Source organism: Mariprofundus ferrooxydans PV-1 (genome assembly GCF_000153765.1).
Lineage (GTDB): Bacteria > Pseudomonadota > Zetaproteobacteria > Mariprofundales > Mariprofundaceae > Mariprofundus > Mariprofundus ferrooxydans.
Genome location: NZ_DS022295.1, coordinates 93,828 through 150,807, shown reverse-complemented (window position 1 = coordinate 150,807; position 56,980 = coordinate 93,828). Strand labels below are relative to the sequence as shown.

The 56,980-nt window shown below is 53.6% G+C and carries 60 protein-coding genes, 3 tRNA genes and 1 pseudogene; 39 read left to right on the top strand and 25 right to left on the bottom strand.

Annotated elements, in window-relative coordinates:
- Nucleotides 1–34 precede the first annotated feature (34 nt).
- The 5 genes from SPV1_RS07495 to SPV1_RS07475 form a co-directional block, all read right to left on the bottom strand.
- Nucleotides 35–1,246: an ammonium transporter gene (locus SPV1_RS07495; RefSeq protein ID WP_009850544.1), complete on the bottom strand. Its 1,212-nt coding sequence runs from the start codon at nt 1,244–1,246 to the stop codon at nt 35–37.
- A gap of 220 nt (nt 1,247–1,466) precedes the next feature.
- On the bottom strand, nt 1,467–2,546 hold the full coding sequence (locus SPV1_RS07490) for a hypothetical protein (protein ID WP_152909247.1): 1,080 nt from the start codon (nt 2,544–2,546) through the stop codon (nt 1,467–1,469).
- Nucleotides 2,547–2,853: 307 nt separating this feature from the next.
- A complete protein-coding gene (locus SPV1_RS07485; protein WP_009850542.1) occupies nt 2,854–4,140 on the bottom strand; it encodes an ammonium transporter in 1,287 nt (428 codons plus the stop codon).
- A 17-nt stretch (nt 4,141–4,157) separates the two neighbouring features.
- On the bottom strand, nt 4,158–4,499 hold the full coding sequence (locus tag SPV1_RS07480; RefSeq protein WP_009850541.1) for a P-II family nitrogen regulator: 342 nt from the start codon (nt 4,497–4,499) through the stop codon (nt 4,158–4,160).
- A gap of 102 nt (nt 4,500–4,601) precedes the next feature.
- The gene (locus SPV1_RS07475) at nt 4,602–5,387 is read right to left on the bottom strand and encodes a TorF family putative porin (RefSeq protein WP_040881741.1); all 786 of its coding nucleotides are present in this window, start codon (nt 5,385–5,387) and stop codon (nt 4,602–4,604) included.
- A gap of 302 nt (nt 5,388–5,689) precedes the next feature.
- Here SPV1_RS07475 and SPV1_RS07470 point away from each other — a divergent pair, with 302 nt between their 5' ends.
- Both SPV1_RS07470 and argB read left to right on the top strand, forming a co-directional pair.
- A complete protein-coding gene (locus SPV1_RS07470) occupies nt 5,690–6,205 on the top strand; it encodes a hypothetical protein (RefSeq protein WP_009850539.1) in 516 nt (171 codons plus the stop codon).
- Complete coding sequence (argB, locus tag SPV1_RS07465) at nt 6,202–7,089, top strand: acetylglutamate kinase (RefSeq protein WP_009850538.1); 888 nt, start codon at nt 6,202–6,204, stop codon at nt 7,087–7,089. Before SPV1_RS07470 ends, argB begins: the two co-directional genes overlap by 4 nt.
- 169 nt (nt 7,090–7,258) lie before the next feature.
- Here argB and SPV1_RS07460 read toward each other — a convergent pair whose 3' ends face one another.
- From SPV1_RS07460 to SPV1_RS07445, 4 genes are all read right to left on the bottom strand, one after another.
- Nucleotides 7,259–8,005, bottom strand: coding sequence for a hypothetical protein (locus SPV1_RS07460; RefSeq protein WP_009850537.1), 747 nt, complete (start codon nt 8,003–8,005; stop codon nt 7,259–7,261).
- A 73-nt stretch (nt 8,006–8,078) separates the two neighbouring features.
- A complete protein-coding gene (locus tag SPV1_RS07455) occupies nt 8,079–9,299 on the bottom strand; it encodes a UbiH/UbiF/VisC/COQ6 family ubiquinone biosynthesis hydroxylase (RefSeq protein WP_009850536.1) in 1,221 nt (406 codons plus the stop codon).
- Nucleotides 9,296–10,510 carry an FAD-dependent monooxygenase gene (locus tag SPV1_RS07450; protein WP_009850535.1) on the bottom strand — a complete coding sequence of 405 codons (1,215 nt, stop codon included), beginning with the start codon at nt 10,508–10,510 and terminating at the stop codon, nt 9,296–9,298. The genes SPV1_RS07455 and SPV1_RS07450 overlap by 4 nt, the downstream gene beginning before the upstream one ends.
- A 175-nt stretch (nt 10,511–10,685) precedes the next feature.
- Nucleotides 10,686–11,048: a DUF6164 family protein gene (locus SPV1_RS07445; RefSeq protein WP_018295313.1), complete on the bottom strand. Its 363-nt coding sequence runs from the start codon at nt 11,046–11,048 to the stop codon at nt 10,686–10,688.
- Between the two features lie 222 nt (nt 11,049–11,270).
- Between SPV1_RS07445 and SPV1_RS14730 the strand changes: the two genes are divergently transcribed.
- The 20 genes from SPV1_RS14730 to SPV1_RS07350 all read left to right on the top strand — a co-directional run bounded on the left by SPV1_RS14730 (nt 11,271) and on the right by SPV1_RS07350 (nt 26,539).
- Nucleotides 11,271–11,720, top strand: a complete 450-nt coding sequence (locus SPV1_RS14730; RefSeq protein ID WP_009850533.1) for a prepilin-type N-terminal cleavage/methylation domain-containing protein — start codon at nt 11,271–11,273, stop codon at nt 11,718–11,720.
- Nucleotides 11,721–11,788: 68 nt separating this feature from the next.
- Complete coding sequence (locus SPV1_RS07435) at nt 11,789–12,481, top strand: ABC transporter ATP-binding protein (RefSeq protein WP_009850532.1); 693 nt, start codon at nt 11,789–11,791, stop codon at nt 12,479–12,481.
- Entirely contained in the window at nt 12,474–13,280 is an 807-nt protein-coding gene (locus SPV1_RS07430; RefSeq protein WP_009850531.1) for a hypothetical protein, read from the top strand. Before SPV1_RS07435 ends, SPV1_RS07430 begins: the two co-directional genes overlap by 8 nt.
- Before the next feature lie 35 nt (nt 13,281–13,315).
- Complete coding sequence (locus tag SPV1_RS07425) at nt 13,316–13,963, top strand: hypothetical protein (protein ID WP_050754731.1); 648 nt, start codon at nt 13,316–13,318, stop codon at nt 13,961–13,963.
- Nucleotides 13,960–14,280 carry a hypothetical protein gene (locus tag SPV1_RS07420; RefSeq protein WP_009850529.1) on the top strand — a complete coding sequence of 107 codons (321 nt, stop codon included), beginning with the start codon at nt 13,960–13,962 and terminating at the stop codon, nt 14,278–14,280. Before SPV1_RS07425 ends, SPV1_RS07420 begins: the two co-directional genes overlap by 4 nt.
- A 162-nt stretch (nt 14,281–14,442) precedes the next feature.
- On the top strand, nt 14,443–16,050 hold the full coding sequence (locus SPV1_RS07415; protein WP_231288338.1) for an O-antigen ligase family protein: 1,608 nt from the start codon (nt 14,443–14,445) through the stop codon (nt 16,048–16,050).
- A 141-nt stretch (nt 16,051–16,191) separates the two neighbouring features.
- Nucleotides 16,192–16,671, top strand: a complete 480-nt coding sequence (locus tag SPV1_RS07410) for a prepilin-type cleavage/methylation domain-containing protein (protein ID WP_231288337.1) — start codon at nt 16,192–16,194, stop codon at nt 16,669–16,671.
- A 101-nt stretch (nt 16,672–16,772) separates the two neighbouring features.
- Nucleotides 16,773–17,192 (top strand): FxsA family protein, encoded by a 420-nt coding sequence (locus SPV1_RS07405; protein WP_009850526.1) that lies wholly within the window; start codon nt 16,773–16,775, stop codon nt 17,190–17,192.
- A gap of 72 nt (nt 17,193–17,264) precedes the next feature.
- On the top strand, nt 17,265–17,924 hold the full coding sequence (locus SPV1_RS07400; RefSeq protein ID WP_009850525.1) for a Bax inhibitor-1/YccA family protein: 660 nt from the start codon (nt 17,265–17,267) through the stop codon (nt 17,922–17,924).
- A 120-nt stretch (nt 17,925–18,044) separates the two neighbouring features.
- Nucleotides 18,045–18,215, top strand: coding sequence for a Trm112 family protein (locus tag SPV1_RS14175; RefSeq protein ID WP_009850524.1), 171 nt, complete (start codon nt 18,045–18,047; stop codon nt 18,213–18,215).
- A 15-nt stretch (nt 18,216–18,230) separates the two neighbouring features.
- Nucleotides 18,231–19,097 carry a lysophospholipid acyltransferase family protein gene (locus SPV1_RS07395; RefSeq protein ID WP_009850523.1) on the top strand — a complete coding sequence of 289 codons (867 nt, stop codon included), beginning with the start codon at nt 18,231–18,233 and terminating at the stop codon, nt 19,095–19,097.
- Entirely contained in the window at nt 19,094–19,795 is a 702-nt protein-coding gene (locus tag SPV1_RS07390; RefSeq protein WP_009850522.1) for a class I SAM-dependent methyltransferase, read from the top strand. The genes SPV1_RS07395 and SPV1_RS07390 overlap by 4 nt, the downstream gene beginning before the upstream one ends.
- Nucleotides 19,792–20,772 carry a lipopolysaccharide heptosyltransferase II gene (gene waaF, locus SPV1_RS07385; protein ID WP_009850521.1) on the top strand — a complete coding sequence of 327 codons (981 nt, stop codon included), beginning with the start codon at nt 19,792–19,794 and terminating at the stop codon, nt 20,770–20,772. Before SPV1_RS07390 ends, waaF begins: the two co-directional genes overlap by 4 nt.
- Nucleotides 20,769–21,776: a lipopolysaccharide heptosyltransferase I gene (waaC, locus tag SPV1_RS07380; protein WP_009850520.1), complete on the top strand. Its 1,008-nt coding sequence runs from the start codon at nt 20,769–20,771 to the stop codon at nt 21,774–21,776. Before waaF ends, waaC begins: the two co-directional genes overlap by 4 nt.
- A complete protein-coding gene (locus tag SPV1_RS07375) occupies nt 21,766–22,335 on the top strand; it encodes a methyltransferase family protein (RefSeq protein ID WP_009850519.1) in 570 nt (189 codons plus the stop codon). Before waaC ends, SPV1_RS07375 begins: the two co-directional genes overlap by 11 nt.
- Complete coding sequence (locus SPV1_RS07370) at nt 22,329–23,144, top strand: DUF3108 domain-containing protein (protein WP_009850518.1); 816 nt, start codon at nt 22,329–22,331, stop codon at nt 23,142–23,144. Before SPV1_RS07375 ends, SPV1_RS07370 begins: the two co-directional genes overlap by 7 nt.
- Nucleotides 23,141–23,845 (top strand): FkbM family methyltransferase, encoded by a 705-nt coding sequence (locus SPV1_RS07365; RefSeq protein ID WP_009850517.1) that lies wholly within the window; start codon nt 23,141–23,143, stop codon nt 23,843–23,845. The genes SPV1_RS07370 and SPV1_RS07365 overlap by 4 nt, the downstream gene beginning before the upstream one ends.
- A gap of 10 nt (nt 23,846–23,855) precedes the next feature.
- Nucleotides 23,856–24,701 carry a galactosyltransferase-related protein gene (locus SPV1_RS07360; RefSeq protein WP_009850516.1) on the top strand — a complete coding sequence of 282 codons (846 nt, stop codon included), beginning with the start codon at nt 23,856–23,858 and terminating at the stop codon, nt 24,699–24,701.
- A complete protein-coding gene (locus SPV1_RS07355) occupies nt 24,694–25,470 on the top strand; it encodes a glycosyltransferase family 2 protein (protein ID WP_009850515.1) in 777 nt (258 codons plus the stop codon). Before SPV1_RS07360 ends, SPV1_RS07355 begins: the two co-directional genes overlap by 8 nt.
- Entirely contained in the window at nt 25,463–26,539 is a 1,077-nt protein-coding gene (locus tag SPV1_RS07350) for a glycosyltransferase family 4 protein (protein ID WP_009850514.1), read from the top strand. The genes SPV1_RS07355 and SPV1_RS07350 overlap by 8 nt, the downstream gene beginning before the upstream one ends.
- Here the strand turns inward: SPV1_RS07350 and SPV1_RS07345 are convergent.
- The gene (locus SPV1_RS07345) at nt 26,530–27,690 is read right to left on the bottom strand and encodes an LptF/LptG family permease (RefSeq protein WP_009850513.1); all 1,161 of its coding nucleotides are present in this window, start codon (nt 27,688–27,690) and stop codon (nt 26,530–26,532) included. The two genes, SPV1_RS07350 and SPV1_RS07345, sit on opposite strands and share 10 nt — an antisense overlap.
- A 228-nt stretch (nt 27,691–27,918) precedes the next feature.
- Here SPV1_RS07345 and SPV1_RS07340 point away from each other — a divergent pair, with 228 nt between their 5' ends.
- From SPV1_RS07340 to kdsB, 8 genes are all read left to right on the top strand, one after another.
- A complete protein-coding gene (locus SPV1_RS07340; RefSeq protein ID WP_009850512.1) occupies nt 27,919–28,683 on the top strand; it encodes a class I SAM-dependent methyltransferase in 765 nt (254 codons plus the stop codon).
- Nucleotides 28,683–29,303, top strand: coding sequence for a class I SAM-dependent methyltransferase (locus SPV1_RS07335; RefSeq protein WP_009850511.1), 621 nt, complete (start codon nt 28,683–28,685; stop codon nt 29,301–29,303). Before SPV1_RS07340 ends, SPV1_RS07335 begins: the two co-directional genes overlap by 1 nt.
- A 55-nt stretch (nt 29,304–29,358) precedes the next feature.
- Complete coding sequence (locus SPV1_RS07330) at nt 29,359–30,288, top strand: glycosyltransferase family 2 protein (RefSeq protein ID WP_009850510.1); 930 nt, start codon at nt 29,359–29,361, stop codon at nt 30,286–30,288.
- Complete coding sequence (locus tag SPV1_RS07325) at nt 30,281–30,946, top strand: GNAT family N-acetyltransferase (protein WP_009850509.1); 666 nt, start codon at nt 30,281–30,283, stop codon at nt 30,944–30,946. The genes SPV1_RS07330 and SPV1_RS07325 overlap by 8 nt, the downstream gene beginning before the upstream one ends.
- A gap of 8 nt (nt 30,947–30,954) precedes the next feature.
- Entirely contained in the window at nt 30,955–32,373 is a 1,419-nt protein-coding gene (locus SPV1_RS07320; RefSeq protein WP_009850508.1) for an ArnT family glycosyltransferase, read from the top strand.
- On the top strand, nt 32,370–33,497 hold the full coding sequence (rffA, locus tag SPV1_RS07315; RefSeq protein ID WP_081441980.1) for a dTDP-4-amino-4,6-dideoxygalactose transaminase: 1,128 nt from the start codon (nt 32,370–32,372) through the stop codon (nt 33,495–33,497). The genes SPV1_RS07320 and rffA overlap by 4 nt, the downstream gene beginning before the upstream one ends.
- A gap of 126 nt (nt 33,498–33,623) precedes the next feature.
- Entirely contained in the window at nt 33,624–34,541 is a 918-nt protein-coding gene (gene rfaE1, locus SPV1_RS07310; protein WP_009850506.1) for a D-glycero-beta-D-manno-heptose-7-phosphate kinase, read from the top strand.
- 7 nt (nt 34,542–34,548) lie between these two features.
- Entirely contained in the window at nt 34,549–35,268 is a 720-nt protein-coding gene (gene kdsB / locus SPV1_RS07305) for a 3-deoxy-manno-octulosonate cytidylyltransferase (RefSeq protein ID WP_009850505.1), read from the top strand.
- Nucleotides 35,269–35,559: 291 nt separating this feature from the next.
- Here the strand turns inward: kdsB and SPV1_RS14800 are convergent.
- The 5 genes and pseudogenes from SPV1_RS14800 to SPV1_RS14630 all read right to left on the bottom strand — a co-directional run.
- A pseudogene (locus SPV1_RS14800) lies at nt 35,560–35,745 on the bottom strand (transposase); the annotation flags it as partial.
- Nucleotides 35,746–35,862: 117 nt separating this feature from the next.
- Nucleotides 35,863–36,078 (bottom strand): hypothetical protein, encoded by a 216-nt coding sequence (locus SPV1_RS14315; RefSeq protein WP_152909372.1) that lies wholly within the window; start codon nt 36,076–36,078, stop codon nt 35,863–35,865.
- A 219-nt stretch (nt 36,079–36,297) separates the two neighbouring features.
- Nucleotides 36,298–36,987 (bottom strand): NAD(P)-dependent oxidoreductase, encoded by a 690-nt coding sequence (locus SPV1_RS07300; RefSeq protein WP_009850502.1) that lies wholly within the window; start codon nt 36,985–36,987, stop codon nt 36,298–36,300.
- A gap of 234 nt (nt 36,988–37,221) precedes the next feature.
- The gene (locus SPV1_RS07295; RefSeq protein ID WP_009850501.1) at nt 37,222–37,941 is read right to left on the bottom strand and encodes a Crp/Fnr family transcriptional regulator; all 720 of its coding nucleotides are present in this window, start codon (nt 37,939–37,941) and stop codon (nt 37,222–37,224) included.
- A 197-nt stretch (nt 37,942–38,138) separates the two neighbouring features.
- Nucleotides 38,139–38,453 (bottom strand): hypothetical protein, encoded by a 315-nt coding sequence (locus tag SPV1_RS14630; RefSeq protein ID WP_231288427.1) that lies wholly within the window; start codon nt 38,451–38,453, stop codon nt 38,139–38,141.
- On the opposite strand from SPV1_RS14630, the gene SPV1_RS07290 reads away from it, so the two are divergent.
- The 4 genes from SPV1_RS07290 to SPV1_RS07275 all read left to right on the top strand — a co-directional run bounded on the left by SPV1_RS07290 (nt 38,358) and on the right by SPV1_RS07275 (nt 40,228).
- Nucleotides 38,358–38,732, top strand: a complete 375-nt coding sequence (locus tag SPV1_RS07290) for a PA2779 family protein (protein ID WP_330939452.1) — start codon at nt 38,358–38,360, stop codon at nt 38,730–38,732. The genes SPV1_RS14630 and SPV1_RS07290 overlap by 96 nt on opposite strands.
- Before the next feature lie 145 nt (nt 38,733–38,877).
- On the top strand, nt 38,878–39,702 hold the full coding sequence (locus tag SPV1_RS07285; protein ID WP_081441979.1) for a PA2778 family cysteine peptidase: 825 nt from the start codon (nt 38,878–38,880) through the stop codon (nt 39,700–39,702).
- Between the two features lie 45 nt (nt 39,703–39,747).
- Entirely contained in the window at nt 39,748–39,963 is a 216-nt protein-coding gene (locus tag SPV1_RS07280) for a DUF3185 family protein (protein ID WP_018295281.1), read from the top strand.
- 13 nt (nt 39,964–39,976) lie between these two features.
- Nucleotides 39,977–40,228, top strand: coding sequence for a GlsB/YeaQ/YmgE family stress response membrane protein (locus tag SPV1_RS07275; protein ID WP_009850497.1), 252 nt, complete (start codon nt 39,977–39,979; stop codon nt 40,226–40,228).
- A 161-nt stretch (nt 40,229–40,389) separates the two neighbouring features.
- Here SPV1_RS07275 and rraA read toward each other — a convergent pair whose 3' ends face one another.
- The 3 genes from rraA to SPV1_RS07255 form a co-directional block, all read right to left on the bottom strand.
- Nucleotides 40,390–40,869: a ribonuclease E activity regulator RraA gene (gene rraA / locus SPV1_RS07270; protein ID WP_009850496.1), complete on the bottom strand. Its 480-nt coding sequence runs from the start codon at nt 40,867–40,869 to the stop codon at nt 40,390–40,392.
- A 12-nt stretch (nt 40,870–40,881) separates the two neighbouring features.
- Nucleotides 40,882–41,829, bottom strand: a complete 948-nt coding sequence (locus tag SPV1_RS07265; RefSeq protein ID WP_009850495.1) for an oxidoreductase family protein — start codon at nt 41,827–41,829, stop codon at nt 40,882–40,884.
- 439 nt (nt 41,830–42,268) lie between these two features.
- Nucleotides 42,269–44,974, bottom strand: coding sequence for a cation-translocating P-type ATPase (locus tag SPV1_RS07255; protein ID WP_009850494.1), 2,706 nt, complete (start codon nt 44,972–44,974; stop codon nt 42,269–42,271).
- Between the two features lie 268 nt (nt 44,975–45,242).
- Here SPV1_RS07255 and SPV1_RS07250 point away from each other — a divergent pair, with 268 nt between their 5' ends.
- The gene (locus SPV1_RS07250) at nt 45,243–45,653 is read left to right on the top strand and encodes a PilZ domain-containing protein (RefSeq protein ID WP_009850493.1); all 411 of its coding nucleotides are present in this window, start codon (nt 45,243–45,245) and stop codon (nt 45,651–45,653) included.
- Between the two features lie 83 nt (nt 45,654–45,736).
- Nucleotides 45,737–46,243 carry a DNA-deoxyinosine glycosylase gene (locus tag SPV1_RS07245; RefSeq protein WP_009850492.1) on the top strand — a complete coding sequence of 169 codons (507 nt, stop codon included), beginning with the start codon at nt 45,737–45,739 and terminating at the stop codon, nt 46,241–46,243.
- A gap of 79 nt (nt 46,244–46,322) precedes the next feature.
- Here SPV1_RS07245 and SPV1_RS07240 read toward each other — a convergent pair whose 3' ends face one another.
- Nucleotides 46,323–46,955, bottom strand: a complete 633-nt coding sequence (locus SPV1_RS07240; protein WP_009850491.1) for an outer membrane beta-barrel protein — start codon at nt 46,953–46,955, stop codon at nt 46,323–46,325.
- 248 nt (nt 46,956–47,203) lie between these two features.
- Nucleotides 47,204–48,574 carry a PhoH family protein gene (locus SPV1_RS07235; RefSeq protein WP_009850490.1) on the bottom strand — a complete coding sequence of 457 codons (1,371 nt, stop codon included), beginning with the start codon at nt 48,572–48,574 and terminating at the stop codon, nt 47,204–47,206.
- Between the two features lie 127 nt (nt 48,575–48,701).
- On the opposite strand from SPV1_RS07235, the gene SPV1_RS07230 reads away from it, so the two are divergent.
- From SPV1_RS07230 to SPV1_RS07220, 3 genes are all read left to right on the top strand, one after another.
- Nucleotides 48,702–48,777: transfer RNA gene (locus SPV1_RS07230), tRNA-Gly, on the top strand.
- 48 nt (nt 48,778–48,825) lie between these two features.
- Nucleotides 48,826–48,900 (top strand) — tRNA-Cys (locus tag SPV1_RS07225).
- Between the two features lie 79 nt (nt 48,901–48,979).
- Nucleotides 48,980–49,055, top strand: a tRNA-Gly gene (locus SPV1_RS07220).
- Between the two features lie 50 nt (nt 49,056–49,105).
- Here SPV1_RS07220 and pgl read toward each other — a convergent pair.
- The 5 genes from pgl to glnA form a co-directional block, all read right to left on the bottom strand.
- Nucleotides 49,106–49,777 (bottom strand): 6-phosphogluconolactonase, encoded by a 672-nt coding sequence (pgl, locus tag SPV1_RS07215; RefSeq protein ID WP_009850489.1) that lies wholly within the window; start codon nt 49,775–49,777, stop codon nt 49,106–49,108.
- On the bottom strand, nt 49,777–50,700 hold the full coding sequence (gene gnd / locus SPV1_RS07210; protein WP_009850488.1) for a phosphogluconate dehydrogenase (NAD(+)-dependent, decarboxylating): 924 nt from the start codon (nt 50,698–50,700) through the stop codon (nt 49,777–49,779). The genes pgl and gnd overlap by 1 nt, the downstream gene beginning before the upstream one ends.
- Before the next feature lie 109 nt (nt 50,701–50,809).
- Nucleotides 50,810–52,777 carry a glucose-6-phosphate dehydrogenase gene (zwf, locus tag SPV1_RS07205; protein WP_040881894.1) on the bottom strand — a complete coding sequence of 656 codons (1,968 nt, stop codon included), beginning with the start codon at nt 52,775–52,777 and terminating at the stop codon, nt 50,810–50,812.
- A 135-nt stretch (nt 52,778–52,912) separates the two neighbouring features.
- Complete coding sequence (gene glnE / locus SPV1_RS07200) at nt 52,913–55,645, bottom strand: bifunctional [glutamate--ammonia ligase]-adenylyl-L-tyrosine phosphorylase/[glutamate--ammonia-ligase] adenylyltransferase (RefSeq protein WP_009850486.1); 2,733 nt, start codon at nt 55,643–55,645, stop codon at nt 52,913–52,915.
- A 120-nt stretch (nt 55,646–55,765) separates the two neighbouring features.
- Nucleotides 55,766–56,980 (bottom strand): type I glutamate--ammonia ligase (gene glnA, locus SPV1_RS07195; RefSeq protein ID WP_009850485.1); only part of this gene is annotated, 1,215 nt, incomplete at its 5' end.

The following is a 56,980-nucleotide window of genomic DNA, read 5'->3' as shown; positions in this document are numbered from 1 at the left end:
CAACGACTAAATCATTGCCGGGCTTGTAAAAAACTTAGTGGCTGGCCATATCCTGCTCCGGATTGGCGCTGATATTATGCACAGACAGATCCGCACCATGATATTCATCTTCCTCGGAGAGACGAATACCCAGCATGGCCCTGACAAGACCATAAATAACAAAACCGGCCACCAGGGCAATACTCACGCCGGTCAGCGTGCCGACCAATTGAGCCATAAAGGTGACGCCGCCAGCCCCGCCGAGCGAACTCTGGCCGAAGATGCCGGCAGCGATACCGCCCCACAGCCCCGCACCTCCGTGCAACGGAATCACGCCCAGCACGTCATCTATTTTCAGCCGGGTTTGAACAAATTGAAAACCGTAAACAAAGCATGCACCGGCCACCAGACCGATCACCAGCGCACTGACAGGATGCACAATATCAGAGCCTGCACAGATAGCGACCAGACCGGCCAGCGCACCATTATGCACAAAACCCGGATCATTTTTGCCTGCAACCAGCGCCGCCAACAAGCCGCCGACCATAGCCAGCAGTGAATTTATCGCCACCAGACCCGATGCCCCCTCGACATTACCTGCACTCATCACATTGAATCCGAACCAGCCGACACAGAGAATCCATGAACCGAGTGCCAGAAAGGGAATATTCGACGGCAGAATTGCCACCACACGTCCGTCTTTCGTATAACGCCCCTTGCGAGCCCCCAGCAGAACAACGGCACCAACAGCCAGAAATCCGCCCATACTGTGCACGACAACCGAACCGGCGAAATCATGGAAAGGAGCGCCGAATGTTGCTTCCAGCCACCCCTGATAACCCATGTTTCCACCCCAGATCAGCCCCTCATAAAATGGGTAAATGAGAGAAACAATGATCAACGTCGCCAGAGCATTGGGCCAAAAACGAACCCTCTCGGTGATGCCGCCGGAAATAATCGCGGGGATAGCTGCTGCAAACGTCAGCAGAAAGAAGAAGTGAACCATTTCGTAACCGTTGGTTTTTCCGCCAAGAATATTCAATTCGGAAACCGGCACGAAAAAATTAATACCATAGGCCACGGAAAAACCGACAAAGAAATAAGCAATCGTGGAAAAACCAAAATCAGTAATAACCCTGACCAGAGCATTTACCTGATTCTTTTTGCGTACTGTTCCCGCCTCCAGAAAGGCAAAACCTGCATGCATTGCCAGCACCATGGCCGCTCCCATGGTGAGAAAAAAAACATCCAGTCCCGCTGTATTCATTGTGGCATCCCCCTCCCCTGATTCCTGTTCACCTCGACGGTTTCTCCGGTAACCGACAGACTATCAACACATCGTTGCAACGCCCGTCAAAGTCGGATGATGGCACTCTTTTACAGGTCACCAACACTATGAACAGTGGCCGCGACACTAGCGGCTATCCACTTACGAATACAGAGAGATTTCACTCATGCCCGAAGCAGCAGGACTCAAAGCAGTAACGCTACGACCTACTATTGAGCAACTGCTCCAGCATGCTCTGCTGCGATGCCAGTATCCGGTTATTAATCTGGGCCTGAAGAATCCCCCCCTGCTTTTCCAGCCCTCCCATCACCGCCAACTTCTCATCAATCAGCCTGCTTGCGTAATCAAAGGGCATCTTCATCCTTGCCGCAAGCGATGGGATACCACTGATCTCTGACACATCCAGCTCCGCCTCAATAGCCTCAAACAGCTTCAGCAGATTGCACACATCGACATACTTTTTCTGATAGTCCATCTCCTCGGTCGTTGTCAGCAGGGCCAGCCTGCCGCACTCCCGAGCCATGCTATCCCAGCCTGTCCTTTCCACAGCATCATTATTCAGCATACGGATCAACTGCTCCATATCAAGGGATAGTCCCTCCAAAGCACTACTATTTTGTATCTGATCATAGGTCTTCATCACCCGCCCGGCCAATGCCATTAAATTCCTGAGCGAATAGAGAGAGTGGCGAATTTCAAAACGCCCATGATTGCCTGCGTGTACACTCGGACACATGACAAAACGCCCGCTTAAACAGGGGTGCACATCGATAGAGCCATACAGCTTGAACGTAGAGTGGCAAACACCTTCGGCAAACACCTCCCTGCCGACCATCTTTCTGACTTGCGGCAGCTGCAACGGCTCGTCAGCAACAGTGACGTTAAATGCAATGGCCGGTGCAAACAGGTCCTCCTGCTCCCAATCAATGGGCTCAGCCAGCCAGTCATCGGCCTCCCCTTTCAATGCATCATCAGGCGCCATCCAGACACCGAAAAAATAGTAATAATCTGATGCAAGCGAATCATCCTGTAGTGAGATCAGTACTGTGGCCGTCTGATCATTCAGGTGCGTGTCGAAAACCATCAGGTCATTTTGCCAGTTAATCGTTGCATCCTGGCTACCCAGCAGTGACAGAACACTGATACAGTTACCGACAAACATCTCCTTACCCATCAACGCTTTATCAAATGCCCACACATGTCCGCACAGCGGCAGTTTATTAGGCTCGAGTATTCTGTCGTTAAGTGATAGCGCATGTAATAAAACTGACTGACTCATTTTCGCCTCCATTCTTCGTGGCTCCCGGGGCACTACACAGCCAGAATTGCCCTTGCCAATATTACCTCAAAGAGATCACGCCTTACACCGGACAATGACCTTTCCAGCCAACGCTGTCATAAAATATAATGACCTGCACCGGATGAGCCATATGAATGTTGGTGCACCCATCATAAAAAACGGAGCGGGAATAACTCCCGCTCCGCTTCCGCTGTAATAGGACATGGCTTTCGATCTGCCGGATGGAATGTATTTTCCATGTCCTGTTACAATAGTGATACCGGAGAGATACCCCTCCTTCAAACGCTTACTCGTAAACCTGCTCTCCGTGCTGGGTGATATCGAGGCCTTCGCGCTCTTCATCATGCTCAACACGCAGACCGATGATGACATCAATAATCTTCAGGATCACAAATGTTACTACAGCACAGTAAGCGATAGTCGCACCAATGGCTTCAAGCTGAACGATCACCTGTGAACCGATCGTCATACCCTCGGCAAGACCTGCACCGCCAAAGCTGGAAGAGACGAAGACGCCGGTCAGCAATGCACCGACAATACCGCCAATACCATGCACGCCAAAGGCGTCCAGAGAGTCATCATAGCCCAGCTTGCGTTTCAGCGAAGCAACAGCCCAGAAGCAGATCAGACCTGCAGCCAGACCGATAGCCAGAGCACCCATAGGGCCAACAAAACCGGAAGCAGGTGTAATGGCAACCAGGCCAGCTACAGCACCGGAACATGCGCCCAGCAGACTTGGCTTCTTGAACACCACCCACTCGGCAAAGGTCCATGCCAGCACAGCCATCGCTGTTGCTACCTGCGTGACCAGCATAGCCATGCCCGCAGCACCATCAGCAGCCAGCTCGGAACCGGCATTGAAACCGAACCAACCAACCCACAGCATCGAAGTACCAATCAGGGTATAGGTCAGGTTATGTGGCAGCATCGGCTCTTTCGGATATCCGATACGTTTGCCCAGCACCAGCGCACAGACAAGCCCTGCAACACCAGCATTAATATGTACCACGGTACCACCCGCAAAGTCCAGTGCTCCGGCATCGCTCAGGAAGCCGCCGCCCCATACCCAGTGGGTAATCGGAGCATATACGGCCAGCACCCAGGCACCGGTGAACAGCAGCACTGCTGAAAACTTCATTCTCTCGGCAAAAGCACCAATAATCAGTACCGGTGTAATAATGGCAAAAGTCATCTGGAACGTAGCGAACACTGTTTCAGGAATGGTCCCTGAAAGGGTATCCACACCGATACCTGAGAAAAAGGCCTTGGATAAATCGCCGATAAAATTATTGCCCTCGCCAAAGGCCAGCGAATAACCGCAAACTACCCAAAGTATGCTCATCAACGCTGCGATCGAAAGAGACTGCATTGCCACCGACAGTACATTCTTCTTGCGCACCATACCGCCGTAAAACAGCGCCAGACCCGGCAGTGTCATCAGTAGCACCAGCACCGTGGATGTCAGCATCCAGGCTGTGTCACCTGAGTTCAACGTGTCTTCGGCCATAGCCATACCCGGTGCAAGCAACGCAACCGGAAGCATCAAACCGATTTTTGAAATTATATGTTTCATTCGGATCTCCCTTTTACTCAATTTAGTGCGTCTGCATCGGATTCACCGGTGCGAATACGAACAACTTTCTCGACATTCGATACGAATATCTTGCCATCTCCGACCTTTCCGGAGCGTGCCGACTCAACGATGGCTGCAATAGCACCATCTACATGATCGTCTTCCACCACGATCATCAATTCTGTCTTGGGGACAAAGTCGACATTATATTCGGCACCACGATACAGTTCGGTATGCCCCTTCTGGCGGCCATGGCCGCGTACTTCTGTCACAGTCAGGCCTGAAATACCTGCCCCGGCCAGGGCCTCTTTTACATCATCAAGCTTGAACGGCTTGATGATGGCTCTGATCATTTTCATAAGCTTCTCCTTATCTCAAGTTTTAATTCATCCAGGTTAATAGTGAGGGGCGAATATCCCTCCCCCACCCCTCACTTTCAGCCGGGGAGCTGCAGCATAATATCAGTAGCTAAGGCTCAGGCCGGCTACGACTTCAGGCTTGACCGCCACGCCATAGATGTAGCGCTCGCCGTCCGTCTGCTTCTTGCCAACCGGCATCGTACCGGTCAGTGAGGCGGTCAGGGTTGCGTCGCCGACTGTGACATCCTTGCTCATGCCAAGCGTGACCAGATTAAAGCCATCCTTGTACATGTTCACGGTTCCGGCCAATGGACGGTTGATCGAATCTTTTTTCCAGCGTGCGTAGGAAACCGAGCCGGAGAAGTCCAGGCCGGCATAGGATGTCGACAGGCCAAGATCCACCCAGGTATCACCCGACAGGAAAGCCTTGTTCTGGGACTGACCGATTGTGTAGTAAACCTTTGCCGACGGAGAAACGATCGCGTCATAGGAGAGTGATGCATAGCCTTCGGCATAGTTCGAGGCCGAGTCATACAGGTAGGTGTACTGCACCGCACCCAGTGAGTAACCAACACCACCGACGGAACCCGAATAATCCAGCCCGAAGTCAAATTCTACCGTATCGCGACCAGCAAACTGCGGAGCAGGCGACGGATAGGCGTTCGAGAACCAGGTCGATACGGTAAAACCGCCATAACCGAGGTTAAGGTCACCCTGCACCGCCGGTTTGCCCGTCGTCTGTGTCACGCCACGGAATACATACTGGCTCATGACGCCGATATCTCCCGAGAAACTAGGGCCGGAAGACTCCTCTGCCTGAGCAGCGGTAGCGGTCATTCCCATCATACCTGCCATCATCATAGTAATATAATATCTCTTTAATTTCATAATTCACATCCTTGTAATAGTTTAGACAGCGAACGTCTTGCCATTGTATAAGCAGCGCACATGCCAACGTGCCAACTTTAATAAACACATTATATATCAAGTACTTATGAAATTAACCCTGAATCAGCCACGCACTAAATGCTTAAAATATAAGCAGCAACTGCTATTGTTTAAGCATCGAGTATCATAGCTTGAGCAACGAGGTGTTTCAGAAGATGCGCGGGGATAAGATTGCATTGCGTGATTTCAAACCATATCCCCGTTAGGCTTTGGCCGACTACGGCACAACAAGGATTGTACACATGCATATAGATTTCACACTCGCCCCCTGGGGCATGGCTTTTGCCGGACTGATGTATGTACTCGGTAACGGCACATGGACTAATCACCTGGCCAGACGTAATGCGTGGCTGGGCTGGTTGATGTGGTCCGTTTCGGCCGCAGCAATCATTATTCTGGGAGCAGTGGTAAGTCACCATCTCGGCAACAAAGCTGATGTGTCGACAATCCTTGGATCGATGAACAAGGAGAACTACTGGATCATCCTTACCCTGTATGCCTTGATGTCTATTCCCGGCGCAGCTGCTGTACTGTTTCGCCAGACCCTGTCATGGACACGACTGGGTCTGCTTGCTACCGCTCTGATTGTATTTATTCCGCTGGGTGCCCAGTTACATGATCCGAATGACGCACGTCTCGGCATCAGTATCGGCATGACACTGGCGATCTGCGGATTGATGTGGGTGTGGTCAATTATGCTCGACCACGATCCGGAACATCACAGAAAAACCGTGCCCGTGGATGAGATGGCCAAATGAAAAACCCGGGCGCTGTAGCCGCCACACTGGTCGAGGCACTACCCTACCTGCAACGATTCTCCGATCAGACCATTGTCATCAAATATGGCGGGCACGCTATGGTAGAAGAGGATCTAAAAGCCAGCTTCGCCACCGACATTACCTTGTTGAAACAGGTCGGAATTAACCCTGTCATCATCCATGGCGGCGGTCCGCAAATTGGCCAGTTACTCAAGAAGATAGGAAAACAGGCCGAATTCATAGACGGCATGCGAGTGACCGACAGCGAAACCATGGACATCGTTGAAATGGTTCTGGCCGGCCTGGTCAACAAGGAGATCGTTGCCAACATCAACAGGGCAGGCGGTAAAGCTGTCGGCCTCTCCGGCAAGGATGGCGGCCTGATCTGTGCGCGCAAACTGAAAATCGAACGCAATGCACCGGAACTGGATGTGCCGGAAATTATCGATCTGGGGCATGTCGGATATGTCCACTCCGTACACACCGACATCCTCACGCTGCTGGATCGGGATCGCTTTATTCCAGTGATTGCACCGGTAGGTTATCACAAGGCTGATGGACAGAGTTATAATATCAATGCTGATCTGGTAGCCGGCGCCATTGCCAAGAAGCTGGGCGCTGCAAAACTGATCCTGCTCACCGATGTATCCGGCGTTCTGGATCAGGATAAACAGCTCTGCTCATCGCTGACCCCGTCACAAACAACCGATATGATTACCGACGGCACCATTGCCGGAGGCATGATTCCCAAGGTTCAGTGTTGTCTGGATGCAGTAGCTGCTGGCGTCTCACAGGCGCACATTATCGATGGCCGCGTGCCTCACGCACTGCTGCTGGAGATACTCACCGATGCAGGCGTAGGCACGGTCTTCTCCGACAACTAGATACAACCCGGCACCTACTTACGACCAGCGCAATCAGTACAAAAAACGCACGCGATGATACAACCCGAATTGCCCGAAGCCTCACGGCTTCGGGCAATTCAATTACTCTCCTCCCCGCACAGGGATTAGAAACCACCCACACCCCGGCTGAAAACCAAACCATTTGTCGTCATCTGGCGTAGCGGCTCACCAATGCTTCCACTGCTGCAGCGTATGACTTTTCTTTTAGAGCTTGAACCTGCTGCTGGTCTGATGCTCCGCGAGAGTTCCTGCTGCTTCTTTCCTCACCCTCAAAAGATTTGGGAGAAAACATCTCCCACCTGCCTGTTTTTACATCAACAACAGCTACCTTCAGACGGATACGCATCTGCTGATCTTCATCCGGAATCACACTGCCCAGGAAAGGCACCCAGGAGACAGTCTTGCTCGACAAATCCTTCTGCGCCGTCTCCAATAGCCCCCAGTAACAGATAATTTTACCATACCCGCCTCTGGCGGCAGCCAGCCTCAACAACCTGGAGTAACTGGACTTCCCTTCAATTTTCCGCTGCGGGACACCGGAAAAAACAGATACCGTAAAATACCTGTTCATTGAATCCACCATGCCACTGTCAGGGATCATCGCACCGGACTGAATCAACATAACGGCTTCTCCCTTCTTCAACGTCAGGGGCGGATTCGCATTGACCATAGCCTGTTGAATGTCACTTTCGCTAATCTCAGCTGTCGGATCAATGCCAATGAGATCAAACTCACTCAGCTCGCCCTTGTAGAACGGGTTATCAGGAGCATGTTTCAAGCCGAAGATACTTCGCTCCTCGTAACCGGAGTTGGAAATCGAGCGTGTTGAACACCCGGCCAAGATAACCATAGCCAGCAGGCAGACACAAAAAACAGTTTTACTTTTATAACGCATCACCCCTCCATCGCCCCGAGGGGACATAAACATCTTTATGTATAACAATCCAAACAACCAGACAGGCAGGACCTCATGAAATCTGCTTGGGTACAGGCAGACTCAGACCGGTAGAGTTACGCATCAGTAGTTTTTTGATCGAACCACTGTTGCCAACCAGACGCATACCGAGTCCGCGCAGCCCCTTCAGGCCGGGCAGGTCACGCGTGAACAGTTGGTGAAAACCCTCCATCGAAGCCATCACGCTGAGCACATCGGGCATGCGCTGTTTCATATAACGGTTGAGCACAGCCAGCTCGCCCCAATCCTCATCAAAGCGTCTGGCATCGCATATCTCCTGTGCCAGCACCATCGCATCGCGCAGCCCCAGATTCACACCCAACCCTGCCAGCGGGTGGATACAGTGAGCCGCATCGCCAACCAGCGCCACCCGCTCGCGCACAACATGATGCGCCAGTCGCCCGACCAGCGGAAATGCTGCACGCTCACCCGCTTCAGCCACCCGCCCAAGTACAGGGCCAAACGTGGCATTCATGGCAGCGAGAAACTCGCCATCGCTCATGGCCATCAGACGCCCGGCCTCATCATTTTCAGCACTCCAGACGATAGAGCACAAACCCTCTGTCATCGGCAACACAGCCAGCGGGCCGGTCGGCAAAAAACGCTGATATGCGGCACCGCCATGACCGCGTTCAGGGCGCACTGTAGCAACAATTCCGTGCTGGCCGTAATCGCGCTCACAACAGGCGATCCCGGCCTGTTCACGCACCCATGAACGACCGCCATCAGCCCCTACCAGCAGCGGCGTATTTAGCACACGCCCGTCGCTTAAAGATACCTGCACCCTTTCATCAAACCATTCAAGAGCAGCAATCTCAGCCGGGCAAAGATATTCAATATCATCGCTCTCAAGCATTGCCCTGTGCATCGCCGCCTGGGTGCAGGAGTTCTCAATCAGATAACCCATTGCCGCTTCATCAATTTCGGCCGCATCAAAGCGAATACCGCCGGGTTCCTGATTGTCCCATACGCGCATGGCACGAATCGGTTCGGCATCCGCCTCCAGATAGCGCCAGACCCCGATGCCGGCAAGAATCTGCTGATTACCCCGGACAATGGCTGACACACGACAATCCCGCCCCAGAGAGTAGCAGACCTGCGCCTCAGCCCGTTCAATAACCACAATGTGCAGGCCGGAACCCTTCAACGCGCAGGCCAGCGCCAGTCCGACCATACCGCCGCCAACAATGATCACATCAGCATCCATACCGCCTTGCCTGTACACCTGACTCATGCCTTATCTCCCATCTGCCCCAGACCCGATGCCTGGCTGAGCAGAAGCTCTTTGAGTCGCGGCATTGATGCCAGCGCATCCAGCCCGCGCCCTCGCAACCACTTCATCCCCGGCACGCTGCTGCCGAAAATATGCACCATCGATTCGGTAAAACCGGCCACCGCCAGCACATCGGCACGCCGCTTTTCAGCATACCCCTGCAGGATAATACCCTGTCCCGGATCCCGTCTGCCCAGGTCACTGTTCAGCATCGTCACCAGCGCATCAACATCACGCAGCCCCACATTCATACCCTGCCCTGCCACCGGATGCACGGTATGCGCGGCATTTCCTGCCAGAGCGATACGCCCGCACGCATAGGATTTTGCGACGGTCAGCTCCAGCGGAAATACCGCACGCGCTGAAACCGCTGTAATGTCACCCGTCAGGCCGATGACGTCAGGCCCCGCCGCCCGGCGCAGAGATGCAATAAAACGCTCGTCATCCATCTCCAGCAGTTGCGTCGCTTCAGCTGGCGTCACCGCCCATACAATCGAAAAGCGACCGTCTGCCAGCGGCAGAAATGCCAGAGGCCCCGCATTACGAAAACATTCATAAGCAGTCTCTCCGTGTTCACGGGCACACGCTACCGATGCCACAATACCGAAGCGGTTATAGTCCCAACCATACGTATCAATACCGGCCATGCGCCTAATCTGACTGTTGGTGCCGTCTGCCCCCACCAGCAGGTTGGCACGAATCTGTTGTTCGTAATCACTCAGGCGCAGTCGGATGTTCACGGCATCCATTTCATTCTTCACGCCCAGAACCGTGGCCGGAGAAAACATACAGATCGATGACGCCTCCATGGCCTTGTAGATCGGCGCCAGCAACGCTCCCATTTCAATCACATAGCCGAACTCAGTGAGCTGTGGAGCCTCGGTCACATCCAGGTCCGCGCGTCCCCGATTGCCTGCTTCTGATACGACAATATGCCTGATCTGCCCTGTATCAGCCGCAGCGACATGCGGCCACAACCCCAGCCTGTCCAGGTGACAGCGGGAACCGTAGTTCAGTGCAATAACCCTTTCGGGATTTGCAGAAGCAAATGACGGCGTGCGCACTTCAATCACTGCGACGCGATAATCCAGACGATCCAGCTCCAGCGCCAGCGTTGCACCTATTGCGCCGCCGCCGACAATCACGATATCGAAGTCCTGCCTCTCCTTCACACGTCCCCCCAGGTCATAGTCGCTTTATCCTCACGTCACGTATCTGTATTGCAAGTCCCATACCATATAGACAAGGCAGACACCGCTGACCTGGTGAGGAGGCTGAGAAAAGAGCAAAGTATTTTCGCATTACCTGCTACTGCTCGCTGCGCGTGTCTGGCCCGTTAAAGGCTTCCTAACCAAAATGAATAAAGGGACTGAGGCTGACGTAAAGCATGAAAGCAATCAGCGCCAGCATCAGCAGAAATCGAAACGGGTGAGCGGCGATCCCCTGCCATAGCCGTTTGTGCTCACCCCTCTGCTTCAGTGCAACATAAGCATCACGGGCAGCTCTGGCTCGCTGTTCCTGATAAACAGCGAGCAGCTCCTTCGCCTGATCAATACTACTGTCATCATGCAGCCAGATAGCAGGCATGGAGACGCCCCAGCTTCCGGATGTCGTCTCATAAAAGTCTATGGCATGCTGAGTCAGCAGCGCCCTGACATCGTCAGCTTCGTCATCCGGTACACCCCTGAGCCTGAACAGCAGAACAGCCATCTTCACCTCCACATCAAAGAGCGCAAAGGCTATGCATTCTCAGCGCCGCCTGAAAGCGGCATTAAAACATCGTATGTGACCATTATTGTCACCTAAGCATGACGCCAAACGTCATAATGCTGCGTAGAAGCCACCCTGAGCACACATTGGTATGGCACAGGGATTGCGTATGCTAATGTGTTATAACCTGCCACACATGGCTAAAATACAAGGAGTTACTTTATGAAATTGAACAATGAAAAGGGCTTTACCCTGATCGAGTTGATGATCGTGGTTGCCATCATCGGCATTCTGGCCGCGATTGCGATCCCGCAGTTCTCGAACTACCGCACCAAGGCATTCAATGCTGCTGCTGCTGCTGATGCCAACACAGGCGTAACTATATTTGAGGCTTTCTATACTGATAACAACCAGTATCCGGGGGCCACAACGCCCGCTACAGGCAGTCTCGCTTTCGGCGCTGGTGCCAGCCTTGTCACCTGGACCCTTTCCAGCGGCGTTACCGCCGGTTCCAGCACCAATGGAGGCACCGCTGGACAAAACTACATGCTCATGACCAAGCATGTTGCCGGTGACAACTGCTACTCTGCAACAGATACAGCACCAAGCATTGCCACAACAACAGGCGGCACCAAAGGCAGCGTGCTTGCAACTGTCGGCACCTGCCCCTGATTCAGGGCTAAAGTATGAGATAGGGGCAGCCTGAATGGCTGCCCCTTTTCCATGATACCTGAGCATATATGCCTTCCATCCACTGCCACGATCTCAGCAAGAGCTACAGAGGCGCCACTTCCCTGCAAAACGCCTCACTGACATTGACACCCGGCTCAGTCACCGGCCTGCTGGGGGCCAATGGCGCCGGCAAAAGCACACTAATCAAATGTATTCTCGGCCTGATACAACCGGACTCCGGAAGCATCGAAGGCACAGACGGAGCCAGCGTGGGCTACCTACCTGAACTGGCCAATCTTCCTGCATCCGCCACCGCGTGGCAAACCACGCAAGTAGCCCTGAAACTGTGTAATAACCACGCTGACTATACACCCTCTGTACTGCTTGATCTTGTCTGTCTGGATGCAAAACACTGGCACAAACCGTTACGCCACTGCTCCAAAGGAATGCGACAACGCGTCGCCCTTGCCTATGCCATTGCCGGCAAACCTCAGTGGCTGATTCTCGATGAACCTATGTCCGGACTCGATGCCATGGGTCGTAAACAGTTCCTGGATATCCTGCTTGACCTGAACCGACAGGGGACCGGTATACTGGTATGCAGTCATATCGTACCCGACCTGGTCCGACTGTGCGACCGGATTTTACTCATCAATCATGGCAGAATTATTGATAAGGTTGATATCATTCTGCACAGCATGGATGAAGCAGAAGCGCTGGAGTCCAGACTGATGCAGACGGCCAACCAGAGCTATGAATAAGCTGCTCACGCTAGCCGCATTTTCCCTGCGCGAGATTTTGGCAGCGCCGGCCTACCGGGTGCTGATGAGCTCTACTATCGTGATCGGAATCGGCGCGATGGCCATATCGAATCTGTTTCTGTTGGAAACCATCAAGGTAGAGCTCGACTTTCTCTGGCTGGGCATATCACTACTGGCTACGGTCTATATGCTGGTCGTTGCAACCGGCCTGCTCGCTCAGGATTTCACTCAGGGTATCGCCTATCTGTTTCTGCCTCATATGTCGCGCCAGATCTACCTGCTGGCAAGAGTCTCCGGCATCGTCGCAGGCCTGCTGCTGTTGCTCGCACTGATGGCTGCAGTTGCAACCGCAATAGTGACATGGGGACTACATCACACCCCGACAGCCCAGACACACGGTATCGTCTGGTGGTCTCCGGTCATGCTGACCGGCATGGCACTGCTCCAATCACTTACAGTGCTTTCGATTGTTATCTTCACCTGCTCATGGGCATCAGGTCTTGTTGAAATGATACTCTTTTCCACTGTATTCACAGGCCTGGCCTATCTGCTCCCTTCAGTGATTCAGGCCATGACCTCTGCCGAAGTAATGACTCAGGTACCGGGATGGACTGCCATGCTGATTCATGCCGTTGACTACTTATTCCCCGATATGACCGGCGCTCAAATGGCGCTGGCAGTCGTCCATGGCCTGCCTGTGCCATCTACCGAACTGGCCTGGTTTGTGGTCTCCCAAGCCGGGTATATCATGATACTGACAGCTGCCGGCTTCCTGATCTTTGCCCGGCGTGATCTGTGACGGACGACAAGACTCATCCAGTCGCCTGGATATGCATGGCTATCGGGTTGTGCCTTTACGGCATGGCACTGTTTCACCATCAGAGAGAATCACTCCAACAATCTGATTTTTTTACCGGCGGGTTGCCTCCGTCTGCACAGAAAGCCCTGGCAGGTCCCTTTGCCGGCGCTGCGGCTGACCTCAACCTGCTCGGCGTGTTTTCGATCTATGAAGGCATACGCAGGCAACCGGCAGACAACAATGCGCTATGGCACAAACTGCACGCACGCCTGCTTGCCGCGCAGGAACTGGATCCCTGGTTTTGGGATGTCTACCGGCTGGCGGTCGGGCTGATGGCGTTTCGTAAACAGGGCACATCCGCTGCCGTAGATTTATTGAGCAAGGGTGCAGCAGCCCGCACATGGGATTGGGAAATGCCGTTTATGGCAGGCTACCTTGCCCATGAATTTCTGCATGATGATAAACGTGCCGCCGTACTGATGTCCGAGGCTGTCAAAAGACCCAACGCCCCTCCACTTGCTATCGGCCTTGCCTCACAATTTTTCAATGCCTCTGAAGGGCCTGAAGCGAGCATCCGTTTCCTACGCTATCTGAGAGCATCCATGCCCGCCGAGTATCGCGCTGTTATTGATGCCCGCATCACACATATGGAACAGGCTAAAGTAAAGAAGGCTCACCCATGAGACATGAGAAGCATCGCTTTACGCTGATCGAGGTGATGATTATGCATGCGAATATGAGAGTACGTGCAGCCATTGCTGGTGTTAGCGTCAATTTCTCTATCAAGGGGCTCTCTCCTGATATTGCTATCGCTGCCGTAGTTGATGCTAACGGGCAAACAGTGACTGTTGGGGCCAATCATCCTGCCACTACTACCATGCTTGCCAAAGATTATAATACTTCATCCAGCGGTTACCGTAAAAGTATTCTTGCCAGCGTTTTCAGCGAGGCCAGCCTGCCGGCTGCCACCAGTGCGGATGACCTGACCACCTGGGTCTAGCTACCCATGAGACAGGATTTAAGACTAAACAACGACTCTAACTCGGCCCGGAAAGTCTACCTCTCATCCGCAGCATTTCTGCTGCTACTACTAACCCCGTTTGTATATCCCGGCTACTTCCCATCGGATGTCAATATACTGACTGCTTGTGCGGCCGGTTTTTTGTTTATCCTGACTACCCTGATAGAGAAGAAACACATCATCATACTGCCAAAACGTTTTTTGGCCGTGGTGCTTACCTTGTTTTGCATACAGCTCTGGCTTTATGCCAGCGGCCAACTATTATCCACCAGTTCCTGGGCTTTGCAAACGGTACTATACGCTTCTGCAGCACTGCTATTTGTTCTCGGAGCATCCGTGCCGACTTCCAGCTTACGAAGATGGATTCACCTCTACCTGCTGGTGGCCTGTCTCTGGTCATCAGTCGGACTATTCGTCTGGCTGGGAGGCACAAACGGTAAGGCTCTGGAGTTCGGTCCCATCACTTCCGTACTGGCACCGGCCATCAAATTGGCAGGCCCTTTCAATCAGGGCAATATCTTTGCCGGACTGGTTGGCTTTGCGCTTATTTTCTCCCATTGGCTGGCCTGGAAAGAGCAAAAAATACGCTACGCCATTGCTGTAGCCTTCTTTACCGCCATGCTGTTTGATACGCTGTCCAGAGGTGAATGGCTGGCATATCTGTTTATTGCTGCATGCCTGCTTTTCGCGCTCAAACCAAACGCTCGTGAGGCAATGCGCTGCTTCATCATCCCCTGGTTATGCGGCCTCTCTGCAGGGTTCATTCTCGCCCATTTCAGCCAACCCTCACTGATCGGCTCCGATGGCATTTCCGGCCTGGTCAACAGTGCCGGCGCCACGATGGAAGCACGCCTGACTATCTGGGCAACGGCTCTCTCCATCTTTCTGCACACACCGCTTGTCGGCAGCGGCTGGGGGCAATATGCACCCCAGTCATGGCTTGCAGCTCCGGCTGCCAGCGACCTTATGGCCCGATTCGGCCTGTCACATCACCTTGTCAGCAACTACGCCAGTGGACATAATCTCATCCTTCATCTGATGGCGGAAGGCGGAATACTTGTCCTTTTGCCATTATGCTGGGGGCTCTGGCATTTGATTAAAACAAGCTGCCGCCTTTTAGCCCGACCGCATAATATTCGTATCACATTTTCCCTTGCCGCCATTTCATTCATTATCCAATCACAGGTCAATATCACTTTCACGAAACCATTGCCCCTTTTATTAACAGTTTTTTTTATAGGCATCGCCATGGCTCCGACTTTGCGGCGCAAAAGTTGGAAGCTTCCGGTTTCTGCCCCAATGATAAGCGCCACAGCCGCAGCTACAGCAGCGTTCATATTCTGGGCAACACCCACTGTGATTCAGTGGTTTCAGGCTGAAAGAGCGCTTTATGCCTTTGATCTTGATGACCAAGCGAGTGCGAAAACACTGGCCGGCTTCGCTACCATTCCCCGCATCGGCGCCATTCCCTCAATTTGGCTGGGTTACAAGGTCGCAACCACAAACAGTCATACCGGTTTATTGAAGTGGCTGACCCCGCCATTAAGAAATGCCGTCCATGACATTCCCATGGTGGCCGGTTATCAGGTCCTTTTTTATACACTGGGCAGCACCGACGCACTGCAGGAGGCCTGTCGGGTTGGACAATTGATCAAAGCTCAGCATTTCGTCAACGAAAGAAACAATCAGATTTATCAGGATATATGTGACGGAAAACCGTTCGAGCAATATCATTTCGGCACAAATTAGTTATATATCCGATGGGTCTTTTGAGGCAGATTCGCCAGTAATGGCATCCACATTGCTATTGAAGGCTATGACTATGATAATCCGGACAATACCCGGCAAATGAGGAAAGCGACTATGGTCCGCAGGCAGCAAGGCTTCTCAATGATCGAGCTTATGACGGTACTGGCCATTATCAGCATTCTGGCCGCGATCGCCATTCCGATGTTTCGCGGCTATCAGATTCGTGCCAGAAATGTCCAGGCGATATCAGATGTATATCACCTCTACCTGTTCGAAAACCAGTTTTACGATGAACACCGTGAATATGTTCCCATTGCTGTCGGGGATAAACAGGCTGACGGCCTGATCAGCAAAAATGTTACCCTCTCCGACGGTAGTACTGTGCTGTTCGAAATCAGAACCCTGACACCAGATGTACAGGTTGCTGTCACCACCGATACCAACAATCAAACTCTTGTCATGGGCGGCGTGGCCGCCGGCAGTAACGATATTATTGCCTTGGATCCTGATGCGGCAAACGGCTATCACGCCATCCCTCTCTCCGGCACATTCTCCGAAGCCAGCCTGCCTGCTGCCACATCAGGCAATGATTTAAGTGCCTACCCGACCTACCAACAATAGTCGCCCTGAATCGAGGGAACTGGCATCTCAGCCCTGCGCTCATATCACCACATATCCCACCGACACTTGAACTCTCGGGACTAACCCCCTATACATGGGTCATGTTGAAAATTTTCTTTTTACTATTTATCACTGTCCCACTGCTGGAGTTGTATGTACTGATTGAAGTCGGCAACGGCATCGGCGGTTTATCAACAATTGCCCTGTGCCTGTTTACCGCCGCACTCGGTGGCTTATTGATTCGCTGGCAGGGAGTAAATACACTGCTTGATGCACAAAAGAGCATGGCACGCGGTGAAATACCTGCCGACCACGGGTTTCACGGCCTGCTGCTGGCTTTGGCCGGCCTGATGTTGTTTCTCCCCGGCTTCATTACCGACACCATCGGTTTTCTGTTGCTGATCCCGCCAATACGTCAGCTCATCATCAACCGAGTGATGCCAATCCGACAGGTCGGCGGCCAGCCGCAATCGGATATCATCGATGTGGAAATCATCCGGAATGAGCACCATATTCGTTAATCCTCACTTAAGGTCAGGCAGGCACTCTTGCATGTCCACATATACTGAAAAAAACGCTTTCAAGGAGCTTTCATGAACACAACAGCCCTACAATCAACCCAACTGGCCGATGCCCGCATCAGCTTTCTGGGAAAAACCTATGGCATGCTGGCCCTGTGCATCGCAGCAGGCAGCATCGGAGCCTGGCTCTCCATGGGTATGGCTTTCCCGTATGAGCACCCGTTCATGATGCTATTCATCATGATGGGCGGTATCTTCGCAGTACAGGCTGTGCGTCATATGCCCGGCATTAATTTTGCAGCCCTGATTGCCTTCGGTGGCATCACCGGCATGGCCATTGCACCGCTGGTTAGCATGGTTGCTGCAAAATCCCCGATGCTGGTTACTCAGGCATTCATGACAACAGCCGTAGCCTTTGTATCGCTAACCGCTTACACCTTCATCTCCAGACGCGATTTCTCATTCCTCAAGGGCTTTGTCTGGACCGGACTGATTGCCATGATCGTGCTTGGCCTGTCCAACTACTTCTTCTTTGCATCACCGATGTTACAGCTCACCCTTTCCGGCGTCGGCGTCCTGCTGTTCTCCGCATTCATTCTCTATGATACATCCAGTATCCTGCGTGATTATCCGAATAATGAATATATTGCTGCAGCCCTCACCCTCTATCTGGATGTATTCCTGCTCTTCCAGCATATCTTGTCCCTGTTCGGTATTCTGGGCGACGAATAAACCTGAGGCCGCACCCCCTTGTGCTGATGCGGCCTGTTCTCAGGCCGCATTTGCGTTATCATGGGGCGCTTAACAGTACGCCCCTGGTTTCCAGACGGGCATCGCACATATGGAGTGATTATGCTGGATCAAGCTTTGATGGAGATTCTTGCCTGCCCGAAATGCAAGGGCGAGGTGCATTATAATGAAGAAAAAAACGGGCTGATATGTGATGCCTGCCAACTTCAGTACCCCATTCGCGATGAGATTCCGGTTATGCTGATTGATGAGGCCAGCAAACTGACCGCGTAAGCTGGTGCATCGGTAATGGCAATCATCGTCAAACTACTGTTCTATCTGGTGCGCCTGATACCCGTCAGGCTGGCCGGTGCAATCGGTGCCGGACTGGGTCGCCTGCTCTATCTGCTTGATACGCGTCATCGCAACATTGCAATGCGCAACCTATCACGCGTTTACCCGGACAAAAGTGATGCATGGAAACGAAAAATAAGCCGGGAATCTTTCGCAGAACTGGGCAGAACGGCATTTGAATTGCCTCATGTATATCTGCGTTCCAAAGCATTCCTGCTTTCCCGCGTTGAAGTGGAAAATCACGATGCGATATTGCAGGCTGAACAACTCGGTAAAGGCGTCATTCTGGCAGCCTGCCATCACAGTAACTGGGAAATGGGCGCCCTCGCCATCTCGATGTTAGGACATAAGGAACACATCATCTACAGGACCGTGCGTCAGCCAGAAGTGGATAGATTTGTACTGCAGGCACGCGAGCGTTTCGGCGCCATGATGAAGGCCCGTGACATAGGTCTGCGCTGGATACCCAGGGCACTGAAAAATAATGATTGCATTTCAATCATGATTGACCAGCACCTTTCCAATGGCACTCCGGTACCCTTCCTCGGACATGAAGGACGCACAACCACCCTGCCTGCCACTTTCGCCAACAAATATCATACCCCTGTTGTGGGCGTGAGAATTGATCGCATCGGAAAAGGTTTTAACTTCCGCCTTGTCTTCTGGCCCATCCCGATTGATGAAAGCATGATGGATCCTGTTCAAACCATGCAAGTCATCGCCGACAGTTTCGCACCTGTCATCCATGCCAGGCCTGAGTTATGGCTATGGATTCACAGACGCTGGTTATATCTGGATGAACTGGAGGCTGATAGCGCATGAGCCGACACAGAGCCGTATCGCGCTTCCGCTGGCAAGCAGCACAAAAGCAGACGCTGGAAAAGTGGAAGGAAAAAAACCTGCAGGAAGCTCGGGAGAGTATGGAGCGCGATCTGCTACCTCTGCTACAACGCTATGCCAGGGAATATCCGAAAACTGCTTCAATACTGGAAATCGGGTCCGGTCCGATCTGTATCAGCCAGTATCTGCCACAAAAAAACAAAACCTATCTGGATCCGCTCCTTGACGATTTCAGACGCATGTTTCCAGGTAAGCTGCCCGAAGGCACCTACCTGGCCAGCGGCGCCGAGAGTATTGACCAGCCATCTGCCAGCTATGACCTGATCATCTGCACACATGCGATCTCCTGTTCGATGAATCCGGAGTTAATCATGCATGAGATTGAGCGCCTGCTCAAACCGAACGGGCGCCTGTTACTCTCCATGACCACCCATAGCGCGCTGGAGGCACGCCTGCACTATTATGCTGAATGTTGTGCTCCGGCGCTTTGCCATAAAACCCGGCCCTACTATTACTCACTGACAGGCATCCGCCGCACGCTCTCCCGTCACTTTACCATTGTGCAGGAGATGACCCGCGGCACTTCGTTTGCCTGGTTTCCTCTGTTCAGGCGGGTTGAACGCATTTTTGTCTGCACACTCCGCCCGAAGCAGACAGAGGAAAACGGCGCCGCCCCATGACGGATACACATCATCTACTGCTGATGCCGCCCAACTGGATTGGTGATGCAGTGATGGCACAACCGGCCATGCGGGCTATCAGCGAACACTATCGTATCCAGCACCCTGATTTGCGCATTTCGGTATACGGTCGCGGATGGCTGAAAGACCTGTTGCCCTGGCTGAATTTGCCGGCAGCCATCTATTCAGCGACTGTGGTCAAGGCTGATAGTGCCTTCCTCTTCCCTAACTCCTTCCGCTCCGCCTGGCAGTGCCGCCTGGCAGGCAACAGTCACATTACCGGCTATCGCGGCCAGTGGCGGCGCCTGCTGCTCGATACAGCACTGCCACACAAGCTTAGTCTCAGGTATCAGCACCATCGGGACTTTTATCTCGATATCCCGGGACAGACGGGTATCCCAATTGAGCAACGAGACGTCCGTCTGCAAGCCCCGGACGGGGCTATAGAGAGCGGACAACAGGCGATGCTGGCACATGGTCTGGATCCGGCACGGGTCGTAACTCTTGCTCCAGGTGCTCAGTTCGGTGCGGCCAAATGTTACCCTGAAACAGGCTTTGCCACAGTCTGCCGTACGCTGGCAGAAGCTGGCTGGCAACCGCTGATCCTCGGCATGCCGGAGGACAAAGAAACAGGGAGTCGCATACTTTCAGGTCTAAACGTGCCGCACTGGAATGCCGCCGGAGAAACCACACTCGGACAGGCTTTGCAACTGATTGCCGCCTCTCGCCTGATGCTGTGCAACGACTCAGGGCTGATGCATGTGGCCGCAGGCCTGGGCATCGCCACAATCGCGCCATTCGGCGCCACCGATCCCGCACGCACATCCCCCAGCGGGGAGCGGGTTCGCATCCTCTACCAGCCGGCTGATTGCAGCCCCTGTCTGAAGCGGGAGTGTCATGTCCCGGGCCATCCCTGCATGAACAATATCACGCCGAAAATGCTCAGCGACGCCTGCTTCTCCCTGCTTGCGCCATGAAGGTACTTGTCGTTCGACTCTCCGCATTTGGCGACATTATCCATTGTCTGCCGGCGCTCGATGATTTGCTGACGCATCCGGATGTAAGCGAAGTACACTGGCTGGTTGATGAACGCTATGCCTTTGTCAGCGAGATCTTTCCTGCACAGGTGCATATTCACCGGGTTGCGCTCAAGGGTGATCAGCCGGTGCGCTCGGCATGGCAGGCGATCTCCCGACTACGGGCTCTCGCTTTTGATGTTGTCATTGATCTGCAGGGGTTGATCAAATCGTCTGTGCTGGCCCGCGCCTGTGGCTCGCCGGTCTACGGCATCGACCGACGCCAGCTCAGAGAGAAGCTCAGCGCCCTGTTCACTCGCCCTGTGCCATTTCATGCGCAGGAGAAACATGTGGTTCAACAATACCGGCATGTTGCAGCAGCAGCCTGCGGTAACAACGGCGCAGAGCCACTCTCCTATAAACAACCGCATATCAAACCGGGCACTACGCGCTGCTACCCCCATGCCACCCTGCTCAGTGAGCTGGGCCTGATACAAAAGGAGTATGTTGTACTGCATAGCGCCGGCGGATGGGCCACCAAACAGCTGCCGGCTGAGACCTGGCTGGCTATTGCCGGGAATTTGCCGAAGCAGGCTCCAACAGCTGTTTTCAGCTGGGGAAATGATGCAGAACGCGAGCAGGCGCAAGCACTTGCAACCGCATGCAGTGGCTTCGCCTTGCCCGCACGCCTGAATATGTCAGCATTGTGCACATTACTCACCGGCGCACGAGCTGTTGTCGGCGCGGATACCGGCCTGCTGCATCTGGCTGCCGCACTGGATACGCCCACAATCACATTCTGGGGGCCATCCGCATCTTGGCGCTCAGCGCCCATAGGAGACAAACACTGGCATATCGAATCCAATCCGGAATGCGGCCCATGTTTTCAACGCACATGCAATCATTTCATCTGCATGGATCGCATTCAATCCGATGCCATTGTAAAGGTATTACATGAAATCTGAACTGACATCCGCCCAGCGCCTGCACAAGGCATTACTGCGCGCCCGTATTCCGGCCAGCATCCTGATGGGAGCAGCCATTCTGCTGCTCGCCCATCCCACCATGCACAGCTGGGCACTTGGCCTGGCCGTCATCACGCTGGGCGAAGCCCTGCGCATCTGGGCTTCCGGCTATATTCATAAATCAGCGGAAGTCACCAGCACCGGCCCCTATGCGATGTGCCGCCACCCGCTCTATCTGGGACACTTCATCATCGCCACCGGCTTCTGCATTGCCGCCGACAGCCTGCTGGCATTCATTATTGTCGGTATCTCTTTTTTCATCATCTATGTACCCACATGGAAAAATGAGGAGAAAAACCTGATCAACCTGTTCGGCGAAACCTATCGTGAATTCATGACCAGCCGCTGCGCCATTCTGCCGCGCTGGAGCAGTGACATATTCAGCGGTGAATTCAGCTGGGATATGGTAAAAAAACATCGCGAGTGGAATCATGTGCTGGGACTTGCTGCGGGTGCCGCCGGCATGATTGTGCTAGGGCTGTTGCACGGCACATGGTAAAACGACCGGCTCGCCGGATTGTTCTGGCTACGCTACTCCTGCTGTCGCTTCCGGCCACGGCCATGGCCGACAACAAGCCCGCCTGCATGCCATATACCGGCGAACATATGAGTTTTAATGTCGGCTGGGAATTCATCAATGCCGGCTCCGCCACCATGGACATTGCCGCGACCGAACATGGCTGGCAGGCCAAAACATTCGCCCGCACCAATGAAATGCTCGACCTGTTCAAAAAAGTGCGCGACCACATCACCGCCGAAGGCATCTGTGTCAACGGTCATATGCAGAGCACGGTGTTTGACGCCAACCTGCATGAACGCAAATACACGGCACAAAAAAGAACGGAGTTTCTCTGGCAGCAGAACAGGGTTTCCTATACGCAGCACCAGATCAGCGAGTTTTTTGATGTGCCGGCAGGCCACCTCAGCGTGATTGATGCATTCCTGGCCGTACGAAAGCTGGATTTAAAAGCGGGCGAAACATACAGAATTCCGATATTTGATTCGCGCGAGCGCTACGAAATCGAGGTCAACGTTCAGAAAAGATGGGAAACATTAACCGCGCCCTGGGGTGAAAAGGTCAACTGCCTGATTGTTACGCCAAAATTAAAAACAGCCGGCATTTTCACTAACAGAGGTGAGATGACAATCTGGATGAGTGATGATGCGCGCCATATTCCGATCAAGATGATGGCTAAAATCAAGTTCGGCCGTATCTTTGTTCATCTGACTGCCTATTCGAGTGACACGCCGGTTGTCGCCAGCACTACCCCACCGATCACAGCCGGTAACAATGGAAAACAACTATGAGCCTGTCTGCGTTATTTGAAAAAGCCTATATCCTGAGAAAGACGTTCCTGACCCGCCACACACAACGTCATCACTCTCAGTTCGGCGAGGATGTCGTACTCAATGACTGGCTCGACAAGCATGTAAAACAGGGCTTCTATGTTGATGTCGGTTGTTATCACCCGAGCAAGTTTTCCAACACCTGTTTCCTGCACAAACGCGGCTGGCACGGTATCAATATCGATATGGATGCCATCAAGGTCAAATGTTTCGACTTGGCCCGGCCGGGAGACTGCAATGTGCATGCACCTGTCTCGGATAAAAAAGAGACCGTCACTGTCTACAACTACAGCCGCTACGGACTGGGCTCCACGATCGACCCCGAGGTCGCCGCCAATACGGAGATGCCGGTCTATAGCCGGCAGGAACTTGAGACCCGCACATTAACGGAGATTATCGATGCCTCCCCCTTTGCCGGTGAAGCAGTTGATCTGCTCACTATCGATGCCGAGGGGCATGACTTTGCCGTCATCCGCTCTCTGGACATGAACCGTTACAAACCGAAAATCCTGCTGACCGAAAGTCACCTGAAGGATATCCATGCCATTCTGGCTCAGCCCATGCATCTCTACCTCGAAGCGGCCGGCTACCGGCTATATAACTGGGTCGGTTTTACCCTGATTTATGCCCTGCCGGATAATGGCCTGTTCAAGGAGCGTTAAGCCCTTGAACATGCCGGCCAGCATTGCTGTTGTTATTTCAACCTATAATGCTCCCGATTTTCTGCGCCTGACGCTGGAAGGATACCGTCAACAAAACGACCGGCATTTCAGCATCTATATCGCTGATGATGGCTCATCCGGTGAAACCGGTGACATGATCAGGCAGATGCAGGCTGACTTTCCCGTACCGCTTTATCATCTGTGGCAGGAGGATGACGGATTCCGCAAGGCCCGCATTCACAACAGGGTCATACAGCGCATCAATGAGCCCTATACGCTGCTGACCGATGGCGACTGCATACCCCTGCCCGGCCTGATCGCCGCCCACCGCAGTCATGCCCGCGATGACTGTTTCATCAGCGGCAGCCGCATACTGTTGTCGGAGGCCTACACCGCAACGCTGTGTAGCAAACCACGTTTCAACACCTCCCGCTCTCCCCTCTCGTGGCTGCAGCAGCGCCTGTGCGGTAACATCAATCGACTGCTACCACTGCTGCTGCAGTCCTCCCTGTCATCCCCCGGAGATCAACTCGATGGCATCCGCGGCTGCCACCTCTCCTGCCCGACCGCGGCCCTGTTGCGCATCAACGGCTTTGATGAATCGTTTGAAGGCTGGGGGCGCGAAGACTCCGATCTGGCTGCACGCCTGTTGCATGCAGGCCTGCGCCGCTGCAATCTGCGAGGTACGCCCGTGCTGCATCTGTGGCACAGGGAGTTTTCCCGTCATCGTCTGGACGATAATGATGCCGCACTGCAGGCGTGCCTGAGGGAGCGGCGCATCGAAGCCCTATGCGGACTCAAACAACTGCAGGAGTCCGCGCTGACCGATAACCGGAGGGAGATCGCCGATGACTGAACTATCAGTCTATATCATCGCCTATAATGAGGCAGACAAGATTGCCGATGCGGTCAAAAGTGCTCTCTGGGCCGATGAAGTCATTGTCGTCGACTCGCACAGCAGCGACAACACCGCTGAAATAGCTGCAGCACTCGGCGCACGCGTGGTGCAACTGGATTTCGAGGGGTTCGGCAAGCTGCGTAATGATGCTATCGCCGCCTGCAAACATGAGTGGATTTTCAGTCTTGATGCCGATGAGCGCTGCACGTCCGAGGCGGCAGAGGAGATCCGTAATATTATCGCCGATCCGGCCAGTGCCGATGCCTGGTATGTCCCTCGCAAAAACTGGTTTATGGGCCGCTGGATCAAACACTGCGGCTGGTACCCTGACTACCGCCAGCCGCAGCTGTTCCGCAGAGGAGCACTGAGTTTCGAGCAGGCAGATCAGGTGCATGAGCGCTATCATATTCATGGCAGTACCGGTCATATGCAAACGCCCATCTGGCAGTTCCCCTTCAAAAATCTGGAGCAGGTTCTGCACAAGGCCAATCGCTACTCCACACTGGGAGTGGATCGTTTGGAAAACAAAGGCGTGCGCGCAGGCATGGGCAAGGCCCTGCTGCGCGGTCTCTGGTCATTTTTTCGCATCTATATTCTGAAGCGGGGTTTCCTCGATGGTTGGGCAGGCTTTGTTATCGCCTTCAGCAATCTGGAAGGCGTGTTCTACCGCTATGCCAAACTGCGCGAGCGCCAGCAACGCTGGGATCTACCGCCAGACCGTGAATAACGACCAGTCACTGAACCTGCTCTATATTGTACGCCGCTATGGACCTGTCGGCGGCATGGAACGTTATGTCTGGGAGTTGACCCGCGAGATAGCCGATATGGGACACAGGGTACTTGTCCTGTGTGAGTCCATACATGCCGATGCACCTCCGGCCGGTGTAGTATGTATCGAACTGGGCGAAGTTCGAAAAAAACCGCGCTGGCTGGCTCATTTGCGCTTCTCACACAGGGTCAGCCGGTGGCTTAGCGCGCACCCGGATGCAGCGCACATCATCCATAGCCACGAGCGCACAGCCGTGCATCATGTCACCACCTTCCACGGCCCGCCCTTTGCCTCTGTCCGCGACAAACCGCTGTGGAAACGCTGCTCTCCGCGCATCTATGCCAACCTGTGGCTGGAACACCGTGAAGTGTGTGCCAAACAGGTGCAAGTTGTTATTCCTAACTCACCCATGATCGGTACTGCGCTCAAACACTATTACCCCTGTATCGGCTCACGCCTGAGCAGAGCGGTCGCCCCCGGTGTAGGCAATATCCCCATAAGACCCGCGCGCCCCCTGCCCGAGCAGGGAGGCATCATCGGCTTTATCGGCAAAGAGTGGCAACGCAAAGGACTGGAGAGGGCTGCTGCCATCGTCAAGGCCGTGCGCAAGGTTCGCCCCGATGTCGAGTTTATCGTGGCCGGCCCCGATACCCCCACTATTGAACATCTGTTTGCGGACTGGCATGGCGGCTATCGCCTGCTCGGCGAAACGGACAGCACGCCGCTATATGCCGGATTCGATCTGTTATTGCATCCGGCCCGTCAGGAGCCCTATGGCATGGTCATTGCCGAAGCGCGTGCGGCCGGCGTGCCGGTGCTGGTATCGGATAACTGTGGCATTGCCGATGAACTGGATGAGGCGTCGGTATTGCCGCTTTCTGCAGAAGACGATGTCTGGGTATCCGCTTGTCTGAACCTGCTCGGCAACAACAGAAAGCCGGAGATTCGCAGCTGGCACACTGTCGCCGAAGAACAGGTTTACATTTACCGGCAAATCAAACCCGAGGCTCTGCCACCTCAAGCCTGATCTGCATTCCAGCGCCGACTCAGGCGATTGATCACCGCCTGATGCAGCAGATAGATCCACTCACCGATATAGGAGAACAGCTTCGGCAAACGGTCAGCCTCGGCCCTTTTAGACAAAAACATACCTGTAAACAGCAATAGAGCCTGTCCCATCCACATACTCCAGCCCGGAAAACCGCCCTGATTAACCTGCTGATAGAGCAATAGCTGCAGGTTGTACACCATGACCAGCAATGCAATACCACCGATCATGGAGCCCGCCTTGCCGGAGCGCTTCTGCGTCAATGACAGCGGCAGGGCAAAGAAGAGCAGCACCAGCGTCGTCGTAGGCATCAACAGTCTGCGATTCCATTCGGCAACCGCAGCTCCACTCTGTGAGTTGTGCATCGCATGCCAGAGCTCCGGCACCGTCATCATCGTCACATGGTCATTCGAATGTAGAATTTTCCTGTTACCTGCCGGCAAGGCAATAGAGACCTGATAGCGATCGAAGGCTAGCATCCGCTGATCAGCCCCCTCACCCTCGAGCCGCACGCCATCCTTCAGTTTTAGCAACAGGTATTCACCGCCCATATCGAAACGGGCTGACTTGGCGGTATAAATCACCGATACACCACCACGGTGATCCTCAAGGATCAGACCGTGGTATGTGCCTTCACTATCTTCGCCATCCACATAAACCGTGATGCCGTCCAGCCCCCGCGTAAAGCGTTGCGGAGCAAAGCTGATTGCACCCTTCATGGCATAGATTTTAGCGAGTATATTATTGAACCCGAGTTGCCCCTGCGGCAACTGCACCATAGCAATATAGGTCAGCCCCAGCCAGAGCAACGGTACAACAATAAAGAACACCCGGAACATGCGACCGTAAGAGAGCCCCGAACCGCGCAAGACATCCATCTCGCTGCTCTGCTGCAAGCCGGTAATCGTATTCTGCAGGGAGAGGAAAAAAGCCATGGGCACAATTTGCAGCAAAAAGAACGGCATTGTCAGAGCCAGCAAATCGACAATCAGCGACCATGCCTCTGCAGTGTCAGATACCGTCCCTAACAGTTTCAACGCACGTGCAAGCAGCATCACGGCGAGCACAAACACCAGCCCCCCGAAAAATGGTCCCAGCCACAAGCGCAGCATATATCGATCAAGCGTCATCGCATCTCTTCCTTTGGAATCGTCACATCAGCCATGCTAGCATCCTGCCATTCTTTGATAAGAGGCATTCGTGCCTTCGATCCGACAGAGGTGTGACCGATCACGACACGCGAAGAGAATGCCGCACTACTCAGGGAACTCAACCAATTTCTGGCTGATATACCTTTTGACGTTCTTGCCGGGAGACTGGTCGGGGAGAGTCAACTCAATGCAGCAACTGTTCGCAGTATGCTGGAGACCTATGCCAACGAATCGAGGGTCACCATTGAGCTCATCGCAGGTCATCTGCAACCTGATATGCGCATACTCGAAGTCGGTGCCGGCCTCTGCCTGACCAGCCTGTTTCTCAGGCAACAGGGTTATCATATCACGGCGCTGGAGCCCGCTATTGGCGGATTCGATCTGTTCGCACGCATCAAGCAGGCCATGCTGGAGCACTATCCGGGCATTGATCTACAGGTCATGGAAAAACCGTCACAGCAGTTGAATCCGACCGAAGACGGCTGCTTTGACCTGATTTTCAGCAACAATGTCATGGAACATATTCCGGACTGGCCGGCGGCTCTGGATGCCATGGCGACGGTGCTGGCAGAGGATGGCGTGATGCTGCATGCCTGCCCGAATTATACGGTCCCGTACGAACCGCACTACGGCGTCCCCGTGTTCAGGCACTTCGTCACTCTGAGCAGGCTCCTGTTTCTGCGCAAAACACATGATCAGGGCATATGGAACTCACTGAACTTTATCACCTGCAGGGCACTGAGCGCGCACTGCAACAACCACGACCTCAACTGCCATTTTGAAAAAGCGCTGCTCTACAAGGCCCTCAAGCGCATTGATGACGACCCGCTGTTTGAAGAGCGCCACAAGGGTGCGGTGGCCTCTATTGCCCGCCTGATCATGCGCTCAGGTTTGGGGCGGTTGATCCGGCATATTCCGCCCTGCCTGGCAACACCGATGGTTGTCGAAATCAACAAAAGGAAGCCGCACTGATGGCACAGAACCTGACAGGCTTTCGGGCCATATTCTCCAGTGCACCGGTCTATAATCTGGCCCAACGTATGGTAGGTGCCGAAAAGGCGCGACGCTTGCTGGTGCGCGATTATTTTCCGCAATACGCAGATTACCGCATGCTGGATATCGGCTGCGGTACGGCGGAAATCCTGCGTCACCTGCCCGAAGGTATCTCATACTACGGCTTTGATGCCTCCGACGCCTATATCAAACAGGCAAAGCGCACATTCGGTAAGCGCGGCACATTCAAGGCGGAGTTGGTCAGGCAAGCCTCGCTGCAGGAGCTTGAACCATTTGATATCGTCATGGCTTTCGGCCTGCTCCACCATCTGGATGATGCCGAGGCGCGCACGCTTTTCACACTGGCGGCGCAGGCGCTGAAACCGGGCGGCAGACTGATCACCATTGATCCGGTTTATGCTCCGGGCCAGAGTGCGTTGGCGCGCTGGATTATCAGCAAGGATCGCGGAGAAAGGGTACGTACGCCCGAGGCATACAGCGCTCTGGCTGCTGGCCTGTTCACCAATATTGATGCACAGGTACGCAGCGATCTGCTCAACATACCCTACTCCCATATGATTCTGCTGTGCACGCCGTAAAGCACCCGACCATGGTTGAACTCGTCAATACCATATCATCTGGTAGGCTCTGCGCATGACGCATTTGTCCATCGTTATCCCCGTCTACAAGGCTGAAGAGTGCCTGCATGAATTGTACAGGCGGCTTACAGCTGCGCTGGAAACCATCACGCCGGATTTCGAGTGTATTCTGGTAGAGGACTGTGGCGGGGACGGCTCATGGGAGATTATCGGACAACTGGCCGCTCAGGATCCGCGCATCAGAGGTATCCAGTTCAGCCGCAATTTCGGACAGCACTACGGCATAACCGCCGGTCTGGATCACTGCAAGGGTGAATGGATCGTTGTCATGGACTGCGACCTGCAGGATCAGCCGGAAGAGATACCCCGCCTCTATGCCAAGGCGCAGGAGGGGTATGATGTGGTACTGGCCCAGCGCACCAATCGCAAGGATGGCATGAACAAGCAGCTCTCTTCACGTCTGTTCTATTACCTGTTCAACTATCTGACCGAAATGGATTATGACCCCAGCGTCGGCAATTTCCGTATCATGTCGGCCAAGGTCGTGAACAACTGTTGCCAGATGCGTGAGTGCCTGCGTTTCCTACCCGGTATCGTCAACTGGATGGGCTTTCCTGCAGCCAAGATTGAAGTCGAGCATGCCAGCCGTTTTGCCGGCGAATCGAGCTATACATTCAGAGAGTTACTCAAGCTCGGTACAGACACGATTATCGCTTATTCCGACAAGCCCCTGCGCATGTCCATCCACTTCGGCTTCGGCATTGCCATCACGTCGCTGCTGGTCGGTATCGGCCTGCTGATCTATGCCGCTTTTTTTAATATTCCGATCATGGGCTGGAGCAGCCTGATCATTTCACTCTATTTTCTCGGCGGCATCATTATCGGGAATCTAGGCATTATCGGCATCTATCTGGGCAAAACCTTTGATGAAACAAAAAGGCGTCCATTGTATATCATTAATCATACAACCTTTGCCAATGAATAACATTCAACCTACGCCCTGGGACTCGGCGGTCTTCGGAACCGACTGTTTTGAAATCACCCGTCCGGATGCTGCAACGCTTTGCAAGGCATCCGAAAAAACCGGCCATTACACGGTGAAGATCGATCCACTGGCTGACAAGCAGCTGCTGCATGAATACGGCTTTTATTATACCGACACCCTGATTGAACCGGTCTGTACCCGGGAGAACTGGTTGCCCCAACCGGATCCGTCAGCCAGCGCGGATCGCGATATCACACTTGAGGAGCTGCTGCCGATGTGTGATCACAGCTTTCTGCACGGCCGCTTTCACCGGGACTTCAACCTTGCGCCGATGCTTGCAGATGCCCGTTACAAACAGTGGCTAGGACAACTGCATCAGGCTGGTAACGTATTCGCTCTGCGCCATAGCGGAGAGTTGGCCGGCTTTATTGCCGCCGATAACGGTAACCTGCTGCTGCATACGATCGCACCGTCTCACCGCGGTCGCGGACTGGCCAAAGGACTATGGACGGCAGTCATCTCCGATCTTTTTCACGCCGGTGTAACCACCGTACGCAGCTCCATCTCGGCGGCTAATATGCCGGTTCTCAACCTGTATGTGTCGCTTGGCTTCCGTTTTGAACATCCCGTCGACATTTATCACAAACTAACCCGCTGATTGCCGCAATGCCTGTTAACTTTTCCCCCTCCCTTCGCCTCTATCAGACACTGACACTGCTGGCGGCTGCCTTTATGCTGTTGCCTCTGCCGGTAATGCAGTACGTCGGTGAAGAGGGCCTGATGGCCATGAAGTCGTATGAGATGTTTGTACGCCATGACTGGTTGCATCCGTCTATTCTGGGCATGGTCTGGCCGCATTCGCCGCTATGGCACTGGCCGGTCATCACCATCAGCAAGATCATCGGTTGGGAACATGTCGATATTGCCGTACGTCTGGTCTCGGTGATGGCAACATGGCTCAGCGCCCTCTGTGCCGGTCTGATGGGCCGCTGGTTATTCAGTCGCTCGCATGCTTATGCCGGCTGGCTATCTGCTCTGGTCTATCTGACACTGGGCGAAGTGGCTTTCTGGTACGGCTGGCTGGGCTATATCGATGCCACCTTCGGCATGTTTATCTTTACTGCCATTGCCACACTCTGGCGCGCTTTTGCCGATGAACATGCAGGCTGGTTTATCGCTTCCCTGCTGCTGATTTCGCTGGCCTTTATGGCCAAGAATATTACCGCCTACGCCCTGTTTGGCGCTGCCGGCCTTGTCCTGATATGGCGTCTGCAGCGCTGGCACCTGCTGAAAAAACCGGTATTTCTGATCACCGGCCTGCTCGCACTGAGCGTACCTGTATTGTGGCAGCATTTCATTGTGCCGGCCGGCGAGAGCACCGCCACCACGACGATCAACGATGTGCTGCGCAACTACGCCGGTTACGGGGTAATGGCCTTTATCGGCCACTGGCTAAGTTTCCCGCTGGTATTTCTGTTCCGCGCCCTGCCCGTTTCCCTGTTTCTGGCCTGGTTATGGCTGCGTCGCAAGCAACAGTTCCTAGCAAATGATACAATCACCACACTGTCACTGCTGTTGCTGATCTGCTTTCTGCCCTTTTGGATATCGGCAGGCGCAACCCCCCGTTATCTGGTACCGCTCTACGGTCTGGTCGCCCTGCTGCTGACCGGATTATTACTGCAGCTCAACCGGCAGCATCTGCGTCAGGCAGTGATGTTGATGGCACTGATTGTCGTTATAAAAGTCCCCTACAGCCTCGGCATTCTGCCCTATATCAAGGACTGGATGCCGGAGCGTGACGTCAAGGTGGTCGCTGAAGAGATCATGCACCTGACTGATGATGCGCCACTCTACAGCCAGAATGACGTCGCTACAGGCCTCGCCATTGCCGCCTATATCGATGTATGGCGACAGGATCGCCCGCCAATCACCTGGTATACCGGCAACAATCCCAATGCCTATATCATAGCGGAAGTGGAAACACCGTCGCTCGGCCGGTTGGTCAAAATGTGGCCGCTGCGCGGCGATCATGTCTACCTCTATCGCCATACAGGCAAACAATCTGTAACTGGAGCTGCGCAGTGATTCCGTTTAACAGACCCTTCATGACGGGCGAAGAGACCGTGCATATCCTCGAAGCACATGCCAATGGTCAGTTAGCCGGCAATGGCCCGTTCACGCGAGCGTGCCAGCAGTGGTTAGTCGATAAAACAGGCTGCAAAAAAGCGCTGCTGACCCACTCCTGCACATCGGCACTGGAGATGGCGGCGTTGCTGATCGACATAAAGCCAGGCGATGAAGTGATCATGCCCTCCTATACCTTTGTCTCCACGGCCAATGCCTTTGTGCTGCGCGGCGCAGTTCCCGTATTTGTCGATATCCGTGCAGACACACTGAATATCGATGAGAGTCTGATCGAAGCGGCCATCACCGCGAAAACCCGCGCCATCTGCGTCGTCCACTATGCCGGTGTGGGTTGCGAGATGGATAGCATCATGGCTATCGCTGAGCGACACGGTCTCTATGTCATTGAAGATGCGGCACAGGGTATTATGTCGGATTATCACGGCAGAGCGCTGGGCAGCATCGGCCACCTGGCCGCATTCAGCTTTCATGAGACCAAAAATGTCATCTCCGGCGAGGGCGGCGCCCTGCTGATCAATGATGAACGCTTTGCCGAGCGTGCTGAAATACTGTGGGAGAAAGGCACCAACCGTAGCAGCTTCTTTCGCGGCGAAGTCGATAAATATACATGGGTGGATATCGGATCATCCTTTCTGCCCGGCGAGTTGATTGCCGCATTTCTGTGGGCGCAACTGGAGCATGCCGATGGCATCACCGCCCGCCGCCTGCATATCTGGAACAACTACCATACTGCCTTTGCAGATCCTGAAACAAACCACCAGCTCAGGCGTCCGGTCATCCCCGAGGGGTGTCGGCATAACGCTCATATGTATTACCTGATCTATGATTCACTGGCAGAGCGCTCGGCATTTATCGCTCATATGAAGGCCGCCGATATTATGACCGTTTTCCATTATGTACCGCTTCATCTGGCACCTGCCGGACTGAAATACTGCCGCACGCACGGCCCGCTGCCGATCACCGAGCAACTCTCGGAGAGGCTGGTACGACTGCCGCTGTGGCCCGGCCTGGAAACAGAGCTGCCGCGCGTGATTGATACGGCATTGGCGTTTGCCAATGCGTAAGCACCCTGTCTGACCGTATAAAGCACCACCATCTTCACCTGAAGTTGCAAAGCTTGTAGTGAATAGTTATTTTTTCTTTCTGTATCGGTCGTTTATGTTGCCGGTGCAGAAAAACGGGAGCCCACTTTGATACTGGTCATTGGCGACATTATTGTAGATGAGTTTATCTGGGGAGATGTATCACGCATCTCTCCCGAAGCGCCGGTGCCTGTGGTCTCGGTTGAACGCATTGATCGCCGTCTGGGCGGCTCGGCCAATGTAGTGCGCAACCTGCATGCGCTGGATCTCCCGTCGGCCATGTTCGGTCTGGTCGGCAACGATGAACCGGGCAGATGGGTGCATCAACAGCTGGCTGAAATGGATTCGGATGACCGCGGTGTCGTTACCAAAACCAATGATCGCCCGACCGCTATCAAAACACGCATCATCGCACGTCATCAGCAGGTGGTACGCTATGACCGCGAATGGACCTCCCCTGCCCGGGCCGACACACATCAACGCCTGCTGACCCGTCTGGATGAGATTCAGGCGGATGCCGATGCCGTCATCCTCTCTGATTATGGCAAGGGCGTGCTGACACCGGACTTTATTCGCCTGCTGATTGAGCGTCTCAAAGGCACCATCATCGCCATCGATCCGAAGCCGGAGCACACCGATGCCTATTGCGGCGCAACGCTGATCACGCCCAACCTGATGGAGGCTGCCGCCATGGTCGGTATGCGGGCATGCAATGAGGATGCGCACGTCGAAGCCATTGCCAGAGCGCTGCATGAACAACTTGCACTGCAATATGTACTGATCACCCGCTCGGAAAAAGGCATGACGCTGTTCGACGGGCAGTACCATCACCATATTCCTACCGCCGCTCGCGATGTCTTCGATGTGACCGGCGCAGGTGATACCGTCATCGCCGTATTCACCGCCTGCCTCGCCCGCGGTGACGATGCACTTACTGCTGCAAAACTGGCCAATCACGCTGCCGGCGTCGTTGTCGGCAAACTGGGTACGGCTACAGCCAGCTGGTCCGAGATCGAGGCTCACTAACTAAACCATGAAAATCGCTATCGGCATTCCCGCCCGTATGGGTTCCACCCGTTTTCCCGGTAAACCGCTGGCGCAGTTAGCCGGCAGACCGATGATTGAACACGTGATCGAAAAAGCGCAGGCGGCCGATCTCGGGCCTGTATTTGTTGCGACCGACGATCGACGTATTGCCGATGCTGCCAGAGCAACAGGCGCCATGGTTTGCATGACCTCACCCGATCATGCCAGCGGCAGCGACCGGCTGGCCGAAGCCGTGCGGGAGATAGACTGTGATGTGGTCATCAATGTACAGGGCGATGAACCGTTAATTGATCCGGCTGCGATCCGCGCTGTGGTTGAGCCGTTTACAGCAGACCCTTACCTGCCGATGGCAACGCTGGCGCACCCTCTGCGCAATCCGGATGATCTGTTTGATGCCAATGTCGTCAAGCTGATCACCAATGCCAAGGGGCGCGCCATGTATTTCAGCCGCGCAGCCATCCCCTTTCCCCGCTCGGGGTCGCCCAACGCCATGCAGCATGTCGGGCTCTATGCCTACCGCAGGGAGTTTCTGCTGATCTACCCCACGCTCTCACCGTGTGAGGCCGAGCAGACCGAGCAGTTGGAGCAACTGCGCGTACTGCATCACGGCTATGATATCGCCGTTACCGTCGGCGATTTCCACTGCATCGGCGTTGATACCCCTGCCGATCTCGCCCGCGCCGAGAAGTTACTGGCAGGCTCCTGAATCAGCGACTCCACCTTCTCCCCCCGATTGACCTCTCGTGACAAAAAATAGTGAGTATCAAAATAATGAGCGACCTAACAAAATCAATATAACTCAACATATTTAGTCAGATACAGCCTGTTTCACAGGGCTTAGGAGGCTCATTTCACCGCCTAAACTGGCATTGTGAGAAACTTCCGGCTCCCGGAGGTTCATACTTTGTCGTCAACACTCATGATTCGCCGACTACCAGCCTGCCGGCAAGCGAGCTTTTAATCTCGCTCTGCAAAGTCCGAGCTGCCAACGACCAGCTAGCAGATGAATATGATTTGAGGTAACGATGTAGTTGAGGATACACAGGCCATATAGTTTCTTCGCTTCAAACAGCCAGTGAATTCAGCGCTCCCGATCTCTGCTGAATTTGAGCAGAAACTCGCCGTGGTGATGGGTGATGTGCCCATTCCGGAGCGGAATGTGATAACGACTGGCTCTGGCCAGGCCCGTTATGCTATTAAAATGAGCTGCCTGAATGCGCTCTTTATTTGACAGTATTGCTTAGTTTTGCAGTGGGTTAGCGTGGTCCGACCCGAGGTTCCAACTCATGAGCAGTTACTACTACCTTTCATCACCATCCTTTTTTAAAGATTTCTCCCTCTCTCTTTTATATTCATCGTAACTTGGTTGCTCTTGATGCATTGGCCCACTTGATGGATGAACTATTCTTTCCCTATCCTTCATACCTTCATAGAAACCTCTATAAACGCTGTCTTTTTCGCATCCGGCTAAGGATGATAAAAGCAAGATAGAGAGTAATAGATATTTTAATTTCATTATTTACTCCCCTTTATGGTTTGCAAGGCGGCTGCAGCAGCTTATTCTATTATGTTTGTACAGAGTAAAAAGTTTGAATTTACATAAAGTATATTTATAGATACAACATCCAAGCTGTACGCACAAATAGAAACGCAGCGTAGTTTGTGTCCGAACGAACGCCTTGTTATGTGCATTTTGCACTCCTTTGCACGTGTGGCCAACCTTGTTGCTGGGGTTCTATATCTTTGCATTGTGAGCAAGAGCGGATGGAGTCTGACACCCCACAATCGCAGGAGCCTCATGAATAAGTTCATCATTCTCAAGCGCCTCAACCATGAAGAGAGCAAAATCAACGCGTCGAGTCAGGTTACTCTCAAGGATAGTGTCGCCAACGTGTCTACTCCAAACAGGTAACCCCTGGCTTTCACCCTCTTCCAGGTCACTCCCGCGAACCACTGTCCACTTTGTACCACTTTTAAATATTCTCCTGCATGCTTCTACCTGATCATTTAACTCAACAAAACGAAATAGTCTGGCGATTCCGCCAAAAATCTTAACTAAAGCTTTCAATTTCCAAGAGTAAACGTCCTTACCATCACGGCTTATATGCCAACCACAGGAAAAAATTAGGCGTGCGCCTGGTTCAGCAAAATCCATCACTGCCTGAGCTGTTCCCGACGAATATTGCTGGACACCCCAAGGAGCTAACACAGTAAGCACACCATCGCATCCCGAAACAGCGCGCTTTATCACTTCACGGTCATTCGTTGCCCCTGGAATAATTGTGATCCGGCCTTCGAAGTCGGCGAGCTTAGGTACGCTTTGTTCCCTGCAAACACCGACTATCTCGTAGCCACGATCTAGTGCATGTTGCACCATATACCTTCCGAGCTTTCCGGAAGCTCCAACAATGCATATCTTTTTCATCACCTAGTTTTTCCTATGTACATAACACCTAACTTCACCCACATTAATCTCGATGTTTGCAGTCCCGGGTCAGTCCTATACCTTGTAGTTTTTCAACCCTGCTGCCAATGCCATGAATGCCTGACGCTGAGACACCCTTCCAATAGAAATATCCGCCACACTGGCAACGCCCCTCAAACTCAGGTTGCAAACCCGGCGCTTTTATCCCATATCTTATGATTGGCTTTCCTGATTTTACTTCAAAGGGGGATATGGGAGCAGCCGATCGAACTCATGTTTGACGACCTGATAGCACTCGCACACCCGCTTCTCCAGCCCGGGCCGGTCCAGCACCGTGATGTGGCCGCGATAGTAATCAATCAGTCCGGCATCCTGTAAATTTCCTGCGGCCACGGTGACGCCTTCGCGGCGCACGCCCAGCATGTTGGCGATCAGCTCCTGGGTCATGACCAGGTTATTGCTGGCGAGCCGGTCCAGACTCAGCAGCAGCCAGCGGCAAAGTTGCTGATCCAGCGAATGATGCCTGTTGCACACCGCCGTTTGCGACATCTGGGTGATCAGCGCCTGCGTATAACGCAGCAGAAGGCGCAGCAGCGGCCCGTTCAGGGCAAATTCCTGCTTTACCCGGGCTGAGCTCAAGCAATAGGCGTGTCCTGCACTCTGCACAACCGCCCGATTCGGCGTGGTTTCTCCGCCCATGAACAGGGCAAGACCTACAATACCCTCGTTACCGATCACGGCAATCTCGGCCTGCGAGCCATTCTCCATGACATAGAGCAGCGACACGATGCAATCGGTAGGGAAATAGACATAACGCAAGGCCTCACCGGACTCATAAAGTACCTTGCCAAGCGGCATCTCAACAGGCTCAAGATTGGGCAGCATGCGCTTGTATACGTCCGTAGGCAGCGCGTCGAGCAGATGATTTTCAAGCGGAGAATGGTGGTTAGTCATCTGAGCCCCTAAATATTAAAATACAAAGCTGACCATAGTCAGCAGCATCCAGCATGTCTTATATAGACTAATGTAGCCGTGAACTGCGCATCCGGCAATGGATGATCTTCCCTTACGTTCGCAACCGCACAGACGGCATTTATTTCCCACCCTATCCTTGACTCATCAGTGAGAAAGCCAACTGCATTACTGCCGCTCTATTCCATACCTGATGAAGCATTGGCAAGTACAAGCATGAGGGAGATAACAGATATCGGTGCCGATAATAAAAGAGCCGGGAAATTGAAGTTAAAGCGATAAATTATAAACCAATAGCTACCGAACAGAACACGGAGTGCTGTTACAACGCACACTAATAAAGGAGTACCACTATGTTTGTGACCATGAAAAAGTTTTTCAACAAAGTCTGTATATCCATGATGATTCTGATCATGTTTTGCCTGAATATTCAGATGCCTGTAGCCCAGGCAGCGATAGTAAGTACCGATCAGATCATTCAACAACAGTCCCATAGCATGGAACGTGAAAAGATCATTGCCTTTCTGGACAGAGCAGAAGTCCAGCAGCAGTTACAGAGCCATGGCGTAGCCCTGCAGGATGCAAAGGACAGGGTAGCAAACCTGAGTGATGCAGAGGTACAAATGCTATCCGGTAAGATTGACCAGTTACCCGCCGGCGCTAGCGCCGCTGGTGCCCTAATCGGAGCGGCTGTGTTTATTTTTCTGGTATTGCTGATTACCGATGTCTTAGGAGTGACTGACGTTTTCTCATTTGTTCATCCGGTTCGATAAAATAAAGCTATTCCTGAGGCCGCTCGCAACTGCTCGCCTGATAGCGGGCAGTTGCCTTCTGGTACTTCTCCTCAGCAGCTGTGCTGCCAGACAGTCTCAATCTCTGCTGGAGCACAAGCCTGAGAGCCTGAGCGCTACCGCAAGAGTGGCCCATGTCCCATTCTTTGCTCAAAGCGTATATCAGTGTGGTCCGGCTGCTCTGGCCATGATGCTCAACTGGGCCATGATCCCTGTAACCCCTGAACAATTATCGCCCAAGCTCTTCATTCCGGATAAAAAAGGGAGTTTGCAAATTGAGATGATGGCTGTGCCACGTCAGTACGGCATTCTGGCTTATCCGCTCGCCCCACAGCTTGCCGATCTCCTGCAAGAAGTAAGTGCCGGGCATCCTGTACTGGTTTTCCAGAATCTCGCCCTGAGCTGGTATCCGCAATGGCATTATGCCGTCGTGGTCGCATATGACCTGCAAAACAGAGCCATCACCCTCCATTCAGGGCTTGAGGCCGAACACCGCATCCCTCTTTCGACATTCGAGCACACCTGGGCACGTGCCGGTTACTGGGCCATGCTTGCTTTGCCTCCGGGCAACCTGCCGGCAACCGCTGAAGAAACCCGCCTGATGAAAACTGCAGCGATTCTTGAAAATGCAAAACATCCGCAGGCCGCAATCGTGACTTATCAGGCAGCCCTGAAACGCTGGCCTGACAGCCTTGCCGCCCGGATGGGTATCGGCAACAGCTATTACGCCCTGAAACAGATCGACAAAGCCGGAGAAGCCTTCTATCAAGCGACAATTGACCACCCGCATGCGGCAGTGGCATTCAACAACCTGGCACAGGTCTATCTGGAACAACACCAATTAAATAAAGCACAAAATGCGATTCAACAAGCCATTCGCCTTGATGGGGAATCACCGGTTTACCGGGAAACAGAGGCTGTGATCCGCAAAGAAACAGACAGGCAGTATTAATTGTTAGCTATAACAGTAAAAACATTTCAACTACAGGAGTTCAATATGGCAATGAGTTCAGCAACTACAACGAAAATGATTGGTCTTGCCCTGACAGTTACAGGCATTGGCCTTGCAATATGGGGGTATCAATTATCTGATTCTGTCGGATCACAACTAACACAAGCTGTTACAGGCTCGGATACGGACAGGGTCATGACTTTTTACATCGCCGGCGCGGTCAGCTTTGTTGTTGGTCTCTATCTGTTCACTAAAAAGTAACACCGGAGGCAACATGGATATCATTAGTTTGATTATATTTTTAGCAGTTGGCGCACTGGCCGGCTGGATGGCCGGCAACATCATGAAGGGAAGCGGATTTGGTGTCATAGGCAATATTATTGTGGGCATTGTTGGTGCTGTATTGGGTGGCTTTGTATTCGGTTTGCTTGGCATAACAACTGGCGGGTTATTAGGTGCTATCATTATGGCCACGATTGGCGCTGTTATGTTGTTATTTTTAATTGGTTTAATTAAGAAGACCTGACCGGGTGGCATGAACAGGCAGATCAACCTGCAGTGGTAAACCCCGCAGCTGCGTTTTTTTTATCGTGCAGTTATTACGGATGGTGATCTCCCCCTCTGAAGTTGGATTAAACTCCATGTTAATTCACCTGCATCTGGATAGCTGTTTTTGATCGGAAAAAATCATTCAACAATCTTTGTTTTTGACAGCACAATGCCGTCTTCATCGGCATACATGTAGTCGCCCGGGTTAAACTGCACACCGGCAAAGGAGAGCGGGATATCGCGCACACCCTGATTGCGCTTGATGGTCTTGCGCGGAGTCGTGGCCAGCGCCTTCACGCCGAGATTCACCTTTGCCACATCGGCCGAATCACGGATACAGCCGTTGATAACCACCCCTTCCCAACCATTGGATGCACCGAGAGCCGCCATCACATCGCCCATCATCGCACAGCGCAGTGAAGCACCGCTATCCACAACCAACACCTTGCCACGCCCGTCTGTCTCAAAGGCGGCTTTCAGGAAGCTGTTATCTTCAAAGGCCTTGAGCGTCACGATCTGACCGGAAAAACGCTGACGGCCGCCAAAGTCACGAAAAACAGGGGCAGCCACCTGCAGGCTTTCCAGGTATTTATCATACAAATCAGTTGTTTTAAACATATCTCCCCTTCTTCACAGTGCGGCGATAACCGCCTGCGCAACACGTTTATTGTAATCGTTGATTTTCCAGTGTCCGGGCATCCAGCCGATCAGAAAACGGTAAAAATCCGCCTGTGCTACGGGAAACAGCCCCCGCCACTCAGCCTTTAGCGCATCGAAATCCACCGGCTTTGCATGTCGCACCAGTGCGGCCCTCAGATAGTTAAAATAGCACTCCAACAGAAGCGCCTCATGCTGCTCCTGCTCCTGATCACTAAGGCATGAACCGAGGAAATAGGCCACATCCTTCATGCCGCAGCCACCGCCGACATACTGAAAGTCGACAGCAGCAACCTTTCCCCCATCTGCCGAAAAACAGAAGTTGGCCAGTTTGGCATCACCGTGAACAATGGTCTGGAAACAGGCCGTGCTTAACATCGAGTCGATAACAGGCGCTGCATCACGCATGGCATCATCCCCCATCGCAGCCAGCTCATCCGGCCTGGTTGCCAGATGCCAATAGGTACCGGTTTGCCAGAGCCCTGTCGGCTGCTCCCCGATAAAGCTCGCATGAAACCCGGCCAGCCACTGTAAACAGGCCTGCACACCCTCCAGATCCAGTTTGCTTCTGCGCCGTGGGAAGCCTGCACCATCCAGATCCTCCAGCACAATCAGATGCTCTTCACCAACGGTTTCCGAGGCATAACAGTGCGGCACCCGGCAGCTCTCATCACAACGCCCGGCCCAATCGTGATACCAGGCCATCTCCACCTCATACGATTTCACCTTGCGCCGGTGTGACAGGTCATTATGCCAGCCGCGCGGATGGTGCACGGTCGACGGAAAGACCACATGCTTGAGTACGGCACTATCAATCTCCACACCCGTCAACCCATAGCGCACAATCTCGCCATAACCGCTCCACAGCGACTGAATGACCTCACCGCGCTCTGCTGCCAGAGCCCCGGTTGCACTCATCATAATCTCGTTCAATTGGTTGTTCACCTTGAATCTCTCTTTATACGCAAAACCGCTCGCAAGCTATATGTCGGCACGGTATCAGAACGAGCGCACGGCTCAACTGCGGGCATTGTGTCAGGCGTTAAATTGTGGTATAAATAACCCATCTGAAGGAGAGCTTTCTTCAGAAGAAAGGAGACTAACCATGCTGGGAAGACATCAACATACTTCGCCCAAGGAAACGACGCTTATCTCCGTACAATGGAAAAAGTTGCATCCATGGCACACTGCAGAGAAGAGGCGTCTGAAGAGAGCTATGAACAAGCGCCTGCGGAGAAGTATGAAGCTCGAAGCACTTCAAAGCGCAGATGCAAATCCTCTGACATAGTCTACAACGCTGAATCTGCAACAAGGCCCTCCTCACGGAGGGCTTTTGCTTGATACCTTATATCTCCTGCTGTCAGACAGCCAGCCAGTTCACTCCACTGCGCACCAGCTTTTTTCTCCACTCTTCAATAAAAAATATCACCAGCGGACTGCCCCCTACAATAACCCATGCGGCAAGCGAAAACGGTGATGCCGAGAAAACAGCATTCAGCACCGGCAGATACAGGATCAGGAAAATAAAGCCGATCTCGACGACCACGCCCAGCATAATCCAGCGATTGAGGCGCACCAGATAGGGCAGAGCGCTTTGGCGATTGGTACGGCAGGCCATGACATTGCCGATCTGGCAAAAAATAATGGTTGCAAGGAATGCGCCGGAAGCCTGCAAATAGAGCGGAGCGTTACCTGCCAGAGGATTGCCCCAGCTCCAGCCACCTGCAAAGAGCACGATAAAAAATGCGCCAAAGGCCAGTACGGCCTCAGCCGGTCCGACAATGGCATAGCTGCGTACAAACGTGCGCAAACTGACCAGCCTATCGCTTCGACGGCGTGGAGGCCGTTGCATGATATCGGCTTCGGCCGGTTCATTACCCAACCCGATCGCCGGTATCATGTCGGTGATCAGATCGATGGCCAGAATCTGTATCACCGTTATCGGCAGCGGAATCGGCAGCAGCACATAGGCAATAAAGGGGAGCACCTCAGGAATATTGCTGGTCAGGATATAGGTGATGAATTTCTTGATATTGTCATACACCGCCCGCCCCTCCTCGATGGCGCTGATGATGGTGGCAAAATTGTCATCAAGCAGGATGATATCGGATGCTTCCTTGGCCACATCGGTGCCGTGCAGGCCCATTGATATGCCGATATCGGCCCGCTTCAGCGCCGGTGCATCATTGACGCCGTCACCGGTAACTGCCACGACCTCGCCCATATCTTTCAGCGCATCGACAATATTGAGCTTCTGCTCCGGCTTAATACGGGCAAACAGCACCTCTTCGTTCTTCAGGGCAGCCGTCAGCATCTCCTCGCTCATATCTGCCAGCTCTTCGCCCTCAATAATGCGCGGGTTTCTGGTTATACCGAGTTTTCTGGCGATATAACTGACTGTTTCAGCCTTATCACCACTGATCACGATAATGCGAATACCGGCGCTCTTGCAGGCGGCAACCGCCGCCGGCACCTCCCGTCTCGGCGGATCCACCATCGCCACCAGACCGATAAACACCATATCCTCCACAGCATCATCCGCCTGCTCCACCACCCGGTAAGCCAGTGCCAGTACCCGTAAGCCCTGCGCTGCATAGTCGTTGGCCTGCCGGATCAAATGCGTCCGCTCATCCTCAGAGAGTCCCCTGACCAGCCCCTCGCTGTGCACCTGGGAACAACGGGATAAAATCACATCGGAGGCCCCCTTGACGGTCATGAACAAGGTGCCGCCTTCCGTCGCGTGTGTTGATGACATGTATTGGTTATCAGGATCAAATGGCAGATTGTGCTTCTCAACAAAGTGACTGCGCAATGCGTCAAATCCGACCTGATCATCGACAAACGTGGCCATCGCTATTTCGGTAGGGTCCCCTTTGAATGTAACCGCCTCATCTCCGCGATCATCACCGCCCACTGAAATCACACCGTTACAGAGCGCCATAATCTCGAGAAAGGTGCGGGAGGCGCGGTTATTGCTGAAGCCCTGACGATCATCGGCATCAACTTCGGAAAAATCGAGATACATGGTTTCCACATGCAGCCGGTTACATGTCAGCGTGCCTGTTTTGTCCGTGCAGATCACCGTGGTACTACCGAGCGTTTCCACAGAAAGAATATTTTTTACCACAGCGTTGCGCTGCCCCATACGCAGTGATGACTGGGTCAGGGCCAGCGTCACGGTAGGCAGCAACCCTTCAGGCACATTCGCCACGATAATACCGATGGCGAAGACCAGATTGGTCCAGAACGGATTGCCGATAAAAAATCCGATCAGAAAAAATGAGCCACCGATGCCCAGTGCCAGCCACGAGATCTTGCGTACAAAGTCCTGCACCTCCTGCTGCATCGGCGTCAGGTCGTGCTCAATCTGCTGAGAGAGTTTGGAGATACTGCCGATGCTCGTGGCACGCCCGGTTCTGACCACCAGCATCCGGGCATTACCCTTGATGACCGTCGCCCCCGAGCTGGCCAGAGAGGTTTCATCCACAACCATATCAAGAGCCGACTTCATCAGCGGTTCCGACTCACCGGTCAGAATCGACTCATCCACCAGCAGCTGGTTCATCTCCAGAATCACCCCGTCAGCCGGTATTTTGTCTCCCTCCTGAAGAAATAGAATATCGCCCGGCACTACCTCGCCGGCATCCAGAATAGTCTTCTCGCCATCACGCAGCAGTGCCACCTTCTTGGGAATGTAATCGAGGAAGGAGACCATCAATTTCTCAACTTTCCGGTTCTGATAGAATGAGACCTGCGCATTGAGTACAACGACAAACACCAGAGCCTCGCCAATCAGCTCATAGCCCTCCCCGGGACTGAGGTAGTGGGCAAAGAATGAGAGTATGGCTGCGCCCAGCAACAACAACGGGAACAGTGCTGTGAACTCCTTGAGCAGCATCAACAGCTGCGAACGGCTGCGATGGAAAACTATCGTGTTTTTACCATACCGCTGCTGGCGAATGCGGGCATCTGCACTGCTTATCCCCTGTTCAGTCGCATCCAGTGACTGCAGCAGAGTGTGCCTGCTGCTTCCAAGAACGGATGAATGTACATCACTATCTATCATAGTTTTTGATTATAGTCTTTCGCCGTCTCTTCCACTATGCCGGAAGCACCGCCAGTAACTACCTGTTTCAACTGGATAGTGAAACCATTGAGACCGATCGACCTGATACGGGCATCCAATCCACATGTGCCGTCATAAATATGAGACCTGCGTCACATTATTGGCCCGCATGCTCGGGCATACTGGGAGGTCACAGGCATCATCTCCGGTTTGCTGCCTGAAACGGTAAAAGTGTTGAAGCTCACGCTCAGCGCAGGGAGGCTAGGCCATGCATAAGGATCGACGTAATGATGACAGGTATTACCTGAATCTTGATCTACAGGCTGAAGGTGAGCTCCTGCTGCTAGTGGGCGAGCAAACATATGAGGTATGTAAGCTGGTGGATATCTCTCCCTTTGGTGCCGGCCTGTCGATTGATGAATCGATCGACGCCGGGTGCAAGGTGACGTTGCAGTACCGACTTGAGAAATTCTACATCAATGTTTCAGGCTTTGTGCTCTGGAGCGAGCCGGAAAACAGTCAGGAGGTGGGCGGTGGATTCAGAATGGGTGTGCACTTTCACAGGAACAATATGCCCATGAATGCAGCATTATTCAAAGCGCTCACTACAAAATACCATTTGCGTCAACCAACTCTGACCACGCACGAATCTCGTCCTCGCATAGCCGCCAGGGCCTGACTGACCCGTTCATTAGCCACACGCAGTGGCTCGCATCTGCGCGAAGTGTTGCTGTTTTGTATCATCACTGTAACGCTTTGGACATGCTTGAAGAAGGGTTCCCCTGCTCCGCCAATCCGGATGCCAAAGTGCTGATTCTGGGTTCCATGCCCGGCCGAAAATCGCTCGATGAACAACAATATTATGCCCACCCGCGCAATGCCTTCTGGCCAATCATGGCGTCTTTATTCGAGTTCAGCGCTGATATTGACTATGAGAAGCGACTGGGGATGTTACGCAGCAACGGCATCGCACTATGGGATGTGGCGCGCCAGTGTATTCGCCCCGGCAGTCTGGATGCTGCGATCCGGTTACCATCGGTGATAACCAATGACTTTACAGCATTTTTTGATACACACCCACAAATCCGGGCCGTCTGCTTCAATGGCCGGAAAGCAGCCGATCTGTATCAACGGCGCGTAATACCGGAGCTGGCTCTCAATCAGACACAGCTTCCTCTCTACCCGTTGCCTTCAACAAGCCCGACCCATGCCGCCATCTCATTCGATAGCAAACTGGCTCAGTGGCGGACGATACTCGATATCCTCTGACAAAGCTTAATAACAAGGCTGAAAACTTTCCTGGATCTCATGCCCTTCTACTGCTGAAATATGTCATCCTTACCGCTTCTTATAAACCCAAATCAAATGATCTGCGAAAAGAGAGTCCGAAACCGCCAAATGTAGTATTGGAGCGATTTCCGTTGGACAACGAGGTCTCCACATTCGTCCAGTACTGCATCCATTCAAGACCGACAGCAAACAACGGGCGAGGTTTATACTCCACACCAAAACCATAGCTTAACCCGGTCTTGACTGCATTGTAATCAAGGTGGGTTCCATTACCCAGCGGGTTGATCGAAAATTTCGACAACGTGCCTCCGAGCAGAGCATACACATTGAATGACCGGGTCACCGGGTACTGTACCTTGCCCAGATAGGAAAAGAATGGCCCATTGCGAAAGTCCAGCGTGAATGGAGCGGCGTGGCCTAATGTGCCAGCCGAATACGAACTGGAGCTCGTTTTCATCAGACCAAAGCGCAATTCGCCACCAAAATATCCGTAATCCAGCCCCACCCTCAAAATACCGGCAGGAATGCCTGATTTCACGGTGGAGAATCCGCGCGAAATACCGCTTTCAACATATTTCACCGTATATGTCCCCGCCTCTAATGCCGCATAGACTTTTATTTCCTGGGCATGCAGAGCCGTGGCAGAAAAGAATATGGAAAACATACTCATGTAAAACACTATTTTTTTCATGACAGCTCCCCTCATCCTTCGGCACATAGCATTGCATTCGCATACATACAGGCTCACAGCTTAGCATGGGATACGCCTGCGTAAAGATGAGCCCGCAGAGCACTGTATACGCGGATAACAGGACACCAGATGCCCCCTGCTGAAAAGCATGTGGGGCATCGGTGCCTGTTTCGCTTGATTGATCAGACAGACGGCACAGACGCCATTAGCAGAACATCCGGTGCAGACTTCAACTGCCTGGTTTAGGTTTAGAGAACCTCGACTGCTTTGGTTGCCAGACGTGAACGCTCCCCGGCCTTCAGCGCGATATGGCCCGCATGCTCCCAACCGGCAAAGGCCGAAACGGCGCGAGAGAGGCCATTGGTGTAGGCCGTCAGATACGGCGTGTCGATCTGCGCATTGTTGCCGAGAATAATAATTTTCGAATCCTCGCCCATGCGCGTCACAATCGTTTTCATCTGATGTGGCGTCATATTCTGCGCCTCATCGACAATCAGCCATGTCTTGGTAAATGTACGACCGCGGGCAAAGGAGAGAGCCGCAATCTCAATCCTGTGCTGACCCAGTATATCAGCAATATTTGACGCTTCATCACCCAGCAAAATCGACAGATTATCGGTGATCGCCCCCATCCAGGGCTCCAGTTTTTCACGTTCTGTACCCGGCAGAAAGCCGATATCCTGTCCCATAGGCACAGTTGCACGGGTTACCAGTATCTTCTCATACAGCCCCATATCGAGTGTCTGGTGAAGCCCTGCAGCCAGCGCCATCAATGTTTTACCGGAGCCGGCCAGCCCCACCATCGCCACCAGATCCAGCTCCGCATCCATCAGCAGGTTCATGGCCATATTCTGCTCGAGATTTCTGGCCTGGATCCCCCAAACAGCATTGCGCTCCTGTCGATACGACACGACATCCTGCAAGTGCACCCGTCGCCCCTCATCCTGCGCTGTACAGCGCATGGCGATTTCACGTTCGCCGGGGAGAACCACAAATGAGTTGATCAGGGGCAGCTCCATCTCCTCCGGCCATGTCACAACAAAATGGTTGCCGTGATCATGATCGAGCACCTGCATCTCGGCACCCATCGCCTGCCAGGTCGCCTCTTCCAGCCTCAACTTGCCACTGGGCAGCACAGAGAGATCGCTGACCACCCGGTCGGAGCGATAATCTTCCGTCGTCAGCCCCAATGCGCGTGCCTTGATGCGCATGTTGATATCCTTGGAGACCAGAATGACGTGCCGGCTCTTCTGCTCCTGCTGAAGCGCCATTGCAACGGCAATAATCCGGTTGTCACCACTACCGGTCGCCAGCGGCTCGGGCAAGACCTCCAGCGAGCGATGGTTCAACTCAAAAAACAGACGCCCGCCGCCGGGCAGTGGACATCCCTTATCCATGTCTTCACATGAAGCGCTCAACTCATCGAGCTGCCTGGAAGCTTCCCGCACATTACGAGCCAGCTCATCCATGCCTTTTTTTACATGATCCATCTCTTCAAGCACAACAATGGGCAGAACCACATCGTGCTCATCGAAATGCACCAAAGCATTGGGATCGTGGATCAGTACATTGGTATCAAGGATATATATCTTACGTTCGGCGGTATCGTTCACGCGCATCCCCTCTTGGGCAGTTTTGTATATCTCAGACGTAGTATGACAGAATCTATTTCATTCGCATACCCAAAAACATCAGATCAAAAGAGCTTGACAGTGGCCTGTCGCTTGGCATGATTCGCCCCGTTCCGCGGGTATAGCTCAGTTGGTAGAGCGCGACCTTGCCAAGGTCGAGGTCACCGGTTCGAGCCCGGTTACCCGCTCCAGACAAAAGGGGGCTTAAGAGCCCCCTTTTTTAACTTGAAATGGTGCATGGCAGGGTGGCTCAGTGGTACGGCGGAGGACTGCAAATCCTTTATTCGCGAGTTCGATTCTCGCCCCTGCCTCCAACCATTTCTCATTATATAGTCTGGCGCTGAAACTACGCAGGAACAAAAATGGCAGTCTGCAAGACTTATTGAACCATTTGCGGGTATAGCTCAGTTGGTAGAGCGCGACCTTGCCAAGGTCGAGGTCACCGGTTCGAGCCCGGTTACCCGCTCCAGATAATAGGGACCCTTCCGGGTCCCTTTTTTATTGCTCATCTGACTGATATCAAACCATACTCATCATGGCATCGCGATCAATCAGCCACTCGCCCTCGGCAATAACGGCAATCGGCAGCGTCTCCCCTGCCCGTATGCGAGCCAGCGCATCGGCCTTGCCTGTGCCTGCCACCAGAATCAGACGGTGACTTGCTCCGTTGAGTACGCCATATCCCATACTGACACGCTCAGGCGGTGGTTTGGGGGAATCAAACACCGGCACTGCCAACCGCTCATCCTGCAGGGCGGGATTATCCGGAAACAGGCTGGCCGTATGCCCGTCTTCGCCCATACCGAGTAGTACAATATCCATCACCGGCGCAGCAGCCAGCATCTCTGCATACTGCGCAGCTGCGGCTTCCGGCCCGAGCTCTGCAGCCATACGGTGTATATGATCAGGCGGCACCGGCACATGGGCCAGCAGTGCTACATCGGCCATTGTGTCATTACGCTCGGCATCGCCAATCGGCAGACATCGCTCATCGCCGAACCAGATATGCAGCGAGCCCCACGGCAGCTTCATCTCACGCAGCAACTCATAACAGCGTTTCGGTGTCGAACCGCCGGCCAGTACCAGATGGCAAACACCGTTTTCCGACACTGCATCACGACAGAGTTCAGCCACCCGCGTGGCAGCGTATCCGGCCAAAGCTTCCGCGTTATCGAATAGTTTTTCAGACACTACTCATCCTGGCTCACAGGTCGGATGGGATGACCGCCGAAACCGGCACGCATCGCATTGACGATCTTGCCGGCAAACGCATCTTTTTCACGGCTGCGAAAACGCATCTGCAGGGCCAGCGTCAGCACAGGTGTCGGGATACCCAGATCGATCGACTCATTGACCGTCCAGCGCCCTTCACCTGAATCATCCATCCAGTCGGAGAGGGAAGAGAGATCCCCATCCTGCTCCAGCGCATCTCCGGTCAGATCCAGCAGCCATGAGCTGACTACGGAACCATGCTGCCAGACGCGGGAGATCTGATGCATATCCAGATCGAATTCATCTTTGGCTTTCATCAGCTCGAAGCCTTCGGCAAACGCCTGCATCATGCCGTACTCAATACCGTTATGAACCATCTTGACGAAGTGACCCGCACCGACCGGACCAACATGTCCCCACCCCTTGCCGTCATTCGAGGCCAATGTTGTCAGCGCCGGCGCGATCAGAGCAATCGCTGCATCGGCGCCGCCAATCATCAGGCTGTATCCGTTCTTCAGCCCCCACACACCGCCGGAGGTGCCGCAGTCGGCAAACAGGATTCCCTGCTCAGCCAGTTCGCACCCGCGGCGCTGACCATCCTTGTAGTTGGAGTTGCCTCCATCGATAATCAAATCACCCGCTTCCATACCGGCATCCAGCAAGGCTGCAATCGTGCTGTCGACAAACTGGTGCGGCACCATCACCCAGACCACGCGCGGAGCCGACAACTGCGCAATCATATCCTGCAGATCGTTTGCTGCGCTGACTGAATCAAATTCAGCTGCCAGTGCAGCGCCCGGAGCCGCATCCACATCATAGGCCACCACGTCATGGCCGCCGCCAGCCAGTCGCTTTACCATATTGCCGCCCATGCGACCCAACCCAATCATTGCCAGTTTCATAATTGTTTCTCCTCTACTTCAGTGATGCGACAAGCCCTCAGCTTAACTCGCTCAAACCCTTTATTTTTCCTCTGTGCCCTGCGCTCTTTGTGGTGACCAGTTTTCTCGTTTAGCCCTCTGAATCCAGCCATTCATGGGCATCAACGATCACGTTATAGCGCTCACGCGCCACCTGCATGAGCTTCTGAGCAAAGTGAGGTCTGTCCATCAGCACTTTACAAAAATCTCGTTTCTCCATCATATACAATGCGCAATAAGTCACCGCACGCACCGATGCCCGACGCTCCTTGGTTACCAGCAAACTCAATTCGCCGAACACCTGGCCGCCGCTAAGCGTTGTCACGACATTACCTTCCGGGTCAATAACATCCACGCTGCCCATCTCGATAATATACAACTCCCGCCCTTCGGTACCCAATCGGGCGATCTCGTCGCCTGCATTAAAGACCACCGGTTTGAGCATCATCGCGAAGGCATTGATCATGGTCTTACTACTACCCTCAAACATCGGTACGCGCTCCAGCGCCTGTTTAGGCGTGCGCGCCAGCCAGCGTCTGTGATCGGGGGAAGGCAAACTGAAGGCGGCCTTCGGCCCCCATGAGCCGAACGGGTAATTGGGGAAGTCACGCGCCCTCTCCTCGCCCCATACATCCAGCACAGGCTGAACAATCCGCCAGGAAGTTTCGACCAGATCAGAGCGTGAAAACAGCGATGCATCGCCACGCATGCAGTCGTACAACATGGTTTCGTAACCGGTACCAGGATGGGCGGAGAATGCCTCGTCATATTCGAAGTTCATATTGACCTTGCGCATATGCATCGACGGACCCGGTCGCTTGGCCAGAAAACGGATCTCAATACCTTCATTAGGCTGGATACGGAAAATCAGCTGATTGGCTTCGAGTTGACTGGAGGCCGGTGTCCCGCGAAAGGTGAACTCGGGAGCGCGGCGAAACTGCACGACAATCTCGGTTGATTTGGTGCGCAAACCCTTGCCCGACCGCAAAAATACAGGCACACCATGCCAGCGCCAGTTGTCGATGCGCAGTTTCAGCGCCGCATAGGTTTCCGTATTGGAGTGGGGATCAACCAGATGCTCATCCCGGTAGGCCTTGGCCGGAGATCCATCGAGATTTACTCCCTCATCATACTGACCACGCACTGCATGATAGCGAACCTCTTCCGGTTTCAGGATACGCACGGCACTGAGCAGTTTATATTTCTCATTGCGAATCGCTTCAGGATCAAACGTAGTCGGCGGTTCCATGCACAAGTAGGCCATCATCTGAAACAGATGATTTTGAATCATATCCCGCATCACACCCGATTTATCATAATATCCACCACGCCACTCCACGCCAACCTGTTCGGTGGCCGTGATCTGAATATGATCGATATGGGTACGGTTCCACAACGGCTCGAACATGCCGTTGGCAAAACGAAAAGCGAGCAGATTCTGTACCGTCTCCTTGCCCAGATAGTGGTCAATCCGGTAAACCTGCTGCTCTTTCCAGTAGGACAGAATTTCTTCATTGAGCGACAACGCAGAGGAGAGATCCATGCCGAACGGCTTTTCAACAATAATGCGACGCCAGCCTTCATTTTCCGCATTCATGCCAATCGACTCAAGCCCTGAAGAGATCATGCCGAATACGGCAGGAGGCGTGGCCATATAAAACAGCACGTTACTGTCGGTGCTGTAGCGGGTATCGAGCGTCTGTAACAATGCCTTCAGCTGAACAAATGCATCCGCATCATCAAAACGGGCCTGCAGATAATGAATCCTGTCACAGAAATTCGCCCAGGCCGTCTCATCAAACTGCTCCTGGCGGGAATACTTTTGTACATCGGTGCTCATCCTGACCCGGAACGATTCTGTAGTATAATCGTCCATAGCCATGCCGAGAATGGCAAAAAAATCCGGCAACAATCCATCGCAGTAGAGGTTGAACAGGGAGGGTATCAACAGCCGCTTGGTCAGATCGCCCGAGGCACCGAACACCACAATGATACACGGGTCTGGCGCGTCTTCCTGCAGGTTCAGCGCCGACAGAAAATCAGGTGAAACATCTTGCATGCTTTGGTCGTTCATTACATTCACATCCATGATTGCGGCATACCGCAGGAGATTATAAACAAGCCTTAGCCATGAGCTGGCAACCTACTCCCGTCCGGTATCCCCTGCCAAGGAAATCACCAGCTTCCATCCCGGCTAATGTGTGAGCAGCACATGAAATATACGTTGAACCTGCTGCATCCGCGAGCGTAATGCGGCCGGTGTGCAGATGCCGGCATGGCGGCGCAGACTCTCCCACTCGGTAGCTCCCGCATCGCTCGGTAGCTCACCGATGGATCGCCATAACTCGACCCGCAGGGCATTCTCCATCTGACGATAATCCAGATAGGTCTCCGCCAGCGCAGATGCCTCTCTGTGCCATGCATCCGGTGCGGAATCCGGAAGGTGATTCAATATATCTACAACTTTCCTGCCCCCGCCGCCAAAGGCCAGGCGCGCATACTGGGCGAGAAACTCTATATCCACCAAGCCGCCGGCATCATGTTTAAGGTCAATAACAGCATCCGATTTGCTGGCCAGATGCTCCAGCATCTTCGCACGCATTTGCAGCACATCGGCAGCAAGATCGGCTGCATCACGAGGCTGGCTCAGCACAGACGAAACGACCTCTTCAACAGCAGCACACGCAGCAATCGGTCCTGCCACCGCGCGCGCGCGGCACAACGCCTGATGCTCCCATGTCTGGGCATCATGAAATTGATAGGCACGAAAGCCGGTGATACTGGTTACCAGAACGCCGGAACTGCCGGAGGGTCGCAGCCGCGCATCAAATTCAAAACCGGCGCCAAAGGGTGGTTTACCGGTGAGGTACTGGATCATGCGACGCCCTATACGCTGACCATGTTCACCAACGCTGCGCCGTCCCAGCATCTGTGATGGGTCGTCATGCACCAGCACAAATACCATATCGAGATCGGATACCATTCCCATTTCCCGACTGCCGTGTTTACCCATGGCCAGCGCCACAAAAGGGAAATCAGCCGGCAGGCCCATTTCATGCAGGCAGAGCCGCAGCACGGCCTGCGTTGCGGCATCGGCAATATCGGCCAGCCACCCACCGATCGTCATCGCATCGGCCGTGTGTGCATCCACAGCCAGTGCCGAAAGCAGTCGCGCCCTATCCACTCCTCGACCGATATCGGCCAGTACCTGCTCTACATCATCAAAACCGGAGAGCTGATTCAGTTGCGTACAGAGATCGCGAATATCCGCGTCGCTGTGCTCTACCATCAACGGCCACTCCAGCCACGACGGGTCTTTAACAATATGATCTGCCAGATAGCGACTGGCAGAAAGTACGCCGGTCAGCCAATCGAGCGCACCCTGATGTGTTGCCAACAGATCCAGCCAGGTGGCCCGACCTGAAATCGAGTGAATAAGCTCGGCAAATGCCTCCACAGCCGTCACGCCATTTTCATCATCCAGCCAGCGCGGCATAGCCTGTGTCAGAATTCGCTCTGTCTGTCCCCGACTGCGCTCGGGCAACATACCTCGCGACAAGCATTCATTCACATACGTCAGAGCCAGAGCTATGCGCTCACGCTCCGTCTCTGTAAGCGCCTCCAGCCCCTTGTACTGACCCGACAACCAGCCATGCTCAATCTCTTCCGCCTCGCCGAGCGGTTTAACAAAGCGCTGAAAAGCATCCTCGACAATGGCGGCATGCTGAATCATTGCCACTTCAATATCCGCAATGCCGGTAGCCTCAGCCAAATAAGCGGCATAATCCTCTCCCAGCTTGTGCGTCTGCTCGCCACGGCGGGCCTGAAGCGCATGTTCAATCCGCCGCCAAAAGCGGTATGCGGATGTTAAGTCCGCAACATCAGACTCCCCTATCGCCCCGACCTGCTGTAATCGGCCGATGGCCTGCATGCTGGGCTGCACCCTCAGATCGGCATTTCTGCCGCCATGTAGCATCTGCAGAGACTGAATGATAAATTCAATCTCGCGAACACCACCCCTGCCGCGTTTCACATCAAAACCGGGCATGATACCGCCGCTGCCCGCCTGAGCATCAATACGCCGCTTCATCTCGGCCAGTGCCGAAACCGTGGTATAATCCAGATAGCGGCGATAGATGAACGGCGCAATGCCGTCGACGAACACCTGCCCCAACGTCAGGTCCCCGGCTACAGGTCGCGCCTTGATCAGCATCGCGCGCTCCCATGTCTGACCGTACTCCAGATAATGACTCAGTGTCGCATCCAGATTCAGGGCAATCGCCGAGCTATCACCCCCCGGGCGCAAGCGCATGTCTACCGGCCAGACGATGCCCTCAGCCGTGCGCTCGCTCATCAGCCGAATCAGCATACGCGAGACGTACATATAATATTCCGCCGCCGGCACGGACTGACGCCCTCCCGCACTACTGCCCGAGCCCTGCCATACAAACAGCGGATCGACATCCGAGCCCAGATTAAGCTCGCGTCCGCCCAGTTTTCCGAGGCCGATTACGCAGAAGCTGCCGCCTTCCAAAGTGCCGTAACGCGGTGCAATCAGACGGCAGGCCATACGCAATGCTTCATCCAGCAGTCCGGAGGCAAAATCAGCAATAGACTGACAGGAGATATCCATATCACCGTGTAAACCAAGCTCCCACCAGATCAGATGGCGATGGCCACGCTCTTTACAGCGACGCAAATGACGCATGCATGTGACCAGATCGCTGCTGTCACAGGTGGGAATCCATGCCTGAGAGCCATCAGGCAACAGGGCATGCTCCGAATCGACAAACAGCGTGCGATACTCACCTCCTGTCATGTTGCGCAGCAGCGTGGAGAACAGCGGCGATATTTCCAGCACTCTTTGCACATCTGCATGCAGCTGTGCCGGTATAAACTTAAGCATCTCGTCTGTTGTCTCGGTCATTGGAAAACTATACCGGTTCTCCCGTACGTGGAACAGCAGTGACGATCAGATTCCGCCACTCCGGGCAACAAAAAAGGCCGCCCAATGGGCGGCCTTTCTGTATAACAGCTTCTGCAACAATTAGCAGGAGTAGTACAGTTCGAACTCCTTCGGGTGCGGACGCATACGTACTTCGTTGAGTTCTTCCATCTTCAACTCGATGTAGGCATCAATCATGTCGTCATCCATGACACCGCCGACTTTCAGGAAGTCGCGATCTGCATCCAGTGCTTTCAGAGCCTCTTCCAGAGAGCCACAAACAGTCGGGATCTTCTTACCCTCTTCCGGCGGCAGGTCGTACAGGTTCTTGTCTGCAGCTTCACCCGGATCGATCTTGTTGGCGATACCATCCAGGCCGGCCAGCATCATGGCGGTAAATGCCAGATACGGGTTAGCAGTGCAGTCAGGGAAGCGTACTTCGATACGGCGAGCCGGATCGGAGTTAACCACCGGAATACGGATGGAAGCGGAACGGTTACGATTTGAGTAGGCCAGCATTACCGGAGCTTCAAAGCCCGGCACCAGACGCTTATAGGAGTTGGTAGAAGCATTGGTCATCGCATTCAATGCCTTGGCATGTTTGATGATACCACCAATATAGTAGAGCGCTTCCTGAGACAGGTTCGCATACTTGTCGCCGGCAAACAGATTCTTGCCATTGAGCCACAGAGACTGATGTACATGCATCGCGGTACCGTTGTCACCGTAGATAGGCTTAGGCATAAACGTTGCGGTTTTACCATGCGCGTGAGCGACATTGTGTATCACATACTTGTACCACTGAACCTCATCCGCCTTCTGGATCAGCTCAGCAAACTTCATCGCCAGCTCGCACTGACCGGCAGTTGCAACTTCATGATGGTGAGCTTCCATGTGGACGCCCAGATCAGCCATAACCAGCATCATGTCACTGCGAATTTCATGCAGTGAATCGACCGGAGGAACCGGGAAGTAGCCACCCTTGACGCGCGGACGGTGGCCGGAATTGCGCATCATGCCTTCGGAAGAATCGGCAAAATTCTTGTTCGAGTTCCAGGCCGCTTCCTCGGACTCGATCTGGTAGCCACAAGAGCCCATCTCGTTACTGAATCTTACACCGTCAAAAATGAAGAATTCCAGCTCAGGACCAAAGTATGCGGTATCTGCAATACCGGCCGAACGGATATAGCTCAGGGCGCGCTGGGCAACCTGACGCGGACAACGGTTATAATCCTGACCGGTACATCTGTGTAGTGTATAACCTGTGCAACCAGCACCAGAACGTGGACAGAACTCATAAAACGGGTCGATATCGCG

Bases quoted from the DNA above. Each gene is read 5' to 3' on its own strand.
- SPV1_RS07410 (WP_231288337.1), top strand. From the start codon at position 16,192: ATGATCGAGCTTATGACGGTACTGGCCATTATCAGCATTCTGGCCGCG.
- SPV1_RS14730 (WP_009850533.1), top strand. From the start codon at position 11,271: ATGAAATTGAACAATGAAAAGGGCTTTACCCTGATCGAGTTGATGATC.
- SPV1_RS07320 (WP_009850508.1), top strand. From the start codon at position 30,955: ATGCCTGTTAACTTTTCCCCCTCCCTTCGCCTCTATCAGACACTGACA.
- SPV1_RS07265 (WP_009850495.1), bottom strand. From the start codon at position 41,829: ATGATGAGTGCAACCGGGGCTCTGGCAGCAGAGCGCGGTGAGGTCATT.
- SPV1_RS07495 (WP_009850544.1), bottom strand. From the start codon at position 1,246: ATGAATACAGCGGGACTGGATGTTTTTTTTCTCACCATGGGAGCGGCC.
- SPV1_RS07300 (WP_009850502.1), bottom strand. From the start codon at position 36,987: ATGAAAAAGATATGCATTGTTGGAGCTTCCGGAAAGCTCGGAAGGTAT.
- SPV1_RS07340 (WP_009850512.1), top strand. From the start codon at position 27,919: ATGCTGGAGACCTATGCCAACGAATCGAGGGTCACCATTGAGCTCATC.
- SPV1_RS07345 (WP_009850513.1), bottom strand. From the start codon at position 27,690: ATGACGCTTGATCGATATATGCTGCGCTTGTGGCTGGGACCATTTTTC.
- SPV1_RS07485 (WP_009850542.1), bottom strand. From the start codon at position 4,140: ATGAAACATATAATTTCAAAAATCGGTTTGATGCTTCCGGTTGCGTTG.
- SPV1_RS07250 (WP_009850493.1), top strand. From the start codon at position 45,243: ATGCATAAGGATCGACGTAATGATGACAGGTATTACCTGAATCTTGAT.
- SPV1_RS14315 (WP_152909372.1), bottom strand. From the start codon at position 36,078: ATGAAATTAAAATATCTATTACTCTCTATCTTGCTTTTATCATCCTTA.
- SPV1_RS14630 (WP_231288427.1), bottom strand. From the start codon at position 38,453: ATGGGACTGTTGTTGAATGATCTGATCGGTACTTACTATCGCTGCCTG.
- SPV1_RS07240 (WP_009850491.1), bottom strand. From the start codon at position 46,955: ATGAAAAAAATAGTGTTTTACATGAGTATGTTTTCCATATTCTTTTCT.
- SPV1_RS07325 (WP_009850509.1), top strand. From the start codon at position 30,281: ATGAATAACATTCAACCTACGCCCTGGGACTCGGCGGTCTTCGGAACC.
- SPV1_RS07335 (WP_009850511.1), top strand. From the start codon at position 28,683: ATGGCACAGAACCTGACAGGCTTTCGGGCCATATTCTCCAGTGCACCG.
- argB (WP_009850538.1), top strand. From the start codon at position 6,202: ATGAAAAACCCGGGCGCTGTAGCCGCCACACTGGTCGAGGCACTACCC.
- SPV1_RS07330 (WP_009850510.1), top strand. From the start codon at position 29,359: ATGACGCATTTGTCCATCGTTATCCCCGTCTACAAGGCTGAAGAGTGC.
- SPV1_RS07370 (WP_009850518.1), top strand. From the start codon at position 22,329: ATGGTAAAACGACCGGCTCGCCGGATTGTTCTGGCTACGCTACTCCTG.
- SPV1_RS07290 (WP_330939452.1), top strand. From the start codon at position 38,358: ATGATGATTCTGATCATGTTTTGCCTGAATATTCAGATGCCTGTAGCC.
- SPV1_RS07275 (WP_009850497.1), top strand. From the start codon at position 39,977: ATGGATATCATTAGTTTGATTATATTTTTAGCAGTTGGCGCACTGGCC.
- SPV1_RS07455 (WP_009850536.1), bottom strand. From the start codon at position 9,299: ATGAGTCAGGTGTACAGGCAAGGCGGTATGGATGCTGATGTGATCATT.
- waaC (WP_009850520.1), top strand. From the start codon at position 20,769: ATGAAGGTACTTGTCGTTCGACTCTCCGCATTTGGCGACATTATCCAT.
- SPV1_RS07355 (WP_009850515.1), top strand. From the start codon at position 24,694: ATGACTGAACTATCAGTCTATATCATCGCCTATAATGAGGCAGACAAG.
- SPV1_RS07460 (WP_009850537.1), bottom strand. From the start codon at position 8,005: ATGCGTTATAAAAGTAAAACTGTTTTTTGTGTCTGCCTGCTGGCTATG.
- SPV1_RS07375 (WP_009850519.1), top strand. From the start codon at position 21,766: ATGAAATCTGAACTGACATCCGCCCAGCGCCTGCACAAGGCATTACTG.
- SPV1_RS07245 (WP_009850492.1), top strand. From the start codon at position 45,737: ATGCTTGAAGAAGGGTTCCCCTGCTCCGCCAATCCGGATGCCAAAGTG.
- SPV1_RS07430 (WP_009850531.1), top strand. From the start codon at position 12,474: ATGAATAAGCTGCTCACGCTAGCCGCATTTTCCCTGCGCGAGATTTTG.
- SPV1_RS07255 (WP_009850494.1), bottom strand. From the start codon at position 44,974: ATGATAGATAGTGATGTACATTCATCCGTTCTTGGAAGCAGCAGGCAC.
- SPV1_RS07490 (WP_152909247.1), bottom strand. From the start codon at position 2,546: ATGAGTCAGTCAGTTTTATTACATGCGCTATCACTTAACGACAGAATA.
- SPV1_RS07470 (WP_009850539.1), top strand. From the start codon at position 5,690: ATGCATATAGATTTCACACTCGCCCCCTGGGGCATGGCTTTTGCCGGA.
- SPV1_RS07235 (WP_009850490.1), bottom strand. From the start codon at position 48,574: ATGCGCGTGAACGATACCGCCGAACGTAAGATATATATCCTTGATACC.
- SPV1_RS14175 (WP_009850524.1), top strand. From the start codon at position 18,045: ATGCTGGATCAAGCTTTGATGGAGATTCTTGCCTGCCCGAAATGCAAG.
- SPV1_RS07390 (WP_009850522.1), top strand. From the start codon at position 19,094: ATGAGCCGACACAGAGCCGTATCGCGCTTCCGCTGGCAAGCAGCACAA.
- rraA (WP_009850496.1), bottom strand. From the start codon at position 40,869: ATGTTTAAAACAACTGATTTGTATGATAAATACCTGGAAAGCCTGCAG.
- SPV1_RS07280 (WP_018295281.1), top strand. From the start codon at position 39,748: ATGGCAATGAGTTCAGCAACTACAACGAAAATGATTGGTCTTGCCCTG.
- SPV1_RS07420 (WP_009850529.1), top strand. From the start codon at position 13,960: ATGAGACATGAGAAGCATCGCTTTACGCTGATCGAGGTGATGATTATG.
- SPV1_RS07360 (WP_009850516.1), top strand. From the start codon at position 23,856: ATGCCGGCCAGCATTGCTGTTGTTATTTCAACCTATAATGCTCCCGAT.
- SPV1_RS07425 (WP_050754731.1), top strand. From the start codon at position 13,316: ATGGCTATCGGGTTGTGCCTTTACGGCATGGCACTGTTTCACCATCAG.
- glnE (WP_009850486.1), bottom strand. From the start codon at position 55,645: ATGACCGAGACAACAGACGAGATGCTTAAGTTTATACCGGCACAGCTG.
- gnd (WP_009850488.1), bottom strand. From the start codon at position 50,700: ATGAAACTGGCAATGATTGGGTTGGGTCGCATGGGCGGCAATATGGTA.
- SPV1_RS07480 (WP_009850541.1), bottom strand. From the start codon at position 4,499: ATGAAAATGATCAGAGCCATCATCAAGCCGTTCAAGCTTGATGATGTA.
- SPV1_RS07365 (WP_009850517.1), top strand. From the start codon at position 23,141: ATGAGCCTGTCTGCGTTATTTGAAAAAGCCTATATCCTGAGAAAGACG.
- SPV1_RS07435 (WP_009850532.1), top strand. From the start codon at position 11,789: ATGCCTTCCATCCACTGCCACGATCTCAGCAAGAGCTACAGAGGCGCC.
- zwf (WP_040881894.1), bottom strand. From the start codon at position 52,777: ATGCAAGATGTTTCACCTGATTTTCTGTCGGCGCTGAACCTGCAGGAA.
- SPV1_RS07395 (WP_009850523.1), top strand. From the start codon at position 18,231: ATGGCAATCATCGTCAAACTACTGTTCTATCTGGTGCGCCTGATACCC.
- SPV1_RS07400 (WP_009850525.1), top strand. From the start codon at position 17,265: ATGAACACAACAGCCCTACAATCAACCCAACTGGCCGATGCCCGCATC.
- waaF (WP_009850521.1), top strand. From the start codon at position 19,792: ATGACGGATACACATCATCTACTGCTGATGCCGCCCAACTGGATTGGT.
- kdsB (WP_009850505.1), top strand. From the start codon at position 34,549: ATGAAAATCGCTATCGGCATTCCCGCCCGTATGGGTTCCACCCGTTTT.
- SPV1_RS07475 (WP_040881741.1), bottom strand. From the start codon at position 5,387: ATGAAATTAAAGAGATATTATATTACTATGATGATGGCAGGTATGATG.
- SPV1_RS07405 (WP_009850526.1), top strand. From the start codon at position 16,773: ATGTTGAAAATTTTCTTTTTACTATTTATCACTGTCCCACTGCTGGAG.
- SPV1_RS07295 (WP_009850501.1), bottom strand. From the start codon at position 37,941: ATGACTAACCACCATTCTCCGCTTGAAAATCATCTGCTCGACGCGCTG.
- SPV1_RS07445 (WP_018295313.1), bottom strand. From the start codon at position 11,048: ATGGCTGTTCTGCTGTTCAGGCTCAGGGGTGTACCGGATGACGAAGCT.